This is a genomic window from Rothia sp. 110740021-2 (genome assembly GCF_054263775.1).
Map to the genome: position 1 here is coordinate 1 of NZ_JBSZFE010000001.1, position 57,671 is coordinate 57,671.

Sequence of the window (57,671 nt, forward strand, 5' to 3'; positions counted from 1 at the left end):
CTTCGTTTTTTCCTCCTCGCCGCGGCGACTCATACAACTATACAGACGCCTAAACACCCATGCAACCTCAAAAAGGGTGAAGTAGACCACAAACATGGCGTTGTAAGGGTCTAAACCACCCTTCCAGAGACTAAACTACCTAGTCAAAGTATTTTATGGGTGCTAGAAAATCTTTAAAAAACTTCTAAAAAACCTTATAACCACAGAAGAAACCACTCAAACCCTCGCAGAATACCCTCCAGCGCCCCTCTGCAGCCCCTATTCCCATACCCTGCGCTTGATTCCTAACTCTGCATTTGGGCGCCCATACCTATAGATACGAAAAGCCCCTCCCCTTCCATCCTGCAAGGAATAGAAGAAGAGGGGTGCAGCTACAGAGTGCTGAAGCTTAGTACTGAGGCGGTTAGTGCTGAGCTGATTAGTACTGGGGAGGCGCATCATTCGCCATATTGTTAAAGCGCGAGTACTTACCGCTAAACGCCAACGGAATAGTACGAGTCGGACCACCACGGTGCTTAGCAATAATCATATCCGCCTCACCCACGCGATCACTCTCCGGGTTATACATATCCTCACGATGCAGCAGAATCACCATATCCGCATCCTGCTCAATAGAACCCGACTCACGCAAATCCGAAACCATCGGACGCTTATCAGTACGCTGCTCCGAACCACGGTTCAACTGAGACAGCGCAATCACCGGAACGTCCAACTCCTTAGCCAACAGCTTCAGGCTACGAGAAAACTCCGAAACCTCCTGCTGACGCGACTCAACTTTCTTACCCGAACTCATCAGCTGCAGGTAGTCCAGCACCACAAGCTTTAAATCATTACGCTGTTTGAGGCGACGGCACTTCGCGCGAATCTCCATCAGAGTCATATTCGGCGAATCATCAATAAAGAGAGGAGCAGAATCAATGCGCCCCTGCAGAGTCGCCAGGTTCGTCCAACCCTCAGTATCCAAATCCCCCTTCTTCAGGCGACCCATCGAAATCTTGCCCTCCGCAGAGAGAATACGCATCGCCAACTCAGTACGACTCATCTCCAGCGAGAAAAACACAGTCGTCATCTGATGATGAATAGAGGCAGAACGAGCAATATCAAGGGCCAGAGTCGACTTACCCACACCCGGACGAGCCGCAATAACAATCATCTGGCCACCGTGCAGACCACCGGTCAGCTCATCAAACTCAATAAAGTCAGTCGGTACACCGTACACGCCATCGGGGCGGTTCGAGTTCGCATCAATCTCGTTGATGGTCTCCTCCAACGCCTCAGAGAAAGATACATAGTCTTCCTTCGCGTTACCATCAGTCACCGCATAAATCTCAGCCTGCGCCTGATCCACCAAAGTATCGACCTCAGTCTCATTGGCGTAACCCAGCTGAGCGATCTTCGTACCCGCTTCAATCAGGCGGCGCATAATCGCGTGCTCCTTAACAATCTCAGCGTAATACTGAGCGTTAGCAGCAGTTGGAACTGACGCAATCAGGGTATGAATATAGGACGCACCGCCCACACGAGTCAGCTCACCACGCTTCTTCAGCTCATCAGCAACCGTAATCACATCCGCAGGGCTACCGTGACCGTAAAGAGAAAGAATCGCCTCATAAATCGTCTCGTGCGCCGGCTTATAGAAATCAGACGCACGCAGGCTCTCAACCACATCAGCAATAGCGTCCTTCGACAGCAGCATGCCACCGAGCACCGACTGCTCAGCCACATCATCATGAGGCATAGTGCGGGAACCATAATCAATGGCAGTTTCAGACATGCTTATCCTCGCGTTTCAATCCAATATCTACGACGTTCCAGAAACATTTTCTGCTGAACTCCTATGCTAGTTTCTCACGAAGGCACACGCGAAACACATACACGCCTAATGGGTAGCGCGCAGATAATCCTCAATCTTCTCAACAGCGAGCGCCGCGCCATCCATAGTGCGCATTGCCTCGCCCAGCTGCCGTGCCTTAGCGCATGCCCTCATCGCTGAGCAGACGTGACTGCCTCACAAAAACCAGGCCACTGCTATGTGCCTAGTAGATCCCTCGATATCAGAGTCGAGGGCACTAGTCATGAAAGCAGGTCTCGGACCATGTTTAAGTTTCTCTCTCTCCTTGTATTGCATGCCCTCTCGCATCTGGTGGCGGTGCTGCTACTACACACCTATAGTATGTCGCTGCCTGTAACACACACCATGGTACTTGAGTACCTGCGAGTATCAGCAGTGCTGTACTACTACAGGCTCGCCGGTACGGTGTCGTGGGCGTATATGGGTGGGGGTGGTGCGGCACTCGGAGGCTGTGGTGCAAGCAGATGCTGGGTGAGTGTCTGCTACTGGTGCAGTATCCAGTGCTGATGCTGGGTGAGTGTCTGCTACTGGTGCAGTATCCAGTGCTGATGCTGGTACTAGTGCTCAGCGCCGTAGTCACTGCGGGACTGAGGTACTGTGTACTAGTATGCCTGGTGAGAGCAGGCTAGCGAATGAAAACGGAGCCTCAGTATTCCCCCGCATAACGAGGAATACTAAGGCTCCGTTTCGCTGTATAAGCTTCTCTTACTTCTTACGCAGAATCATGCCGATAGCGCCAATATGGTCGGCATGGCGGCGAAACACACCGCGCATACCCAACACGCGCTCACGAATCTGCGGCTTACGCACCAGATTGAACGCAATCTTCGCAACGCCAGCGGGACCTTCATCAGCCAGTAGACGCTTCGGCTCCAGCAGAGCCATATCGGTCTGGTACACATCCAGCACCTCAAAGCCAGCCTCTTCCGCCAGAGCAGTCCACTCGGCAACAGTCAGCGGGCGGGCATTCACGCGGATAGTACGCGCCAAATCCTTCTGGATCTCTTCCTTCAACTCGGGGCGCAGGTAATCGGGAACCAGCGACATCTCGTGAATAGCGTAGTAGCCGCCCGGACGCAGCAGACGAGCCGCCTCACGCATAATCTCCAGCTTGTGCTTATCGGTCTGCATGGTCAGCATCGCCTCGCCCACCACGGCGTCGTAGCTCTCCGAGGGCAGACCGGTCTCCTGGGCACTAGCATTCACCACACGGTAGTTCGGCTTAGTCGATGCACCAATACGCTCGGTCACGATTTCAGCAGCCTTGGGATCAAGATCCACACCGGTGTAGCTCTTGGGGGAACGCTTCACAATCTCCAAGGCGGTAATACCCAGGCCCGGCGCAAACTCCACGACGTCAATGTCACCACCCAGAGCGCGAGCCAGCAGCCAATTGGTGGTCTCGCGGCCACCGGGGCGCAGAACCTTCTTGCCCAGCTGAGCCAGAAGCCAGTGACCGGCAGCCTTTTCAGCGGGGCGGTCGGTACCGGGAACGGAAGGGGTCTTAGACACGGAAGACAACTCCTAAATACTTGTATTTAATATGCAAAATTTATCTTTCCCAATTCTAGACCCGCACGGCGCCTAAAAGAAAGACGAATCCACGAAAGTTTTGGACGCACGACCCGACAACCTTCAGAAAGCCAGGGCAGCAACACTGCTTCCCTCTGTCATCCAGGTGGTTAAAACAGAAACTGGAGCTGGACCTCTCAGTCCAACCCCAGTCTCATCACACACACATACATACGAAAATCAGAGCCACTTCCGCAAGGGAAGTCCAACTTTCTGATGGTCCTCTCGAACCATCTATATAAAGTATTACGCGTAAACCTTTATTCCCTGTAGGTTAAAGCTGCAAGAAAGCTGGGAATAGATTTTTCTTCAAAATCGAGGTGCAGCACCCCGCATTTCACACCGAAACTACATGTCGCGTTAAAAGAAGAATGGCAAGGCGCTTTTGCCTTGCCATCCTTCTTTCGCTAGCGGGCGACCCCGCTACACGAAACACACACATTCACATCGCAGTCCTCTCGAACCAACACTTATAGTAAACACCCCCAACCTTATGGGAGGATTGAATTTCGCTGGAAACAAGCTGGGAGAAAACCAACAGAACCCTGAGAGCTTTGATATTGTGCAGTTTTTGGTCTCTAAACCGGGCTAATAAGCCGCCATATACAGACCCAGCAGCACCAACGGGTTAGCCACTACAGAAATAACCGCCAGGCAAATATTAGCCACGCGGTACTGACCAAACTTCACCAGACCCACTAGCGCACACACCAACGCAATACTGGATACAAGACCGCCAACCACCAACAAAAGAAGCAGAAGAGCAGTAGCAAGATTAGCGTCCGCAAATGGAATAACCGCTAGAGCACACAGCAGCAAATTGACGCACTCCAACAGCACACCCGTGAATAGAAGCTGAGCGCTAGAAGACAAACGTGAAAAAGATCGAGCCATGTATACCAGTCTACGGTGTCTACCAGACTATGGGGCGCACAGAGAATGTCGAATATGCAGACCGGTCTGGGATGCCCCGAAAGTCTCAAGATACTTCCCATATAGAGGTAATCCATCAAAATCCCCGACCTAAGGGGTGGGAATATCTACGCAATCAGCACGATAAACGAAAAAACCGCGATGTCTCACGTGAAACATTGCGACTTTCTGTATCTAAAAGGGTAAAGCAAACGGGGTGCCCCTCACGAAGAGGGACACCCCGTCCGACACTCAACGCCGCAGCATCAAAGCACCAGCGTCAAATATCTAAAAACCTACTTACGCAGCAGCAACGACGTCCAGGACAACGTTAGCAACAACGTCAGCGTGCAGGCGGACAGTCACCTTGTACTCACCGGTACGCTTAATAGCGGAACCCAGGTGGATGGTGCGCTTGTCAACGGAGCCAATGCCAGCAGCCTCAATAGCCTCAGCAATAGCCTCAGCCTTGACGGTACCGAACAGGCGGCCGTCAGCGCCAGCCTTGTGTGCAACGACAACCGACTTAGCAGCCAGGGCCGCCGCAGTTGCCTGAGCCTCTTCCAGAGAAGCCTTAGCACGAGCCGCACGAGCGGCGCGGATGGACTCAACCTGCTTCTCGCCACCCTGGGTCCAGGTCAGAGCGAAGCCGCGGGGCAGCAGGTAGTTACGTGCGTAACCGTCCTTAACGGTGACAACATCGCCAGCTGCACCGAGGCCGGAAACTTCCTGAGTCAGAATGATCTTAGCCATGTTACTGTCTCTCCTTCTCTTTAGCGGCCAGCGCCGGAGTAGGGCAGCAGTGCAACTTCGCGGGCGTTCTTAATAGCCTGAGCGATCTTGCGCTGCTCCTGAACGGTCACGCCAGTCACGCGGCGAGCGCGGATCTTGCCGCGGTCGGAGATGAACTTGCGCAGAAGTGCGACGTCCTTGTAGTCGATAACGGTGACGTCAGCAGCCTTGAGGGGGTTCTGCTTGGGTTTGGGCTTACGGATTTCAGCCTTAGCCATCGTGGTGCTCCTTAGAGTTGGGAGCCCGCGGCGGATAACCGCGGGATGGATTGATAAATTACTATTCGGAAAACGAAACCGGCTTAGAACGGAGGTTCGTCGTCGGCGCCGCTACCCCAGTCATAGTTACCACCAGACTGAGAACTCCACGGATCAGCAGCAGGAGCTGCAGGGGCCGCCGGAGCAGCCGGAGTGGAGTAGCCAGACTGGCCAGAGTAACCATTACCCTGAGCAGCAGCAAAATTATTCTGCTGAGGAGCGGAGTAACCGCCCTGAGCAGCAGCGTTGTACCCAGCACCACCGCCAAAGCCACCCTGCGCACCGCCACCGAAGTTATTACCTCCGGCAGAACGCTGTGCGCGAGTCACCTGAGCAGTAGCAAAACGCAGAGTCGGGCCGATCTCCTCGACCTCAAGCTCAAACGAGGTACGACGCTCGCCTTCCTTGGTCTCGTACGAGCGGGACTTCAGACGGCCCTGCGCGATAACCTGAGTACCCTTCTTCAAGGTCTCTGCAACATTCTCCGCATAACCACGCCATACCGACGCACGCAGGAACAGGGTCTCCCCATCCTCCCACTGGTTCGTCTGGCGATTAAAAGTACGCGGAGTCGATGCGATCGTGAAATTAGCAACCGCCGCACCCGCAGGGGTGTAACGAAGCTCCGGATCGCCAGTCAGATTACCAATAACAGTAATAACGGTATCGCCTGCCATTTGATGCCTCCTCGATAAGAGTTACAAGTATATTGAATCCAGTACAGCGCAACCCCCTGACATTTTTAGGGGGTCAGCCGACCGGAAAGAAACAACTACTTGCTGGAGATCTTCTGATCCTCCGGGCGGATGATCTTGGTACGCATGACGGACTCGTTCAGGTTCAGAACACGATCGAGCTCAGCTGCAGTCTCGGGGGTAGAGGTGAAGTTCACCACTGCGTAGATACCCTCAGACTTCTTCTGGATCTCGTATGCCAGGCGACGACGGCCCCAGATGTCGACGTTATCGACGGAACCACCATCGTTGGTCACGATCTCGAGGAACTTGGACAGCGACGGCTCAACCGCACGGTCCTCAACCTCGGGGCTGAGGATAACCATCAGTTCATATGCACGCATGATTAAACCCCTCCTTTGGGCTAAACGGCTATGGGATTTCCATAGCAGGAGATTCAATGTGCCCTATACGTGAAACACACCGGGTGGGGAATACGCATAGATTTCTTAACAATACACGAGAAAATACAGATAGAACAGTACCGCACCGCGTGACCTCAACCATGCGATGCAGTACCACAAACCGCAGAAGCTACGCCTCCCGACGCTGCTCCCACCACTGCACCAGGCGAGCCTTCGCCTCCTCCTCAGGAAGCGAACCCTCATCCAGACGCACATTCAACAAGAACTTATACGCCTCACCCACCACCGGGCCCGGCGCAATACCAAGAATCTGCATAATCTGACCGCCATCCAGATCCGGACGAATCGCATCCAGCTCCTCCTGAGCAGCCAACTCAGCAATGCGACGCTCCAAATCGTCATACGCCTCAGCCAGCGAGCGCGACAGGCGACGATTACGAGTCGTCACATCAGAACGAGACACACGATGCAGACGCTCCAACTGATCGCCAGCATCACGCACATAGCGGCGCACCGCAGAATCAGTCCAACCTGACTCGCGGTAACCATAGAACCGCATATGCAGTTCCACCAGACGAGCCACAGCCTTAATCGTGTCATTATCAAAACGTAGCGCACGCATACGCTTCTTCACCATCTTCGCGCCCACCACCTCATGGTGCAGGAACGAGACAGAACCGTCTTTCTCAAACTTACGAGTCTTCGGCTTACCAATATCGTGCATCAAGGCCGCAAAACGCAGAATAAAATCAGGAGCCGGACACGGACCATCCTCACCCGTCTCCTTCTCCATCGCCTGCTCCATCACTTTCAACGAATGCTCATACACATCCTTATGGTGATGCTCAGGATCAATCTCCATACGCAAAGCAGGAAGCTCCGGCAACACATAATCCGCCAGACCCGTATCCACCAGCAGGTTCAAACCCACCCGCGGATAATCCGCCTCAATCAGCTTCACCAGCTCATCACGTACACGCTCAGCCGAAATAATCTCAATACGGCCAGCCATCTCGCGCATCGCCTCGAAAACCTCCGGGGCAACCTCAAGATTAAAACGCGCAGCAAAACGAGCCGCACGCATCATACGTAGCGGATCCTCAGAAAAAGACTCCTCCGGCGAGCGCGGAGTACGCAAAACACCCGCACGCAAATCCTCAACGCCACCAAACAAGTCAACAACCTCACCACTGGGCAAAGCCGCCGCCATCGCATTAATCGTGAAATCACGACGCACCAAATCAGCGCTCAAATCCGTACCGAACTCAACCGTCGGCTTACGCGAATCCGAAACATACACCTCAGCACGGTACGTGGTCACCTCATACACCACGCCATTCTTACGCGCACTAATCGTGCCGTACTCCTTGCCGATATCCCATGTATGTTCACCCCACCCACGTAGAATCTGCTCGCTCTGCTCAGGAGTAGCATCCGTCGTCAAATCAAAATCGGTGAAGAGACCATCCTCAACCCGCAGATTATCGCGGACAATACCGCCCACCAAGTACAGCTCAAAACCCTCTGCACGGTACAGTTCTCCCAGCTCGGCGGCATCCGGGTACTTCGACACAACATCAATAATCAGCGACATAATCCTTTAATCGTGCCAGAAAAACCACCCATGCGCCCACCCCACACCCACAACACCCCATCAAAGACAGCTATCTCACCCCAAACCGAGACACAAAAACCTCAGCCTATCAGTTAAGGTAGAACCATGAGCATTCCCGTACCCCGCGCCCCCAAAACGCGCTTCACCGCGCCCGTGCGAGCGGTACCCGCCCCTGAAGAAGTCTCTGCAGGCGGGCTCATCATCGACTTCGACCGACCCGAACAGCTACCCGTAGCCATTATCGCCCGCATCAACCGCAACGGCCAACGCGAATGGTGCCTCCCCAAAGGCCACATCGAACACGGCGAAACCACCGTCGAAGCCGCACAACGCGAAATCAGCGAAGAAACCGGAATCACCGGCTACCCCGTAGCCTCCCTCGGCACCATCGCCTACTGGTTCACATCCAACGGCACGCGCATCCACAAAACCGTGCACCACTACCTCTTCGCAGCAACCGGCGGCGAACTCAGCATCGACAACGACCCCGACCACGAAGCAATCGACGTCGCCTGGGTTCCCCTCGGAGAGCTACCCACCCGCCTCTCATTCGCCAACGAGCAACACATAGCCCGCAGTGCGCGCGAATACATCACCACCCAGCTCTAAACACCCGCCGAAGAGCCCAAAAATAAAAGAAGCAATCACCCGCCGACACAGGAGAGACCTACGTGGCACGTAACGACGCCCGCTCAAGCGCAATCATGGCAGCTGGCACCCTCGTCTCGCGCATCCTCGGATTCGTCAAGACCATCCTGCTCACCGTAGCCATCGGCTCACTCTCAACCGTCGGCGACGTCTTCGAAACCGCCAACACCCTGCCCAACCTCATCTATGTCCTCGTAGCAGGCGGCGTGTTCAACGCAGTCCTCGTACCGCAAATCATCAAAGCGGCCAAAGCACAAGACAGCGGCGCACAATACATCTCCAAACTCGTCACCCTCACCATCACCGCAATCGGCCTCATCACCCTCATCACCGTCGCCTGCGCCTGGCCCATCATCAGCATCATGGGCTCAGGCTGGAGCCCCGAACAACGACAGCTCGGCTTCATCTTCTCCCTCTGGTGCCTACCCCAAATCTTCTTCTACGGCCTCTACACCGTCATCGGACAGGTCCTCAATGCCAAAGACGCATTCGGCGCCTACATGTGGTCACCCGTACTCAATAATGTCATCACCATCCTGTCACTATTCCTGTTCATCTTCATCTTCGGCGCACAGACCCCCAACCCCAACCCTATCCACACCGTAGACAATTGGACCAATGCACAGACCCTTGTGCTCGCCGGCTCCTCCACCTTCGGCGTCATCATGCAGGCGCTCGTCCTGTTCATCCCCCTACGCAAGCTCGGCCTGCGCCTCAAGCCCGACTTCGCGTGGCGAGGTATCGGCCTGCGCGCAGCCTCCAAGCTCGCCGCATGGACCCTCGCTTCCGGTATCATCTCCAACCTCGCATTCCTCTACATGACCAAGGTCGCCGCAGGCATCGTCGGTCAGCGCGAACACTACGCCACCCTCGGCATCCAAATCCCCGGCCTGCAGGCACTCAACTACGCCTCCATGCTGTACATGCTCCCACACGGCGTCATCGGCATCTCCATCGCCACCGTGCTCTTCAACCGCATGAGCGCCTCCGCCATCGCCGACGACAGCGACAGCGTCATCTACGCACTCTCCCATGGCCTGCGCAACGCAGCCGTAGCCACCGTCTTCTGCATGGTCGCCCTCATGGTCCTGGCAGGGCCCATCGCAGTGCTCTTCAGCGGCGGCGACCCCATCGCAGCAACCATCATCGCCAAGCTCATCGTCATCACCGCACTCGGCACCCCCACCCTCACCATCAACTATCTCTACAGCCGCGTGCTCTACGCCCGCGAAGACGCACGCACCCCCTTCCGCATCCAGGTGTACTCCGCCATCATCATGGTCATCATGAGCTTCGCAGCATCCCTGCTCAACGCACAGTACACCGTGTACATGCTCGCCTTCATCTACCCGGTGCACAACATCCTGATCATGTTCATCAGCCACCACATGGTCCGCCGCCGCCTCGGCTACTACGGCCAGCGCGGCATCGTCAGCACCTACGCCCGCACAACCCTCGCCTCCCTCTTCGCCGGAGGCATCACGGCCATTGCACTCTGGCTGCTCGGCGGCTACCAGCTCGACGGATTTGCCTGGGCATCCAAGCTCACCGCAATCATCACCCTCGCCGTATGCGGCACCGTCATGGGCCTCGCATACCTCGCCGGCATACAAATCTTCCGCGTCAAGGAAGCCAACGCACTACTGGCACCCCTAACCTCGAAACTTGAGCATTTTGCCCGCCGCTAAGGCAGCACACAACGCCCAACCAGGGTAGCTGTCCGTGTACCCACCGCACCCCACACCAGGGCCCGCAGAGGACATAGGCAACCACCCGAACGCAACAAACTATCACTCAGCCCCGGTATCCTTCAATGCCGGGTAGAATCTAATAGTCAGGGCCCGCCACACGGCAGGCACTATGAAACCACCTCGGGAGAACACGTTGTCGCAACAGTTTCCGGTCGGATCGGTCCTCGGAGGCCGCTACGAGATCACCACACACATCATTATTACGGCAGAATCCGACATGGTGCTTGAAGGCACCGACCAGGTTCTCAACCGTAAGGTCTCGGTCGTCATCGCATCGCCCAGCCGCAGCGCACTGCTGGAAGCAAACTCCCGCGCGCTCGCAACCAACGCACGCGGCAACATCCAAATCCTCGACCTGGGCATCACCCCCGAAGGTAGCCGCTACCTCGTCACCTCCCACACCCGCCCCGACACCCTGCTGGACACCCTGCTGATCGAAAACCACGCACTCTCCAACGCAGAAGACGCACTGGGCACCGAAATCTTCGGTGACTCCGAGAGCAGCAGCTCTCCCAACACCTACGAGAAGGTCTCTTCCTCCGCCGCTAACCAGGAGAGCATCACCGCCGCCAAGAACTGGAGCTCATCCGGCGGTGCGGCAGTGACCGCATACTCCGAGCCCACCAGCATCTACGAAGATGACGAAGATGAAGAAGACGGCAGCCGCGGTACCTGGGCAGTCGCCCTGGCAGCAGTCCTGCTACTCGTCATCATCGCAGGCAGTATCCTCACCTCCCTGGGTGCAATCGGCTCCAACCAGACAGCCGCACCACACACCCCCAAGTCTTCCGCCTCGGCATCCGAATCGGCTGCGGCAGGCGCCAGCGCATCGGCATCCCCGACCGCTAAGGCATCAAACGACCCGGCTAAAATCGCATCCGTGGCTCGTTTCGCGCCCTCGAACCCCACGTTCATGAACGACATGGACACCCTCATCCCCCACCTGACCGACGGTAACGCCAACACCGCATGGATCAGCTACGGCTTCGGCACCGCCAACTACGCCGGCACCATCAAGGAATTCGGCCTGGCGCTGAAGCTGCAGACCCCCACCGTCGTCTCCAAGCTGACCATCCAGCAGAACACCGGCGTCGGCGGCTCCTTCACCGTCTACACCAATAGCTCCGCATCCCTAAACGGCGCGGTTGAGGTCGGCAAGGGCACCTTTGAAGGCAAGGATGCAGTCGTCACCCTAGACACCTCCAAGCAGAGCATTGAAAAGGGCGCCTACGTGATCATCGTGGTCAACGAACTACCCCGCCTCACCCTGCCGATTGGAACTTGGAATTACGGTCTGCGCATCAACGAAATCAAGGTGGACTAATCAACCCATAACGCGACGCCGACAGGGCGCTCGCACCCCAGACATAAGGGCGGGGTTTCTGAACTCAACAGTTCGGAAACCCCGCCCTTTTTGATGTCCATTTATGACTCTTTATGGCAGGGCCGCTACTCAAAGATTCACAGTGCGCGGAGTATCTGGATAAGGGTCCCCCAAAAATGGAATAATCGAGGATAAAGCCCTGTTATAGGGGCATAACGAAAGACCTACAAGGGAAAGACATATCCGATGACTGAGAATCTGGGAGGCCTCTTCGGAGGCGCCGCCCTGGGCAACCTGAACCTGGCATCCGCACCCGCCACCGAAGCGGCACCGACTGCCGAGGTTGAGGCCGACGCAACCGTCCACAACGTCATTATTGTGGGCTCCGGCCCCGCGGGCTACACCGCGGCAATCTACGCGGCACGCGCCGAGCTGAAGCCCGTCCTCTTCGCCAGCTCTCTGGCACCCGGCGGCTCCCTCATGAATACCACCGAGGTGGAGAACTTCCCCGGTTTCATTCAGGGTATCCAGGGCCCCGAGCTGATGGAGAACATTGGCCAGCAGGCTGAGCGTTTCGGTACGGACATCCGCTACCAGGACGTGGAAAAGGTCGAGCTCACCGGCGACGTGAAGAAGGTCTACACCGCAGACGGTGCTGTTCACCTGGCGAAGACCGTCATCATGACCACCGGTTCTCAGGTTCGTAAGCTCAACATCGAGGGCGAAGATCGACTCTCCGGTTACGGCGTCTCCTGGTGCGCAACCTGCGATGGCTTCTTCTTCAAGGACAAGGAAATCGCAGTGGTCGGTGGTGGCGACTCCGCACTGGAGGAGGCACTGTTCCTGACGACCTTCGCCTCCAAGGTGTACCTGGTGCACCGTCGTGATTCTTTCCGTGCTTCGGAAATCATGCAGACCCGCGCTTTCAACAACCCGAAGATTGAGGTTGTCTGGGACTCGGCTGTCACTGCCGTTCACGGTGAGAACAACCTCGAGTCGATTACTCTGACCAACACCAAGGACGGTTCTGAGCGTCAGCTGGCCGTTCAGGGTCTGTTCATCGCTATTGGATCCGACCCTCGCGTGGAACTGGTACGTGACCAGCTGGAGATTACCGAGAACCACACCATCGCAGTTCAGGGTCGTTCGTCGAAGACTTCCGTTCCCGGCATTTTTGCTGCCGGTGACGTGATTGACCCGACCTACCGCCAGGCAATTATTGCCGCTGGTTCCGGTGCTGTTGCCGCTCTGGACGCGCAGCACTACCTCGAAAACCTCTAAACTATTCGTATTACTCGCAGGGGAATCCGCCCCGTGTCAGAAAGGAGCACTCCGTGAGCAGTGCACAGCAGGCAACTGATACTACTTTTGACGAACTGGTTCTGAAGAACGACAAGCCCGTTATCGTAGACTTCTGGGCTGAATGGTGTGGCCCCTGCCGCATGGTTGGCCCCGTGATCGACGAGATTGCTGGTGAGTACGCCGGTCAGGTCGATGTGGTCAAGGTGGATGTTGAAGCAAATGGCGATACCGCCATGAAATACGGCATTACCTCTATTCCTGCCATCTACCTTTTCAAGGGTGGCGAGGTGGTCAAGAAGACCGTAGGTGCTAAGACGAAGTCCGCTCTGCTGGCCGAGTTCTCCGAGCACCTGGGCTAATCTTTCGAGAATCTAGAGAAAAACCCTCGGTGATGTTTCACGTGAAACATCACCGAGGGTTTTTATATATACAACTGATATCAGTTGTTAAATATTTTTTATGCGAAAATTTAGCCCGAGAAATCAGAATCCAAAACGCGGATAATGCGGTTCAAGTCCTCGACATTCGCGAACTCGATGGTCATCTTACCCTTGCGGGCCCCCAGCGAAATCTTCACCGAAGTATCGAGCTTATCAGCGAAAGCCTCCGCAATATAGTCCAGACGCTCACGGTGCTTCTGGGGTTGAGGAGTCTTACGTTCTTTCACCTCTGCAGTGCCGGATGCGTGGTTCACCAGCTCCTCGGTTGCACGAACCGACAGTCCCTCATTCACAATCTTCTGTGCGAGAGTCTCAATCTGAGCCTGGTCTGTCAGAGACAGCAGGGCACGAGCGTGACCGGCAGAAAGAATACCCGCCGCAACGCGACGCTGCACCAGAGCTGGCAGCTTCAGCAGACGAATCGTATTTGAAATCTGGGGGCGAGAACGACCAATGCGCTTAGCCAGCTGCTCCTGAGTAGTGTCAAACTCCTCCATGAGCTGCTGGTACGCCGCCGCTTCTTCAATGGGGTTCAGCTGACTGCGGTGCAGGTTCTCCAGCAGGGCGTCACGGAGCAGATCGCCGTCTTCAGTCTCACGAACAATCGCCGGGATGGTGCTCAGGCCAGCTGCCTGGGTTGCACGCCAGCGGCGCTCACCCATGACCAGTTCATACTTTTCAGCACCGTTTTCACGCGAGGGACGCACGACAATCGGCTGTAGAACGCCAATCTCACGTACCGAATGTATGAGCTCTTCCATATCCTGCTCATCAAAATCGGTGCGGGGCTGCTTGCGGTTGGGGTGAATATCACGAACATTCAGCTCAGCAAACTGGGCGCCGGGAACCGGGACCAGACCGCCCCGCTCTTCGGAAGCAGACTGCGGGGTGGAAACATCTTCACCAAAGAAGAAGTCCACCGGACGGCGAGTCAGGGTGGTATTGCGCAGTGCCGCGCCCATGTCCACACGGGATTTCTTCTTCGATGTTTCACGTGAAACATTCTGCGAGGAGGCGGGAGCTTCGACCTTCTCCTCTACCCTCTGAACTTCAACAGGCTTTTCCTGAGCAGGTACAGCTTCAGCAGGCTTATCTTCTACAGACTCAGCTTTAGCACTCTTGCGCTGCTTCTCCGGCTTGGCCTCATGAGCCATTTCGAAGAGGCCATCACTCATCGGCTCTTCAATCGGAGTAGATGCTTTCTTGGGTGCAGTCTTTTCAGATGCCTTCGCCTCAGCATTACCAGAATTCTTCGTACTCTGAGGGATCAGCGCCCCCAGGCCACGACCCAAGCCGCGTCGCTTTTCAGCCATCGTTACTCCTTAGGACTCCCGGACGAGCCCGCTCATTTTTTCTTCTTCATCTAGTGTAAACGAAATAAGCACTCGAAAGCAGGAGAGAAAACTGCACAGCACATAATCCGAATTATTCCTGATAATTAATTCTTTAAGGATGTTTTCTTGGGTTTAACCCAGAAAATACCGCACAAAATGAACCCTTTTGAATCATCAATAGACACTTCAAAAAGGCTCATTTCAAAAGATTTAGATTATGCAAATCGGCGTGAGAGTTCCTGTGCTGCCTCGCGGTAAGCGCGTGCACCAGTCGACGAAGAATCGTAGGTGATGACGGTCTGCTGATAGCTGGGAGCCTCAGAAATACGAACCGAGCGAGGAATCTTCACGCTCAGAGTCTCCTCCGGGAAGTGCTCGCGCACCTCCTCTGCCACCTGGAACGCCAAGTTGGTACGGGCATCGTACATGGTCAGCAGGATCGTGCTGATGCGCAGCTTAGAGTTCAGGTGCTTCTGAATCATCTGAATATTCTTCAGCAGCTGGCTCAGGCCTTCCAGTGCGTAGTACTCGCACTGAATCGGAATCAGAATCTCTTCTGCCGCGACGAAGGCGTTGACGGTCAGCAGGCCGAGGCTCGGCGGGCAATCGATGAAGACATAGTCTAGACGCTCCATACCCTGCTTCTCGCGCCATTCAGTGTAGTCCATCAGGGCGTTCTTGAGGCGAGTCTCACGTGCGACCAGAGAGACCAGCTCAATCTCCGCGCCAGCGAGGTCGATATTGGCGGGGGCACAGAACAGGCCGGGCATATCGGGACATTCCTGAACAATTTCAGAAAGCGGCTTATCCTCAATCAGGACATTGTAGACACTGAGAACATCCACGCCGTGCTCAATACCCAGTGCGGTTGAGGCGTTACCCTGCGGGTCGTTATCGATCACCAGGACGTTGAGACCAGCCTCCGCGAGTGCAGCTGCGAGGTTCACTGCAGTACTGGTTTTACCCACGCCGCCCTTCTGGTTCGACACGGTGAAGACACGCGTATGCACAGGCTTGGGGAGCAAATCTGCAACAGATTTCTGAGCTTGAGGAGTCATCGGGTGCCTTCCATAATTCGGGTGGTGCGTCTACGGTGATACTTCTTCTAATGCCTCGCGTGTGGCAACACTCTGAGATATGTGTACGCAAGGAGGATTCAACCTCCGCTCCCCCACCATTCACTCATCTCAGTATGTTTCACGTGAAACATACTCCGTGAGGTAATGAAGCCTGTAGTGTTTCACGTGAAACATTAGTGATACCTGAATGGTTTGTGAAGGGTTCGGGGCCCTTAGTGAACCAGCAGCCTTTGATATAGAAGAGTCTAAGGTTTCAGTCCTTCCTTAAGGGTACCCGGCATCAGGTCAATACTCCACGCGAGAGGTCATTCTATGTACTCTACGGATGCAATTGCTGCGCGCACCCGGCAAGTAGGCGCACAAAAATGGGCGGCACCGCGTAAGCCAGTATATTCACCAGCTCATTGCGGCACCGCCCACTCAGGACGAAACCTTTAGAGGCGAACTCGAACCACCGTCGTCGGCTCTTCCAGCAGATCACCGCCGGCGGTGAGGATCTCGGTCTCACGCGCACCGTAACGGTTCAGCTTCTTCTTTGCCTTATTAATCTCCTCCGCGGCACTAAGACCCTTCAGAGCCAGCAGCTCACCGGTGCCGCGCAGAATCGGCAGAGTGATGTCCAGCAGACCCACCAGAGCGGACACAGCACGCGCAGTCACCACATCGGCCTCCACGGCACCCACAGCCTGCTCAGCACGCGAGCGCAGCACGATCACGTTCTCCAGCCCCAGATCCTCAACAACCTCATTCAGCCAAATCACGCGGCGCTCCAGAGGTTCAATCAGGGTCAGCTTCAAATCCGGGCGGGCAATCGCCAGACACAGACCGGGCAGGCCGGCACCAGAGCCAACATCAGCCACCGACGCGTTCAGCGCGATGTACTCCTGCACCACGGCACAGTTCAGCACGTGGCGAGCCCACAGGCGCGGCACCTCACGCGGGCCAATCAGACCACGCTCAATACCGGTCGTCGCCAGGTGCTGCACGTAACGCTCCGCCAAAGGCAGGCGTTCACCGAACACAGTCTCCGCTGCGGCGCGCTCACTCTCGTTGAGAGTAATCATCGAAGTCTCCATACTAGGCTCCTGCCCCGGGAAGAGAAATCACCACGTGACGACGGGGGCCTTCGCCCTCAGACTCACTGTACAAGCCAGCGGCAGCCACCACATCGTGGACCACCTTACGCTCATACGCACTCAGCGGCTTCATGTGCTCATCACGACCGGTAGCGCGCACCTTCTCAATCGCGTCAGCGGCAAGCTGCTCCAGATGCTCACGACGCTCAGTACGATAACCAGCAATGTCCAGGATCAGGCGGGAACGGGTGCCGTTACCAGCCAGGACTGAGAGACGCACCAGCTCCTGCAAAGCCTCCAGAACCTCGCCGTGGCGACCAACCAGGTGGCGCAGTTCCTCATTGTCATCATCCTCATTGACGACCGACAGGTAGATGCGGTTATTGCGCACCTCAATATCGATGTCGCCATCCATATCGACAATATCAAGAAGCTCTTCGAGGTAGTCAGCGGCAATATCACCTTCCTCGTCGATGTCCTCAAAATCGTCTACTTCGCCCTCAAGGGGCTCCTCTACAAGCTGCTCCTCAACGAGCTGCTCGTCCTCATATTCCATAGCTTCAGTCACGATTGTCCTCGGGGTATTAGGAGGGGTGTCATAGGGGTAAAAAGTATCTCATACACGGTGCCGGGCCCGCGCCAACAACGGCGAGAACCCGGCCCGAGTGAAGGAAAGAAACTATTTCTTTCCGTTTTGCTTATTGCGTTGCTGCTTCTGGCGCTTCTTACCAACCGGTTGCTGACGCTGACCAGCTGCGGCACGCTCACGAGCCTCCTGCAAGTCCTTCTCGTGCTGCTCACGGGTCTTACCAATCGGGGGCAGGCCCTTCGCTGCCCGGCGGGCATTCAGCTCACGCTCAGCCTGAGAACCGGGGGTCGGGTTATTGCGGATAACCCACCACTGCTGGCCCAGCGACCAGATGTTCGAAACAGTCCAGTAGTACATAACACCCAGCGGGAAGTTAATACCGGAGACAGCGAAAATGATCGGGAAGATGTACATGATCATCTGCTGCTGACGGAACATCGGAGAGTTCAGAGCCGCCTCTGACATGTTCTTCACACTCAGTTGCTTCTGAATGTAGAACTGGGTCGCACTCATCAGAACAATCATGATGACAGCCTGAACGACAGTAGCGGTAGCGTCACCAGCACCCGGGTGTAGCATGGTCGCGAACAGCTGCGCACCAAAAATCTGCGAGCCATTGAACTGAGAAACCAGGTCAGCCGGCAGCATCAGCAGGCTCTCATTGTGCTGCGCCGCGTTGGGAATACCCATCAGAACCTGGTACAGACCGAAGAAAATCGGCATCTGCGCCAGAATCGGCAAGCAGGAAGCGAAGGGGTTCGTACCGTGCTTACGGTACATTTCCATCTGCTCCTGAGCCATAGCCTGGCGGGAGAGCTGGTCCTTCTTACCCTTGTACTTCTCCTGCAGCTTCGCCATATCGCCCTGCATCGCGGTCATACCGCGCATAGCCTTAATCTGCTTGACGAACAGCGGAATGGTCAGGGTACGCATCACCAGGGTCAGGAAGATAATGCACAGAACCCAAGTCAGACCGGAAGCCGGGTCCATGCCCAGCGAGGTGAAAAGAGTGTGGAACAGCCATAGGACCACGGAGACGATCCATTTAAACGGCCAAAGAATCAAATCAAAAATATTCACGCGGGAATACTCCTTAAGGACTCGGCTAAGTCATTGTGTGGGAGGCACCGCCTACTCAGGGCAGGCGTCACCGCCGGTGTGAGGGTTATAAAGATGGGGGTGGTTGAGCAGAATAATTTTCGGTTCTGCTCCGGGAGCGAAAGTACGCTTCCCCTCCGGAACTGGGTCGATACCTCCGGTCGCCCAGGGAACACACCGCAGAATACGGCGCACCGTCAGGGAAAGCCCGCGCATCGCGCCGTGGGTAGTCAGCGCCTCCAGGGCGTAGGCTGAGCAGGTCGGGTAGTAGCGGCACACATCCCCATAGAGGGGGGAGACGACCTTGCGGTAGGCCTTCATACACGCAATCAGCAGGTTCTGCGGTAGAACGTAGAGTGCCTGTAGGAAAGTTTCAGCCCTCACGAATTCGTTAGGTGCTAGAGCCAGCAACTCGTCGGGGCCCAGAATCTCGGCAGAGGCGCTATAGGTGCCGCTGTTATGCGCGTGGAAGCGTTCTTCACAGCGCTCACGCTGGGGACGACTCACGGCTTCTCCTTACTCTGAGGCAGGTCGAGCTTAGCGAAAGCAGCCTCGAGTGCCGATTCGTAATCACGCCGCAGCTGATCCCAGCTGGCGCTCGCGGAGGCGGGAAGTGCTCGCACCGCGATGGCGTAGCCTTCCGGATGCGCGGCGCAGGTGAACGCAGCAAGTTCACGCAACCGGCGTTTGACCAGATTGCGTGTGACTGCGTTGCCCACCGCCTTCGACACAATAAAACCTACCTGGGTTGTTTTTCCAGGATTTTTCGCCGTAGATATAAGGATGTTCCGACGTCCTGTACGGATGCCGGAACGGAAGGCGTGGGAGAATTCAGCGCTGGTGCGCATACGGTGCCGTTGAGGCAGCACGTGTTCCCCTTTACGTAGTGTGGGAGATTCGGCTCTTGTGGTGAGCTGATCTCCGCATGTATTTCACGCTTAATGATAGTTCGCCCGCCGATGCGTGTGCATCGGCGGGCGAACTATATGCCGTGATTAGGCCGAGAGCTTTGCGCGGCCCTTACCGCGGCGGCTCGACAGAATCGCGCGGCCTGCACGGGTACGCATACGCAGACGGAAGCCGTGCTTCTTAGCGCGACGGCGGTTGTTCGGCTGGAAAGTACGCTTGCTCATACTTTGTCTCCTTGATTTTTTGCGGTTCGTGCCCTCACAGGTATCGGAACCGTACGCTTCTTGGTGCACGGGGGTACCGCGACTATTCGCAGTAGACGGTGCACACACAACAGCACAACTTTAGAAGAGTGGAGGGCGTAAATCAAGTTCTTGACGCTTTTTTCCGCGTGATTCCAGGCTCGTTTGTTCTGAGGAGGCGGGGGTTTCAGTGGGTATTAAGGATGCGGAGACACTACTAGCTCATGGGGTGCAAATCTGAGGATATTTACGGCGACACAATATCCACCACAGTGTATATCTCATCCAGCCCTTCTATTATTAGTGAGTTATCCACACCCATGCATCACCAGGCTGTTCCGCTAAATATCAAGGAAGAAGCCTTGCTACACGCTCAATTCCAACTACTTATCCACCTCTGTAATTACAAGTTTTCCACCGTGTGGAAAACTCTTGTGGATAACTTTCCTCCCTTGTGCATTAAGCAGGTAGAATCTTAATGACCTCGCGGTGGTTTCCGGCATGATTTTCTTTACTGAACCACCGCTTCACATCGAGTGAAAGTAAAGAATTCCATGACCGACTCCCTTCAGGCGCGCTGGGCGCATCTGATCTCTATTCTTGCCGCTGATCCGGCAGTGACGGCACGTCAGCGTGGTTTCGTGAATCTTGCGCAGCCTCAGGGTCTGATGGGTTCTTCTCGTCTCATCATTGAGGTGCCGAATAAGCTGACCCGTGCAGTCTTCGAGGAACAGATTAGTGCTTCGTTCCGTGCGGCTCTGCACGAGGCTTTTGGCCCCTCAACCACCGCGCTTTTCGATGTGAATGAGTCGATGCTTCCGGTTGAACCTGCAAGTCAGGACGTTTTCCAGGGTGAGCGTGAGGTTCCTGTTGAGCACCAGCCAACCCCTTCGATAACGACGGCTTCTGTGCATCCCGAGACGCCCGCTGGCTCGCGTGCCTTTGAGTACTACACGGAGCCGCATCCGGGTCCGGACCACTACGAGGTGCCCGCTGATGAGCAGGTCACCCGCCCCTCTATGCACGCTTTGGAGGCGGAGCGTGCCGGATTCCCCTCCGTACAACAGCCCGCTCCGACAGCTCCTGTTGAAGCGACAGCTCCTCGCGAATACCCGACACCTTCTTTCGTTCCGGACGCCCCGGCGGTACCGGAGGCTCAGCAGGTGCATCCGCATGAAGACCCGGAAAACGCGCCGACTTGGGATAGCTCTGCCCGACTGAACCCGAATTACACCTTCGACACCTTCGTGATTGGTCAGTCCAACCGCTTTGCGCACGCAAGCGCTTTCGCAGTGGCGGAGCAACCCGGCATTGTCTACAACCCGCTGTTCATCTACGGCGGTTCGGGTCTGGGTAAGACCCACCTGCTGCACGCGATCGGCCACTACACCAAGTATCTGTACCCGAATTTGCGGGTGCGCTACGTGAATTCTGAGGAGTTCACGAATGACTTCATTAACTCGATTCGTGACGATGAGGGTTCGTCGTTCAAGCAGATTTACCGCAATGTCGATGTTCTGCTGATTGACGATATCCAGTTTTTGGCGGGTAAAGAGGCGACGATGGAAGAGTTCTTCCATACGTTTAACGCCCTGTATAACCACCAGAAGCAGATCGTGATTACCTCTGATTTGCCGCCGAAGCAGCTGACCGGTTTTGCTGAGCGTATGCGTTCACGGTTCGGTTCAGGCCTGAATGTGGATGTGCAGCCTCCGGAGCTGGAGACTCGTATCGCGATTCTGCGGAAGAAGGCTCAGAACGAGATTTTGCCGGTGCGCGATGACGTCATGGAATACATTGCGTCCCATGTCACGGCCAATATTCGCGAGTTGGAGGGCGCGCTAATTCGTGCGAGCGCTGCCGCCTCGATGAAGAAGCCGCCGGAGCCCATTACTCTGGCTGAGGCTGAGACTTATCTGAAGGATTTGCTCTCTGATACCGGTGGCGCGGAGATTACATCAGCACTGGTTTTGGCGACGGTGGCGAAGTATTTTGATGTCTCCATTGAGGATATGCAGTCGAAGTCTCGCACCCGTACACTCACGAATGCGCGTCAGGTGGCGATGTATCTTCTGCGTGAGCTGACCGAGATGTCTCTACCGCGTATTGGCAACGATTTGGGTGGCCGCGACCATACGACGGTGATGCACGCGGTGCGTAAGGTGAGCGCACAGATGGCTGAACGTCAGACAATTTTCAATCAGGTGACTGAACTGACGAATTTGATCCGCCAGGAGCAGCGCGCCGCCGGCTAAATGTGCTTTTCTCCCCGTTCCGTAGCTTATTTTGCGCCTCGACTAGATGTTTTATAGGATTCCGGGCGAGCATTCACGCTGGATTCAAGGATTTTAGTGACTCGAAAAAGTGGATTTTCGGGGTGTGGATAAGCTGTGCTTTAACTCATGCATTCGTGTGGACGTTAAGTGCATGAATATTCAAAAGGTGTGGAATCGAGAAAATGTATAAATATCCATACACAATGCATCCTCAGCACTGAGTGGATTCTTCCACTTAATGTCCACAGGCTACTTCCGTGTCATTGCAGGCAAGGAAGGGGTTTTCCACCGTTTCCACAAGCGTTAACAATACTACTGTACTTAAAGAAAAAATCCTCCCCATAACAAGTCGTTCTGCTCAGCAAACCGGGTTGGTTCAGGTTTTTCTATGTGTCCCTACTGAAAATCGTAGATTTTTGCGGATTTGGATTGATCGCTGCATGCTATCTCTGAGCTTGGGTTTGCATAAGAAACCAACACTGAATCATCATCTAGTTCGAATCTTTTTTCGACTGGATTCACTGCATCTTCCACCTATCTTTGTAATTACAAAAATACAGCGGCCCTTAATGCCTTACCCCACCCAATTTTTCACTACAGGATTGACCTTCGAGTCTCTGTGTAATTACAAAATCCGGTAGGATGGATAGACGCGCGCGCGGAAGATTCACTGCGCATCAGAGCACGCGGTATTTCCGGCTCTATCGTCCAAAGTTTTACGTGCGCCCAAAAACTACTATCTAATTCCGTGAAAGGCGCCTTCTCGATGAAATTCACCGTTGAACGCGATGTCCTTGCCGAAGCAGTCGGCTGGACGGCACGCTCACTTCCGTTGCGTCCCACCTCCCCCGTACTCAACGGTCTGCTGATTACCGCCTCCGCAGGTGAGGTTAGCATCGCAAGCTTCGATCACGAGACTAGCGCCCGTCAGGTCATTGCAGCCGATGTTGAAGTAGAAGGCGTTTGCCTGGTTCCCGGCAAAATCCTGGCAGAAATTTGCCGTTCTTTGCCGAACGCGCCCGTCGAGTTCACTGCAGATGAGTCCGTTATTCGTATTCACTGCCGTTCCGCTAACTTCCAGCTGGCTGGCATGCCGGTCGTGGACTACCCCGAGCTTCCCGAGCTTCCCGAAATTTCCGGTACCGTGGACGGCGCTGAGTTCGCTGAAGCCGTTAAGCAGGTTCAGATTGCGGTGTCCAAAGATGAGACCCTGCCGCTGCTGACCGGTATCCGCGTAGAAATTAATGGCGACACCATGACCCTGCTTGCCACCGACCGCTATCGCCTGGCAATGCGCGAAATTAAGTGGAACCCGGTCAATCCCGATGTTCAGGCGGCTGTGCTGCTGAAGGCTAAGACCGTCTCTGAGGTCGGTAGCACCCTCTCCGGATCTGGTGAACTGTCTATCGCTCTGCCCGCCGCCGGCGAGCTGATCGGCTTTACTGCCGGCTCCCGCCGCACCACCAGTGTTCTGATGGACGGTGACTACCCCAACATCCGCGCACTGTTCCCGGAGCAGACCCCGATCCACGCAGTTGTTCGCACCTCCGATCTGGCTGAGGCTGCTCGCCGTATCTCCCTCGTGGCGGAGCGCAATACTCCCCTGCGTCTGAAATTCACTCAGGGTTCGGTTGCTATTGATGCCGGCCGCGGTGATGAGGCTCAGGCTTCCGAGACTCTGCAGGCGCACCTGTCAGGTAATGACATCACCGTTGCGTACAACCCCGCCTACCTCTCGGATGGTTTGAAGGTTTTCGGTACTGAGTTTGTTCGTTTCTCCTTCACCGATGCGCCGAAGCCCGCCGTGATTTCCGGTCAGAACGAGCCTCTGGCTGAGGATGACCGCAACTACCGTTACCTGCTGATGCCGGTTCGCCTGCCGTCGAACTAGTTCCAGCCTTTGCCGCCCCGTACGTCTTTCGGTGCCCATGCGCCGCGAGTATGTGCGGGGTTGCGCTGTTTTTTCTGTGCTCATCCACGCGGAAAAACCTAGTATTGTGACCTCTCACTGTGCCTTCCAGCAGGGTGCCGTGAAGCCCTAAGATAAGAACCCTAGCTAAGAACCCGCGTATGAAACCCCGTGAAAGGAGCTTCCGGTGTATATCGACCATATTTCGTTGTTGGATTACCGCACCTACGCTCTGCTGAGTCTGCCTCTTTCGGCGGGAGTTACGGTGTTTCTGGGCTCGAATGGTGTGGGGAAAACCAACATTGTTGAGGCGATCGACTATGCAGCGTCGCTATCTTCGCACCGTGTAAGTTATGACGGACCGCTGGTGCGGATGGGCGCTTTGCGAGCTTATATTCGCACCCGTACGGTGCGTGGTTCGCAGCAGACGGTGACTGAGTTTGAGATTGCTCCGGGGCAGAGTAATCGGGTGCGCATTAATCGTGCCGCGCCGGTTCGTGCTAAGGAGGCGCTGGGTATTGCCCGCACGGTGCTGTTTTCTCCGGAGGATCTTCAATTGGTGAAGGGGGATCCTGCGGGTCGTCGTCGTTTTGTGGATGAGCTGGCTATCTCTTTGCGTCCGGTAGTTGCCGGCTACCGTAGCGAGTATGAGCGGATTTTGCGGCAGCGTAATTCGCTGCTGAAATCCATGCAGCGTAAGGCGCGGGACGAGAACGCTTTGAGCACACTCTTGGTGTGGGATGAGCAGCTGTCGACTCTGGGCGCCCAGATGCTTTCTGCGCGTTTTCGTCTGCTGCAGCGTTTTTTGCCGCAGCTTCGCCGCGCCTATGCGGGGCTGACGGACGGCTCTAAAGAGGTCGGGTTCAACTATGAGTCGACTGTTTTTTCGAGCATGGGCGAGCGCTCAATCGAGCATGCGGCGCTGATGCGCATTGAGGACCTCAAGGAGGCTTTGATGCGTGGTTTTGCGGAGCGTAGGCGCGATGAGATTGAGCGTGGCGTGACCCTGGTGGGTCCGCACCGTGAGGATATTACCCTGCTTCTCGGCGGCATGCCGGTGAAGCATTTTGCCTCGCACGGGGAGAGCTGGTCTTTTGCGTTGGCACTGAAATTGGCGTCCTGGTTTGTGCATGTTGAGGATGACTCCTCGGTGGGTTCTTCGCCGATTCTGATTCTTGATGATGTGTTTGCGGAGCTGGATTCTGCGCGCCGCCACCGCCTGGGTGCGATGGTTGCTGGCGCGGAGCAGGTGCTGATTACCTGCGCGGTACTTAGTGATATTCCGGAGGAGCTGGGCGACTACCGGCTGGTGTCGGTGACCGCGGGACACGCCGAGTATGCGCATCCTGCCACCGACTCTGTCGCTGACTCTGCGGGACGGTCGAGCTCAACCGATTCTGCGCTCGAGGAGAGTGACGGCAATGAGTAACCCCACCCGTCCCCAAAACCATGTTTCACGTGAAACATTCGATGAATTCGCGGAATCGCAGTTTGTGGAGACTCAAAATCCGCGCGAGGTTGACTGCGTAGGTGAGTTCTACCGTGACGAGGTGGATGCCCCCTCTGCCCTGCTGACCCGCATGCGAGTGGCAGCTCAAGAACGCGGCGAGGCGCCCCTGAACGTCTTCTCAGCGAATAAAATTATGCGCGATTTTGGTGCGGTCATGTCCGGCACCGCCTCGAAGAAGAAATCACTGCGAGCGCAGGGCTGGGACCCCCGCGTTATGGGCAGCTATAGCGGCTCCGGAGAGAGCTCTCGCGATCCCAAACCCCTCGGTGGTATCGTCAGTGCTCTGATGCGTTCTCGCGGATGGAAAGAGCCCGTGGCAGTCTCTAGTGTGCTGGCTCGCTGGGCAGAGCTGGTGGGTCCTGAAATCGCGGCGCACACCCGCCCGATCAGCTTCGAAAACTCCATTGTTGAAGTCCAATGCGACTCTACCGCCTGGACGACTCAGCTGCGCCTGATGCAGGGGCACCTCATTGAACTATTCCGCCACGAACTGGGTGAAGGTATCGTAGCTCAAGTTCGAGTACTGGGTCCGAATAGCGGACACTGGAATCAGCGAGGCTATCGGCGCGCCACCGGCATGCGCGGTGTACGTGACACATACGGGTAGCCTTCTGATTGACCCCGACCCTCGGGCACCTTCTGGTTGAACAGTGTTAGGTCAAAATAAGCCTTTTTCTACACGGCATGAAAGCTATAGAAGCGCCAGCAATCCCCACGAGGCTGTGAACTGTACCCCCTTACCTCAAGAGGGGGTTGAACCACTCTAAACCGCCTTTGTGGGCTTTTGAGCGGGTGATAGCCCTCAAAAAGCTCAATAAATGACGTATACAGATGGTTTTATGCTCTCTTGCTCGGTAAAATAAAAGAGACAATGCGTAAAGTGTGCCCACCTATGGGCACTACCGGCAGCACGGGTTGTAATAGGCACTTTCTTGTGCCCTCTGTGAGGCGTTCTAGGCTCCGCTCTTGACTACCCGTAACTTTTCTTCGCCGGTTGCATCATCTACTCAAGGAGTTCTGCCTCGTGGCATCTGAACAGAATGCATCTGAACAGCAGCATGAATACGGTGCATCCGATATTACCGTGCTGGAAGGTCTGGAAGCGGTTCGCAAGCGCCCCGGCATGTACATTGGCTCGACCACTGAGCGCGGTCTGCACCACCTGGTCTACGAGGTTGTAGATAACTCGGTTGACGAGGCGCTCGCTGGCTACGCCTCCGAAATTGACGTGACCATTCAGGCTGACGGTTCTGTCCGTGTGAAGGATGATGGCCGCGGTATTCCCGTGGATGAGCACCCCACCGAGCACAAGTCCACCGTTGAGGTTGTTATGACCGTGTTGCATGCCGGTGGTAAGTTCGGTGGCGGCGGCTACTCGGTCTCCGGCGGTCTGCACGGTGTGGGTATCTCCGTGGTGAATGCACTGTCGACCCGCGTGATTACCGAGGTGCACCGTCAGGGCTACGCATGGCATATTTCCTTCTCTAACGGTGGCGTGCCGGATGGCCCCCTGCGCCGTGGTGAGCCTTCCGATAAGACCGGCACTATCCAGACCTTCTACCCGGATCCTGAGATTTTCGAGACTGTTGAGTTCGACTTTGAGACTCTGCGCGCACGTTTCCAGCAGATGGCGTTCCTGAACAAGGGGTTGACCATTACCCTAACTGATGAGCGCGAGAAGTTCGTTGGTGACGAGGTTACCGACGAGGAGAAGGCGAATACCCTCAACCGCGTGCGCGCGAATGCTGAGGGTTTCACGACCGTCACCTACCGTTATGACAACGGCCTGTTCGACTATGTGCACTTCCTCAATGCAGGTGCGAAGACCATCGTGAACGAGGAGATTGTCTCCTTCGAATCTGAAGACACCGACCGCAATATGAGCCTGGAAGTGGCAATGCAGTGGACCGGTGCATACAAGGAATCCGTCTACTCATACGCGAACACGATTAACACCCATGAGGGCGGTACCCATGAAGAAGGTTTCCGTGCTGCTCTGACCTCGCTGGTGAACCGTTATGCGCGTGAGAACAAGCTGCTGCGCGATAAGGACGATAACCTCACCGGTGAAGATGTGCGTGAGGGCCTGACCGCGGTGATTTCGATTAAGATTTCTGAGCCGCAGTTCGAGGGTCAGACCAAGACTAAGCTGGGTAACTCGGAGGCTAAGTCCTTCACCCAGCGTGAGGTGAATGATCACCTCGGCGACTGGTTCGGCCGTAACCCCGCGGTGGCTAAGGATATCGTGCGCCGCGCAATCACTGCCGCTCAGGCACGTATTGCAGCTCGTAAGGCACGCGAGACGACCCGCCGTAAGGGTCTGCTGGAAACCAGCTCCATGCCCGGTAAGCTCAAGGACTGCTCCTCGAAAGATCCGTCGATTTCTGAGATTTACCTGGTGGAGGGTGACTCTGCGGGTGGTTCGGCGGTCCAGGGTCGTAACCCGAATACTCAGGCTATTCTGCCGTTGCGCGGTAAGATCCTGAACGTTGAGCGAGCTCGCCTAGATCGTGCCCTGTCGAATGCTGAAATTCAGGCGATGATTACCGCTTTCGGTACCGGTATTGGTGATGACTTCGATATTGAGAAGGCTCGTTACCACAAGATTGTTCTGATGGCGGATGCGGATGTGGACGGTCAGCACATTACGACTCTGCTGCTGACTCTGCTCTTCCGCTTTATGCGTCCGCTGATTGAGGCCGGATACGTGTACCTGGCTCAGCCGCCGCTGTACCGCATCAAGTGGTCGAATGCGCCGCACGACTATGTATACTCGGACGCTGAGCGTGATGAGGCTCTGGATCGTGGTGCCGCAAAGAACCTGCGCCTGCCCAAGGATAACGGTATTCAGCGTTACAAGGGTCTGGGCGAGATGGACTACACCGAACTGTGGGACACCACCATGGACCCAGCACGCCGCACCCTGTTGCAGGTGAAGATGGAGGATGCAGCTGCTGCTGACCAGATCTTCTCTGTTCTGATGGGTGAAGATGTGGAAGCTCGCCGTGAGTTTATTCAACAGAACGCCAAGGACATTCGTTTCCTTGATATCTAGCCCGAAACGGTATATACCCCATATGACATATGTCAAATGAGGTATATGGCTCTATGGGGCATAAACAAATGAGAAAGTTATGAGCGAAGAACACCAGAATGAGACCACCGAGGTTGACGTAGTCAGCAATGGTGGTGCTGAAAGCGTAGACCACCACGGTCACATTGAGCAGGTGGACCTGCAGACTGAAATGCAGCGTTCCTACCTGGACTATGCGATGGCGGTTATTATCGGTCGTGCCCTGCCGGATGTGCGTGACGGCCTCAAGCCGGTGCACCGCCGTGTGATCTACGCGATGTACGATGGCGGCTACCGTCCGGACCGATCCTTCAACAAATGCGCCCGCGTGGTCGGCGATGTGATGGGTCAGTTCCACCCCCACGGTGACAGCGCTATCTACGACACTCTGGTGCGTCTGATTCAGAGCTGGATTATGCGTTATCCGCTGGCACTGGGTCAGGGTAACTTCGGCTCTCCGGGTAATGACGGTGCTGCAGCGCCTCGATACACCGAGACCAAGATGGCTCCCATTGCCTTGGAGATGGTGCGTGATATCAACGAAGACACCGTTGATTTCCAGCCCAACTACGACGGCAAGTCCCTGGAGCCTACCGTTCTACCCTCACGCATCCCGAACCTGCTGGTTAACGGTTCTTCGGGTATTGCTGTGGGTATGGCGACTAATATTCCGCCGCATAACCTGCGTGAGGTTGCCGAGGGTGTGGAGTGGTTCCTGAAGAACCCGCACGCCACCAATGAGGAGCTGCTGAACGCGCTGATGGCGCGCATTAAGGGCCCCGACTTCCCCACCGGTGCACAGATTCTGGGCACCAAGGGCATTGAGGATGCGTACCGTACCGGTCGTGGTTCCATTACCATGCGCGCGGTGGTCAACGTGGAAGAAATCCACGGTCGTACCTGTCTTGTGGTGACCGAGCTGCCGTACCAGGCAAACCCGGATAACCTAGCAATTAAGATTGCTGAGCTCATCAAGGACGGTAAGGTCAGCGGCATCGCGGATTTGCGCGATGAGACGTCGGGTCGTACCGGTCAGCGTCTGGTGATTGTGCTCAAGCGTGATGCTTCCCCGAAGGTTGTGTTGAACAACCTGTACAAGCACACCCAGCTGCAGGAAAACTTCTCCGCGAATATGCTCGCCATTGTTGATGGTGTGCCGCGTACCCTGTCCCTGGACGCGTTTGTGCGTCACTGGGTGGATCACCAGATGGACGTTGTCGTTCGTCGTACCCGTTACCGTCTGCGTCAGGCGGAGGAAGAGGCACACATCCTGCGTGGCCTACTGAAGGCTCTGGATGCTTTGGATGAGGTTATCGCCTTGATTCGCCGCTCCCCCACCGCTGATGAGGCGCGTAGCAGCCTGATGGAGTTCCTGCAGATTGATGAGGCTCAGGCGCAGGCAATTCTGAACATGCAGCTGCGTCGTCTGGCTGCGTTGGAGCGTCAGAAGATTCAGGATCGCCACGATGAGCTGATGCGTATGATTGCTGAGTACAACGCGATTATTGCCTCGGAGACTCGCCAGCGCGAGATTATCTCTGAGGAGCTGGGCGAGATTGTGAATCGCTACGGCGATGAGCGTCGCACCCAGATTATGTACGGCTACAACGGTGACATGTCCATGGAGGACCTCATCCCTGAGGAGGAGGTCGTGGTTACGATTACTCGCGGCGGCTACATTAAGCGCACCCGCAGTGATCAGTACCGTAGCCAGCACCGAGGTGGTAAGGGTATTAAGGGTGCCTCTCTGCGCGGTGATGATGTGGTGGAGCATTTCTTTGTGACCACTACGCACAGCTGGATTCTGTTCTTCACGAACCTGGGTCGCGTGTACCGTGCGAAGGGTTACGAGCTGCAGGAAGCTGGCCGTGACGCGAAGGGCCAGCACATTGCGAACCTGCTGGAGTTCCAGGGCGGCGAGCATATTGCTCAGGTCATGGAGCTGAAGAGTTACGACGATGCTGAGTACCTGGTGCTTGCTACTCGCGGCGGTATGGTGAAGAAGAGCCGCCTGAGCGATTACGATACGAACCGTACTGCCGGCCTGATTGCGATTAACCTGCGTGAGGGCGATGAGGTTGTTTCGGCGTTCACTGTGTCGGCTCAGGACGATATTCTGCTGGTGTCGCGTAACGGTATGTCGCTGCGCTTCCACGCTGATGATGAGTCGCTGCGTCCGATGGGTCGCTCCACTTCCGGTGTGACCGGTATGAAGTTCCGTGAGGGCGATGAGCTGATTTCTGCGAATGTGGTCACTGAGGGCTCCTTCGTCTTCGTGGTCACTGAGGGTGGTTACGCGAAGCGTACGAGCGTGGATGAGTATCGCGTGCAGGGCCGTAACGGTTTTGGCATTAAGGTTGCTAAGCTAGTTGAGGATCGTGGTGCCCTGGTGGGTGGCCTCATTGTGGATGAAGAGGACGAGGTGCTGGTGGTTATGGCCAGCGGTAAGGTCGTTCGCTCGAACGTGAATGAGGTTCCCGCGAAGGGACGCGATACTATGGGTGTTATCTTTGCAAAGCCCAGTAAGGGCGATTCTATTATTGGTGTTGCGCGCAACCAGGATCGTCAGCTGGATGATAGCGACGATGAAACCACTGAGAACACCGAGGCTTCGGAGTCTTCTGAGACGCCCGGTACGGACAACGAGGGTGAAGCGGCAACTGCCGATCTCACCGCTACTGGAGGTAACTAATGAGCAGCACTCCTGCGTCGACACAGCGTTCGGCGTCGGCTGGCGCATCCAAGTCTTCGGGTGCGGCTAAGGCTGGTGCGCGTCGCCCGGCTCAGTCGCGTTCGGGTCAGGCTCGTCCTGGCGGTACCGCTAAGCGTCCTGCTGGCAAGCGCCCTGTAAAGACTATGCGTCCGACCGGTTCGCGCCGTCAGTTGGTGCGTCCGGCGCCGCGTTCGAAGATTCGTCGCGCGCGTTTGGTGGTTCAGAAGGTTGATACGTGGTCGGTGGCTAAGCTGATCTTCCTGCTGTCTATTGCTCTGGGCATTGTGACTGTGGTGGCTTCGGTGATTCTGTGGCTGTTCCTGCAGGCTTCTGGCGCGTTTGTCGGTGTGAACCAGCTGATTAGCTCTCTGGGTACCGGTTCGACTGCTGTAGATATTTCGCAGATGATTTCGCTGGGTCAGGTTGCTTTGGTGACTACTATTTTTGCTGTGGCCAATACTGTGGTCTTTACTCTGCTGGGTATGATTGGCGCGATTCTTTACAACCTGGCTGCGAAGCTGGTTGGTGGCGTGACCTTGACTCTGAGCGATGAGTCCTAGTTTGTAGCTTTTTGAGCTTTGTGTGCGGGCGGTACTGTCTCCGATGGAGACGGTGCCGCTCGTTCTGTATGTCCCCGTTCTGTATGCTCGGGAACCTTCGATATTAAATGTGATGCAGAACATGCTTTTTTGGTTTGGTGTTACCTTCAAAAACCTGTATAGTTATATTTCGTTCTACGGAAGAAATTCCGCAGAGGGAGGGCGTATAGCTCAGACGGTTAGAGCGCTTCGCTGATAACGAAGAGGTCCCAAGTTCGATTCTTGGTACGCCCACTCCACACTATGAAAGGCAATAATGAAGAGATTATTGATTCTTACTGTTATTTCGTGTGTCACTGTGAAGATCTTGAAGAAGTATCAGAGCAATGAAGTCGTGAAGGCTTGGAAGAATAACTAAACAGTGGTTTCCGCTGAGACGGGGGCGTGGCGCAATTGGTAGCGCATCTGCTTTGCAAGCAGAGGGTTAGGGGTTCGAGTCCCCTCGCCTCCACTTTCCGGTGATTATAGCAAGAGGGAAACGCCTGGCTCCATTCCGAACCCAGAAGCTAAGACTCTTCGCGCCGATGGTACTGCACTTTTGAGGGTGTGGGAGAGTAGGTCATTGCCGGTTTCTTTTTGAAAAAGACCCCGTATCGAAAGATGCGGGGTCTTTTGTTGTATGCTGAAGCTGGTATATGGCAATCTGGGCATCTGTCCCATGTTGTATCTGACCTATGTATGCTTGCGGTCTTTGAGGGGAGCTCTTGACTGTAGCTTGGTGATCTTGGCGTGTGATGGCAAGTACAGTTGATCGAAACCCACATCTGCAGCGAAAAGGGTGCTGCTTGGGCGTGAATGAGGGATAAATGAGGTCTGAATAATAAAGATGAGTCACAAAAAAGAAAGCTGGGAGGTTCCTGAAGGTGAACACTTGGTGAACACACTTTAGCCTATCGATGGATATAATCGCCCCTCTCCCCCACGTCTACGCTTAAGCCACATAAACCAACTTAAATATTCTGTTGGGTGCACCTATCCTGCCGCGGAATTTCAGTGTTTTTGCTCCTAAAATGTAGGCTCTCCAGTGAAACCCTCACGAAAACCCGTAAATAGATATGGGTTCATCTGTTATTTCGTGTTAATCCGGAATACTTTAGATTTCGCGAAAACCGACAGATAATTTTCTTGTGACTACAGAACTCATTATTCTCGTGATCGTGGTGCTTACCGCGCTCGCCTTCGACTTTACGAATGGCTTCCATGACACCGGTAACGCGATGGCAACCTCCATTGCAACCGGTGCTCTGAAGCCTAAGACCGCCGTGGCGCTTTCTGCGTCCCTGAACCTTGTGGGCGCATTCCTCTCCGTTGAGGTGGCACGCTCGGTCGGTAGCGGTATCGTGAACCTAGACCGTATCGATGTAGCGACGGATGGTTCGGCGCTGATGCTCATCGTCTTTACCGGCCTGGTTGGCGGCATCCTCTGGAACGTTTTGACCTGGCTTTTGGGTCTTCCCTCCTCCTCGTCGCACGCTCTGTTCGGTGGCCTGATTGGTTCGGCTATTGTCGCTATCGGCTTTGACGGAGTGCAGTGGATGGGCGTTCTGTCCAAGATTATTGTTCCCGCGGTTCTCTCCCCCGTCATCGCGGCTATCGTGGCAGCAACCGGTACCTGGCTGGTTTACCGTATTGCTGCTCCGGTTGCTGATGACCGTAAGCACGGTGGTTTCCGCAAGGGACAGATTGCGACCGCCTCCCTGATGTCTCTGGCACACGGTACCAACGATGCGCAGAAGACCATGGGCGTGATTTTCCTGGCTCTGGTTGCTTCGGGCACCCTGAACAATGACGATGCGATTCCCATGTGGGTGAAGGCATCCTGTGCTGTTGCTATTGCCCTGGGTACTTACCTGGGCGGCTGGCGCATTATCCGTACCCTCGGTAAGGGCATTGTTGAGGTGGATACCCCTCAGGGCGTTGCTGCTGATGGCGCGTCTGCTGCGATTATTCTGACCTCTTCGCACTTCGGTATGGCACTGTCCACCACTCACGTGGCATCCGGCTCGATTCTGGGTAGTGGCCTGGGTCGTAAGGGCGCTGAGGTTCGCTGGTACGTTGCTGGCCGTATGGTGGTTGCTTGGCTGATTACTCTGCCGGCTGCCGCAATTGTAGGTGCGCTGACCTGGTTGATTGGTCACGGCCTGAATACTCTGAGCGGTACTCAGTTTGTTGGCGAAATGACCGTGTTTGCGTTGCTGATTATCTTCTGCTTCCTGATGTGGCGCCATTCCCGGAAGGACAACATTGATGCTTCGAATGTGACTGGCGACTGGGATGAAAAGGAAGGCGCTGCAGTCACCAGCGCTGAAGTATCCGCAGAAGCTCAGACTCTTGCTACTGAGAAGGCAGGTTCGTAGCCATGCAGTACGTAATCGACATTCTAGATAAGGTCATTCCGGTGTTTATCGCCGGTCTGTTCTTCGGTGCGGGCCTTCCGGCACTGTATGCGATGGGTCTGCGTCTGCTGGCCGGTCGTACCGAATACACGGCGGACGGCAAGCTTGTGGAAATTGAGCCTCCGGGAACGATGGCGAAGATTGCCGCGTCCTGCATTTTTGCTATTATCGTAGCAATCGTAATCATCGGTATTCTCTGGGTCGCTAAGGACTTTATCGACCACACTTTCGGCTGGAATATCTTCGGCGTAACCGGTGGAGGCCACTAATCCCGTGAACACTAAATTGCATATGATGACTACTTTGAAGGAGGGGCTCGGTGCCTGATAAGAGCATAATCTCTCGAGTAATCGACTGGCTGAGCATCGGGTATCCCAAGGATGTTCCGGTGCAGGACCGTGCGGCAGTGATGGCTATTTTGAAGATGCGTCTGACCGATGAGCAGCTGCAGGAAGTTGTTCGTCAGCTCATGCAGTCTCGCGCTGCCCGTGGTGAGGCATATGTCAGTGACCAGCGCATTAATGAGTACATGCGTCGCGTGGTGGACCATACTCCGACTCCTCAGGATATTGATCGTGTCGCTAAGATTCTTGGTGCTCACGGTTTCCTAATTGCGGAGAATCACGTGAACGAGGATGCAGAGCCCCTCGCAGGCGGCACCGAGTATGTTGCGTATGAGGATCCGACGACCGGTGAGATTCGCATTGCGGAGCTTGCTGCTGAGTCGGCTAATATCCCGGCTCCGAACGCTGCTTCGGTTGAGGAAGCCTAAATAATCTGTGCTGAGAGTTCAGAGCTCTCATGAAGCTTATGATCTATGGGGTGGACTGAGTCCACCCCATAGATTTTCTTTATGCCCTTGTGATTGATGCGCCGCGATTCTTTAGCAGATGTAAGGACGCGAGCGGTATTCTAGAGGGACTTCACTCCCCTCAAACCGCCGGTGGGCTTTGCGCTCGCTCTCACTATGGAGATTCTGTGTCTTCTTCACCTACCCCTGAACCCGAGAACTCTCACATTACATCCGCTCAGGGCTCTTCTGAGGCGGCATCGGTTGCCGCTGAGGACTCTGTTGCTCAGACCCCATCTACTCGCGTAAATGCCGCTCGCAAGGCTATTGCCGGGCAGATGCGCCACCTCGTGGTGCCCCGCCGCTCACTGCTTCTGACGGGCGGCGTGGTTGCCGCCACCGGGGTGCTCGCCGCAATGCCGCAGATTGCGGCAACCGGAGTGCTGGGCGAGGATGCGGCAGCGGTGGTTTCAACCGAGAAGCTGTTGGCGCGCCGCGAGCGTCTGATTCGTGAAAATATCGATACCCGCTACCTGAAGATTGAGTCGCTGGGGCGTATCTATGTGGGTCAGGGGCGCCGTGAGCAGGATCTGCGTCTGGTGGGTTCTTTCTCCCTCACGGAGGCGGCACAGGCCGATTTGCCGGTGGCTGCTACAGTGCTGACAAACCTGTCTGTCTACGGTTCTTTGAATCGGCTGAGCGTCACCTACGGAGGTGTGGACTTGGCGAATGACCCGCAGAATATTGCTCATACGGTGACGGATGCGCCGGTGAGCCCGCTACGCGTGAACGAATCGGCAATCCTGAAGGAAGAGCAGTGGCTGAAGGTGCTGACCGCTAACGCGGCTCTGGGAACGACTGCGAGCTACGCCCAGGTGGGCCTGCTGGCAGATGAGCTGCATCTGAATACTGCAGTGATTGATGAGAACTATGAATCCCTGATGAAGCGTTTCCGTACTCTGGCTGAGCTGGATTTGAAGAACGAGAGGGTGCAGCAGATTCACCTGAATATTCAGTTGGCTCCGGAGAAGGCACTGAGCCTGCCCTCGGGTGCGCAGTCGAAGATTTCGGTGAGTGTTGCCGAGTCTTCGCGTGTGGCAACGGTCACTGATGTGTTGTCGAAGGCTGCCACGAAGAAGGAGCTCAACACTTTGGCGTCGTTCTCACTGGTGTGGAATGCTCGCGAGAAATATCCGTCGGCGAGCCAGCGGGATGGGTTTAAGGTGGGTTTCACGGCTCCTGAGTCGAAGGAGGAGACTGCGAAGGAGGCACAACGCACTGCGGTTCGTAAGTACCTGCAGGAAGTTAGTGCCTCCCTGCAGGCTCTGACGAAGCGTGAGGCGACAGTGCCGGGTGAGGTTATTACCTAAATCCCTCAGTAATGTGATGGGTTTAACTAAAAAAATGCACCTGAGGATTTGGTGAAGTCGTAAAAGGTGTTATAGACTAGTAGGGCACCACGGGGGCGTGGCGCAATTGGTAGCGCATCTGCTTTGCAAGCAGAGGGTTAGGGGTTCGAGTCCCCTCGCCTCCACTTTCCGGTGATTATAGCAAGAGGGAAACGCCTGGCTCCATTCCGAACCCAGAAGCTAAGACTCTTTGCGCCGATGGTACTGCACTTTTGAGGGTGTGGGAGAGTAGGTTATTGCCGGTTTATTTTTGAACCGAGAACCCCATGTTGAAAGACATGGGGTTCTTTGTATATCCGGGTATCTCAGGGAAATACAGCAGGGTGCACCCAAGGAGATTTAGTGCTCTATCTCTAGCGCCTCCTTTTGCCTCTGCCCCCCCCTAAAAAAATAAATAAATAGCCGCCCACCAGAGCACAACTCTAGCGGGCGGCTATCTTTCATAAAGCACTCCCTCACGCCGCTAGCGGCGTCTCAGAACGTGTAGAGAGGAAAAACGGGGAATATAACGCTTATGCGTTCTTCCAGGGGTCCTCCACGGGGCGAGCTGCGTTATAGGCTGCAGCGCCCGCAACACCCAGAGCAACCAGCAGACCCAGGAACGCCAGCCCCTTACGGGGGCGCTTGCCGCCGTTACGCTCAATACGAGCCAGTTCCTTCTCAGCGGAACGAACGGTCTTCGCGGTAGCCTTACGAGCCTTGTTCAGGGCCTTCTTGTTGCCGGTCAGCTTCTCAGCGAACATCTCAGCGGTCTTGCCTTCCAGCGCGGATTCAACAGCAGCCAGAGAAGAGACGATAGCCTGAGCCTTAGCGGCCTTGCGTGCCTTACGCTTCTTGCAGCAGAACATAGGGTGACCTCCATCGGTTAAAATGCGCTAGCAACCAGAAAACGCCGCCGCGCGCGTAGTGTTCACCTCTCAGGATATTCAATTCCCGCCCAAAAAGCCCGCTCAACGGTGCGCCCGGGGCGAAAAAATATGTTAGATGGCGAATGAGCACCGCCCCGTGCCACAATAGAGCCATGACTAATGCAACTGCTAAGGCAACTATCCACACTAACTACGGTGACATCATCGTCGAGCTCTTCGGCAACCACGCACCGCTGACTGTTGAAAACTTCATCGGCCTGGCTGACGGCTCCCGTCAGTGGAAGCACCCCCGCACCGGTGAAATCATGAACACCCCCCTGTACAAGGACGTCGTGTTCCACCGCATCATCAAGGACTTCATGATTCAGGGTGGCGACCCCCTGGGCATGGGCGTTGGTGGCCCCGGCTACCAGTTTAAGGACGAGATTCACCCCGAGCTCTCCTTCTCCAAGCCCTACCTGCTGGCAATGGCTAACGCAGGCCCCGGCACCAACGGTTCTCAGTTCTTCATCACCACCGTTGAGACCCCCTGGCTGAACGGTCGCCACACTATCTTCGGTGAGGTTACCGATGAGGCATCCAAGAAGGTTGTTGACGCTATTGAGGGCGTTGAGACCGGCTTCCAGGACCGCCCGGTCAAGGACGTTGTCATCTCCTCGATCGATATCGAAAAGCTCTAACAAACCCGATCAGAAAGCTCATACAAGCATTCTGCTGAAGGTATTGAGAAAACACGTATAGTTCAGGGGCCCGCCAGGATTCTTCCGGTGGGCCCCTGCGCTTATATGCCCACATACACCACCTTCGGATGAACTGGTACACAACCTTTGGAGGTTCAGTGGAGAACTTTCCCAACTACGCAGGCTATGCACAGACCCCCACGGTCTGCATCAACCACCCCAACCGCGTGAGCTACGCCCAGTGTGGGCGCTGCAATCGAACTGTCTGCGGCGAATGCCAGGTGGCACTGGACGTGGGGATGGTCTGCCCCGATTGCTACCGCGATCTCACGGGCGGCAGCTCGAAGGCGCAGGGCTCCTTCCTGGCGCACCATTGGCATATTAGCTACACGCTCATTTTGATAACCGCTACGATTTACGGCCTGCAACAGATCATCCCCAGCCAATGGGTCGTTAAACATGGCGCCATCTGGTGGCCCTACGTCCAGCACGGCGAGTACTACCGCATCATTAGCTACGGTTTTCTGCATTCGCAGAATGACCCGATGCACCTGGTGTGGAACGTGATTAATCTGTTTATCTACGGCGTGTCCCTCGAACGCATGATGGGCCGCTGGAAGTTCCTCTTCGTGTATCTGGGCTCAATCGTCTTTGGAGCCATCGGCGTGTATGTATTGGCTCCTGCAACCAGTGTGGTGGGTGCCTCCGGAGGTATTTTTGGCCTGATGGGTTCGTTCTTGACCCTACTGATCATCATGAAGCAGAAGGACACCGCCCGTGTGTTTGCCATGATTACCGCGGTAAATGTCATCTATAGCCTTTTGGCTTCGTCAAATATTTCCCACGCGTGCCACGCGGGTGGCTTTATAGGCGGCGTACTGCTGACGCTGCTACTTTTTCCTTTTGCGAAGAAGCCCGAGTCCTCGAATCCGCTGCCGTAAAGCCCTCAAGAGTGGCTCAACGGCAGGTATTGAGCCTGAAAAACCGCGAAATCCGACACTGATATACGTTATCCACAGTAGTTTTCCACACTGTGTATAACTACATTCGTGTAATTCCACGATTGTGAGTGTAGGTTAAAAATCTGTAGATACAGGCTAAAACAATCGAATTACACAGGCTGAATTACACGGGTGTAAGAGTTTTCCCCAGATTTCTCCACAGATGTGGAAAACTTTAAACACCAGGGTGTGTGTAATTACAAAAAATTCCGGTGCTATGCACCGGAGAAAATAAAAAGTGCCCGGACAGATCAACTTTCCGGGCACTTTCACGTATCGAGCCCCTCACGGGGCAAAGAAGCAGCGGGCGCGAACCTAATTTGCCTGAGCCTCCGCCTCCTCAACCTCCTCGGGAGTGAGCTCCACACCGGTGTACAGACGGAACTGCTCAGCAGCCTGCAGAGCAATCACCTCACCGCCGTGAATAACTTCCTTACCTGCCGCGCGAGCTGCACGCACCAGTGGAGTCTCAACGGGCATCGCCACCACATCAAAGACCACCTGCGCCTCAGCAATAGCCTCCTGCGGGTAAGACAGCTCCTCGCTCTCCTCACCGCCAGCCATGCCAATCGGAGTTACGTTCACCAGAATTGGCGCTCGCAGATTGCCCACCTCCGGTGCCCAGGCGTACTCGTAACGCTCAGCCAGCGCACGGCCGGTCTTCTCGTTGCGGGCTATAATCATGCCCTGCGAGAAGCCTGCGTCAAAGAACGCGCCAGCCACAGCCGCCGCCATACCGCCCGAACCACGCAGCAGGAACGGTAGCGACGGATCCACATTATGCGAACGCAGCAGGGAAGCTACCGCAATCACATCCGTGTTGTACGCTTTCAAGAAGCCGTCAGTGTTCATAATCGTGTTTACTGCACCAATAACCGCAGCCGAGTGATCCATATCGTCTATCAGCGGAATAACAGCCTGCTTGAACGGCATAGACACCGAGCAGCCGCGAATACCCAGTGCACGCACGCCGGCGATAGCACCCTCAATATCAGTGGTGGTCATCGCCTTGTATAGGTAATCCAGACCGTGCTTCTCATACAGATAGTTATGGAACTTAATGCCGTGATTTGACGGATGACCAGACAGAGAAATACAGATCGCCGTATCGCGGTTCAGCGCAGGGCGAGCCATCTTAAGCCTCGCCGCCAGCGTCGAGAGTGTTCTGAATCAGCTTCTTCACCTTGTTGCGGCTCACCAGGTCAGCAACCACAAAGTGGGTGTCGCCGGTGTCCACGGTGGGAACGATTGCGTTGCCGTCGTTGAGGGACTTCACGTGTGCCTCAGCCTGCGGGTCTTCCCAAATGTTGACCCAGGTAGCGTGGTCGCCCAGCTCACCCAGCTTAGAATCCAGAGCCTCGCAATAAGGACAGCCGGGACGCCAATAAATGACGACGCCGCCATCCTTCATGACCTCGCGCGCCTTCTGCTGATCGGACTGCTGACGTTCAAACATGGTTCCTCCATAGATGGGGTGCTCCGCGGTCTTCAGGAGGCGCTGAAACCTGCCTGAGAGCGTAGCTTAATAAAATTGACATATCAAGCATAGCCTGAGGTTACAGGGGTGGGGGAGAGGTCCTCATAGGGCGAACATCCGAGCAGTACCCCCCCCAGCCCGCGCAACACTCTCCCAGAAGTCTTCGCCCCGCGCTTTAACGGCATACGCCCCACACCAAGGTTGCCGGACCAATGATGCGGGGCGTATACAGTTCGCGAGAAAGTGCGAGCACTTGTGCTGAGTAAGAGTAAAAGAAGAGTGAAAACAGGCTACCCGGTGGTAACTGAAGCTGAGCAATAAGCCGAGTGAGTTGGTGAATGAAAGAACCTAGGTGGGGCAGAACGCCCCATTATTCGAGAGAGATGTTGAGCGAAAGCCTGAAATGCAAATCCAGAGGAATGGTGCCCTACCCCATGAGGAGGTGAGGTAAGGCGCCAATCCAAAGGATGCTGTTACCTTACTTGCCGAACTTCTCGGTCAGCTTGGAGACGTTGTCGGTCACGACCTCTTCAACCTTGGCAATCTGCTCGTCGGTGACGACCTCCTTGCCAGCCGTGTCGTTGATAACTTCCTTAGCCTTGTCGAGACCCTGCTCAACGGTGCCCTTGATGTCGAAGCCCACGGGGGCCTCCTTTCTGCACTTTCGCGCTCTAAGCCTCACTTGTGGTGAGGGGTGATTCGCCGTGCTGGCGAAATCGGAGTGTAATGCTTTGGTAGACGAAACCTGCAAACTGGGTTTATACCTGACGGTAGAACCCAAGTGCAGATACTATCCATGTGCCGGATTATGCGCATTGAAACTTTACAGCTCACGGATTGTGTCCGTCGATAGATAAGTCTACATACCCGCGAGGGAAAGAAAAACCACCCTCAGAAAACGTGACACCACTTTTGATCAATGACCAAAAAAATTATAGCTTATCAGCGCGTTATTACGGGGGATAAACGGAGGAAATTTGCAGAGATTCGCAGGAAACTTCCAGCTATGAATCTCGTTCAAACCCCGAAAAAATGCCTCTATGACACCCCGCCGATTTATGACAGACCTCAGCACCCAATCTTACAACACCGGAATATCTGTAGGATCAGCGCCCGCAGCCCAATCATGAGACGCCGCAAAACCAGCAACCATCGGCAAAAAACGAGGCGCTGCATAACCCCGCACCGCATATGCAGTAGCTACCGCATCCGCGGTGACCTCCAGCTGAGAGGTCGGAATCAGCGCCATCACCGCGCCACCAAAACCGCCACCCACAATACGGGCACCCAGCGCGCCCTGATCCAGACACACCTGCACCGCAACATCAATCTCAGGGCGAGAAACACGCAACTCATCACGCATCGACACAAAGGACTCCATAAAAATACGGCCCGCCTCCTCAAACGCCGCATAACCCAACTCATCAGTATGCTGCAACAGATAGCTCGCACGACCCACCAGAGTCATATCGTGGAACGCATGACGTACCCAACCACGTGGGAACGAACACGGACGACCCGCGTCCTCGAGAGCATCCAGGGCACGATTCACCGAAGAATCCACCAAATCAGCACGCCACGCCTTCGCCACACGCGCATCCATACCCCCGCAGGACAAATCCTGTGGCAAAGCATCACGCAAAAAACGCAGACCCAAAGCGTCAGCGCAAGCCTCAGACGCCGCACGACGAGCCGCAAAACCGCCATCCGTCAGCTCATGTGGAGTGTTCGTATCAATCACCAAAAAACTCAGACCATGCTGGGCAATATCCACCGCAACCGGCTCAATCGAAAAATCACGGAAATCAACCACCAGAGCCTGCTCCGGATGCGAACGCAACGATGCCGTCTGATCCAGGCCACCCGTATGCGCGCCAGCTACCTTATTCTCAGCCGTAATGCACACCTGAGCCAGACGCGCACGCAATGCATCACTATCAGCCGGGGTAGCATCCGCCTCCGGGCAATCCTTACGCACCGGACACGAGAGTTCTAACAACGCCAACGCAGTAGAACACTCCAAAGCCGCTGACGACGACAAACCGCCACCCACCGGAACACGAGAATTAATCAGTAGGTCAGCACCAAACTCATCGGGCAGCATAATATCCCTGCCGCCCTCCTGATTCATCGCCCACGCAACACCCGCCACATAGGTGAACCAGCCCTTCAAATGACCCGGCTGAATATCGCGAATCACAACCGTGCGCTCATCGCCGGGCATCTGTAAAGAAGCCGCACGCAACACGCCATCACGACGCAATGCACCCGCCACATAGGTGCGGTACGGCAGTGGCATCGGCAGGCACGAACCACCCAAAAAATCAATGTACTCGCCCAAAAGATTCAGACGCCCAGGCGCAGACCACACACCATCCGGCTCATAACCATACGCAGTAATAAACTCCTCACGTACACGCGCAATCTCCGCACTATGGTCCGGAAGAGCCGCCCACTGGGCGGTAGCGGTCATCGACATGGAACACCTCTAATCAAGCCCCAACAGGGCACCAAGACATAAACGACACCCCGCCCATACCCGATACACTCCGGATATAAGCACCTGTCATATCTAGACTAAAACAGAAAACCAGCGAACATCGACTCAGTCACCAAACCGCACCGGTATCAGAGTGTGGCAGGGCACTCAAAGCCAACGCATGCAAAAGCCCCGCACCCCACAAGGGGGCAAGGGGCACCATACATAACTAATAAACCAAAAGAAGGGTCAAGCGATTACGCATCCTGCGTATAGGGCTCCTGCACCACCATTATCGTGTCAATGGCAGATAGCAGATCCTGACGGTAACGGGTAAACGCATTCTCAATCAGAGGAACATCGCCACTCGCCACAGCCTCCTGAGGCGAAATCAGCGGCAGAGTCTGATACTCCTCCACCAGGCTCAACGCAATATGAGTCAGCAAACGAGCACGACGCAGCGCCTCCGCATGACCCAAACCAAGCGCCTGGAACTCATGAGCCATCGCCACCACCGGCTTCAACTCACGCGGGTGCAGAGTCAAACTCAAGCGCACCACCTCAGGGCATTCACGAATCGGGTAGAGCAGGGAGAACAGCGTATCGCCGCGGTGAATCATTGAAGCACGAATAGCCTCCGGATTCGCTTCAGCCTCCTCAGACATCGACTTCGGGGCACGAGCCAGAATATAATCCGCCAACAGAATCAGAAGCTGCTGCTTATTCTTCACGTGGTAGTACAGAGCGCCGGGAGCCACGTGAAGCTCCTGAGCGAGTCGGCGCATGGAAAGGTCCGCCAAACCGTAGGTCGCCAAGACCTCGTAGGCGGTATCTAGAATCTTTTCACGGGAAAGTACCACTCTTTCATTTTAGGGTGTTCAAATCTGTAACGTGAGCAAGATGCACCCCACCGCAAACAAAAATCGCGCAAATACACGGCATAACCTCAAAAATGAATGTCGATTCTCACCCACCCGGAGCGAACGTTTCGCGTTTCAAGGGTAGTTTTGCACCAGAGCGCACCCCAAGAAGCAGAGAAAAACAGCCACTCCCACGCTCTTGGCATAAAAACACGTCTTAAACCGCCCAAAACCGCCAAGACAGGCAAACCTCGCGGGCGCACAGGGCAAAAGGGGGTGTTTAATATTCGGTATGAGCAACGCATTTTCTGAACTAATCGAGCGCGCCACCGCAGGCGAAGGCCTCAACCGCGAAGAAATCCACACCCTCCTCGTGGACGGTGAAGGCCAGGACTTCGCTCTCATCGAGGCAGCCTCCGTAGTGCGCCGCAACGAATTCCGCAACATGATTGCGATCCACACTAAAGATGAAGCGCTCGCCGATGCGCTGGGTACCCGCTCCATCGCCGTGGAATCCTACGAAGTTCTGGATATCTCCCGCGACATCGACTCCGAAGAACTCGCGGCAGCCATCGAACGTATTGCAGAATCCTCCGCAATCGGCGTGACCGTACTGCTGCCCGAAAATGCAGTGCCCATGATGCTCATGCGCGTACTGTCCATCCTGCGCCTAGCAGCACCCGCCAAGGTCATTCACCTGCCCGAAGGCTACGAACAGTCCCTGCGCTCGCTGACCTCCCTCGCAATGCACGTGGTCAGCGCTATCACCATTACCGACGACATCGAGCAGTGGCCCATGGTCAACGAGGTGCTCAAGGCACTACGCCACGGCGGCATCGTCATTTCCGGCACCGGTGGACGCGACGCTCTCGCAGGTTACCTGCGCTACCTCTCCGACCTCGGCGTGGACCTCATGGGTCACCGCGACGCACGCGGCTCCGCCTGCGGCTCGGTTGACGGTGGCGGCTGCGGTTGCGGTTCGGGTGGCTGCGGTAGCCACGATGAGCCGGCACCTTCCACCGGTGGTTGCGGCTGTGGCTCGGGCGGATGCGGTTCCTCCGCTGAAGCTCCAGCTGAGCCTCACGGCCACTCCCATGGCGGCTGCTGTGGCGGCCACGACGAGCCCAAGGAAGAAAAGGGTGGCTGCTGCGGTAGCCACGACGAGCCCGAGCCGGTTGTGGAGGAAGCTCCCGTTGGTGGTTGCGGCTGTGGTGCTGGCGGTTGCGGCTCCAAGTAGCCCGCTAAAGGTAACTACCCTAATCGATATATTCTAAATATGGAATTTTCCCCTGAATAACCTGCCGAAAAGCAAGGATATTCAGGGGAAAACTCTATATTCCACACAAGACATTAGGCTTAGAGGTAAACAAAACCACAATAAACGCTACAAAACCCCATATCCCAAAAGCGGTATGCACCGCTCCGGTAGAGTAGAAAGACGTAGCCGACTAATCCTAGCCGCGCGAAAGGAACAATACCGGACTAATGCTTTACCTCTCCGTTATCGTCATCATCCTCATTGCGACCGTGTTCATGGTCAGCGTCGGTGATCGACTCAACCTCCCCTGGCCGGTCATGATGACCCTGCTCGGTGCCGCCGCGCTCTTCATCCCCAACCGACCGGACCTTACTGTCGACAGTGACATCATCCTGCCAATCTTCCTTCCGCCACTGCTGTGGGCCATTGGCGTTAAATTCTCCTGGGGCACCCTGCGTCGCCGCTGGAAATCCGTACTGCTCTACTCGGTACTGCTCACCACCGTCTCCGCCCTGGCAATTGCCGGCGCCACCATGTGGTGGGTCCCCGGCATGACCACCGCCGTCGCCCTTGCTGTGGGCGCAGCCGTTTCCCCACCCGACCCCGTCGCCGTGGAGGCAGTGGCTGAGCCCGTAGGTATTCCCCGCCGCCTCATCGGCACTCTGCAGACCGAAGGTAGCTTCAACGACGCTATCGCAATCGTTCTTTTCCACGCCGCAATCCACTCCATGACCAGCGGCCACCACATTGACCCGCTCTCCGTTGCCAAAGACTTTGTGCTTGGCTCAATCCTGGCGGTCATTATTGGTTACATCTTCGGTTGGCTCGGCGGCTACGTTCGCCAGCGTGCCCACGACGTGGTCACCAGCAACGCCGTGACCCTCGTGATTCCCTTCGGTGCCTACCTCGCTGCTGAAAGTGTGCACGCCTCCGGCGTTATTGCCGTGGTTATCGGCGCTATCCAGTTCACCAGCACCAAGTACATGGCGGCACTTGAAGCGGAAGAACGCCTCTCCTCCACTTCCTTCTGGCAGATTATTGAGCTGCTCATGACCGGTGTCGCCTTCGGTCTCATTGGCCTGCAGGAAAGCAACATTATCGCCACCGCCGACCCCTCCCGCATCACTGGCCTCCTCGCTGACGGTGCCCTGGTCGCCCTGGTCGCCATCCTGGTACGCCTCATTTGGTTTACCATTGTCTGGCTGGCAGGACGCAAGAGCCCCACCCACGAGGGCGCCCCCGAAAGTTTCGCCGAAGTTATCGTCATGACCTGGTCCGGCATGCGAGGCCTCGTGACCCTGATTCTTGCTCTGTCCATCCCCGTGGTCAACGGCACTGAACAGGTCCGCCAGGATGCTATCGTCATGATGCTCTCCGTACTCTTCTTCACCCTTGTGCTGCCCGGCCTGACTCTGCCCATGCTCGTGAAGGTCCTTGGCGTGCGGGCTAACCATGAAGAAGAAACTGCAGTACCCGAACTGCTCAAGATTGCGCAGGACGCCGCCCTTGAAGCACTGCAGGCAGAGGCGAAGGCAAGCACCGACCCTGAGACCTACGCTCGCGTGATGGAAATGTGCTCCGCCATTACCCGCCGCGATGAAATCAGTGAAGCACTGCCCGAAGAATATAAGCAGCACATGGAGAAGATCAAGGGCAAGAGAAATGACTTCGTGCGCCTGCGTGACGCCGCCCTCGTCGCCGCGCAGAACGAGGTCATTGCGGCACAGGACCGCTACGACTCCCACGACGTGACCCGCGTGGTGCGTAAGCTGGACATCCTGGCGCAGGCTGAAAGCATCCGCTCCTCCGGCGTGTTCATTCTGCCCGCTATGACCGCCGGCGCGGTCGCTATGGAACGCTACAACCTCTGGAAGAAGTACCAGGGCACCTTGAGTACCCGCGCAATCCCCGTGGTGGAGAACGCGCCCGCCTCGCCCCTGGTCACCAGCGAGGTAACCCCCAAGTCCTAGCGGGAACCCTCACCGCGTACCCGAACGCCACGTTTCTGCCCCTGCCTACCGCCCGCAAGTTAGAATGTCCTTCCTCTTTAGCTCACAGGCGATAGACGGGGGCAGAGGCAGATTAAGCCTCAACTATCACCTAAAATGAGACAGGAAACGTAGTGAACGTACGTTAGCTCTCTCAAACTCACGAATACATTGAAAGTAGATATGGACTTCAAGACTCTCTCGCCTGCGTACCTGACCTCCCTCGGCGTGATTTTTTGTGGCGCGCTCATGGTCGGATCCTCTATTCCCTGGCTTCTTTGGTTCGGCTGGATCCTTCTCATCCTTGCATTGGGTCTGAACGTTCTTGCTTTTCTGCTGTCCGTGGGTAAGGCGAAGGGTAACCCGACTCCCGCACTGGTTACCAACCTGGACGGTTTCGAGTCCTCCGTGGAGAACCGCATCCGCGGGCGCGCTGAGCACCGCCGCGAAGAACGAGAAGCAGCTGAGCACGAAGCTGCTGAGCAGTCAGTGGAAGCAACCGCAGAGGCTGATCAGGAAGTGGCTCCAACTGAAGCTGCTGAGGCTGTTGAGGCAACCGAGCACGCTGAAACTGCAGAGGCTACCGAGGTTCGTGAGGAGGAGCCCACCGAGTCCCAGCCGATTGTTGAGCGTGCCCCCGGTCGCATGAGCGTTCTGCCCTCGCGCCACCGTTCGGGTCGCGCCCCTAAGCCTCGCTCCAACGCACGCTAGGTAGGTCGGTAGTGAATACGAAGTTTTTGCTCTCCCCGGCGTATCTCGCCTCTATCGCCCTGATGCTTTCCGGAGCGGTACTTTCCGGTGGTCGGTTCATGCTGATCGGTTGGATTCTGTGCATTGTGGGTGTCTGCCTGAATGCCATGACCCTGGTGGTGCTGACGAACCGCGAGCAGCTGTACACCCTTGACGCGAAGGTAACCCGAGGCACCCGCCGCAGCTTTGATTACCGCCCCGCTGTGGTGCAACGAGTGGACGAGGCTCCGGCTGCTGGCGACACCCCGGTCACTGAGGAAGCAGACGAAGAATCCGCGGAGTCTGTCGAAGAAGCCGCAGAAGAGCACGTTGAGGCACCCGAGCAGAAGACCAACTAGGGTGTATTCCCCTAAGACATAAAGACCGTAACCGCCTCCCCGTATGGGGCAGTGGTTACGGTCTTTTGTATTGTGCCTCAACGTTCACCTCACTCGACGCTAGGCGAATACTTTTTGGAGGGGGGGAGAGGCGAGTTAGCGCAGCGGGGTCTTTAGCGCTGAGTGCCCAGCTTCTGTGCCGCGAAATCAGCGTACTCCTGCACATGTGCACGAGCCTGCTTGGTCAGCGCCTTATTCTCATCTAGGATGCGCGCTGACTGCGCTGCCATCAGCTCCAGATATTGGCGGTCGCGGGTCTTTTTCCATGCGGTGCGTGCCGCCTCCAGCTCCGCAAAATCGTTGAGCACCTGACGCTGCATTGTGTACCGCACCCACATGAGCGCCAGAATCAGCACCAGCGGGATGAGGCACGCCCAGCTCTGCCACAGTCCGTACAGTGCCGCCGTAATAGCGCTCAAAATAATCAGCGCCGGGGAAATCGAGACGATGGGGGAGTTCGGGCGGCTCTTCTGGTTCTTCACGAGTGATTCACGCGCCATAGCGCGGAAGGTGTCAGAGAAGCTGGATAGGTCGTAAGACTGGGCAGAATCGACCTGCGAGCTCTTCTGAGACTGGCTCTTGGGATACTGATACTTGCCGGTCTGGTTCTTACGGGGCTGAGAAGCGGAAGGGCACATAGAAAACCTTACGGGGATACACGGGGAGTAATGGGAAAGTGGGTGTTTCACATGAAACGGGGGGAGTAGGCGGCGAGTACACGCGAGAGAAGCGACAAGTACACGGAAGCGGCTGGCAGGCGTTCAGTACTTGCCGCGCCTGAACGCCACCTCGGGAGCTTCTACAGGGAAGTCTCAATAAACTCGTACGCCTTATCCACACAATCGGTGGTGACAGCTTTAACATCATCGGGGGAGTAACTGAACGACGCCGAACGGTCAGCGTAGCGGTGCATGTCGATATCGTTCCACGAATCACCAATCGTATGCACTTCATAGGAGCTACCCGGACGCTCAGTCTGTAGGTACTCCACCAGATGCTGCAGGCCGGTGCCCTTGGTGCAGGTGGGCGGCACAATATCCAGGAAATCCTGGTTCTTATGGCAGTCCACCGAATCACCAAAACGCTCCAGAATCCAGGTGTACGCTGCCTGGCGGACCTGCGCATCCGGAATCCATAGGGGCACACCCACGTACTCGTGGTTCTGCAGGTCATTAGCCGGTAGGGGAGTGAACTTCGGCAGAATATTCGTCGAGGACCCCACCCTATCGCAGAGGCTGTAATCGTTATCCAAGGTGGTCGCGAATAGTGCCACGCCGTCCACCGTGCTGAAATGCTCGTAGCACGCCTGCACAATACTTACCGGAAGAGGCTGATGGTAAATTACCTGGTACTGCCGGTCAGTAATCACCGCACCCGTGTACAGCACGTGGTAATCAAAGCGGATGGCGGTCGGGTTCAATGCCAGCTGAGCGGCAAAAATACTCTTACCCGTGCACGAGACCGCCAGGTTACCCTCCGCCTGCCAGCGGGCAATCGCCTGCTCATTGGCAGGGTCCACGGCACGGTTAAACAGGATCGTGCCGTCAAGATCGAAAGCCATCAACTTGGTCATCGAAACTCCTTCGCGGGAGGGCTGCGCCAATAGTTTGCATACACCGCACCCTGCATAAAACCTGCACAAAAATAGGGATGCGGTCGGTACCTCTCAGTGTACCGACCGCATCCCCTCCATATGAGATATAGCCTGTGAAATTCACGCCTTCACTGAAGAGTGAATGGGCTCATCCCCGAATTCTTAGAGAGCCAGGAAGCCCAGGTAAGAACCGAGGATACCCACGGCAAACAGGGCGAAAATCAACCAAATAGCGTTGACCTTCTTCTTCAGTAGCCACATGCACAGAAAGCACAGACCCAGCGACGCAAGGCCCGGCAGCAGATCGTTCAACACGGACTGAACGGTCACATCCACCATAGCGCCCGCCTGGTTCTTGTAGCTGGTCAGCGGCAACGGAATGTTCACACTTGTCCAGCGGTACACCAGCGCGCCCATCACGAACAGACCCATCACGGAAGCGCCCTGAGTGATCTTCTGCAGGGTATTACCGCCCGCCTCAGTCACAATCTGGGTACCCTTCTCATAACCGTACTTGAAGCCGTACCAGCGGGTTGCCCAGCGAATCGCGGTCAGACCAAAGAAGAACAGCAGCGGGCCTAGGATATTACCGGTCACCGCCAGGGAAGCACCCAGAGCAGCCAGCACAATACGTGCGGTACCCCAGTAAATCGGGTCACCGACACCAGCCAGCGGGCCCATCAGACCCACCTTCACGTTGGTGATAGCGGCTTCGTCAATGTCCTTACCGGCTGCCTTCTCACGTTCCATCGCAGCGGTCACACCCATAATCGAGGATGCAACCCACGGCTGGGTGTTGAAGAACTCCAGGTGGCGGGTCAGCGCCTCTGCCTGGTCTTCCTTCTTGGTGTAGAAGCGCTTAATCGCCGGAATCATGGAAACCGCGAAACCGATGGACTGCATACGCTCAAAGTTGAACGAACCAAGCAGGAAGGTGGAGCGGATGTAGGTTTCGACCTTATCGCGCTGTGTGAGCTCGGGAACTTCAACGAGCTCGACGTTCTTGTTCTCAGTCATGATGATGCTCCTTACTCGAGCTCGTTATCAAGGTCGTTTGCTGCGGCTGCCGGTGCTACGGCGGGTGCCTCACTCTTATGGAAGAGCGGGTTCAGCTGGGTGTACAGCAGACCCAGGCAAGCGCCCACAATACCGATAGCAACCAGGTTGAACTGTGCCTGACCGGACAGGGTTGCGATGAGGTCCTTTGCGCCCTCGGTGCCAGCAATTGAAATCGACTGGGTTGCCGGGATAGCGGCAGCAGCGATGAAACCAAGGAAGAAGAAGGGCATGAGAGCCTTCGAACGCATCATGTTTATAACCATTGCGAAACCGACCACGGTAATCATGCCACCGGCGATACGCAGACCGGTGGTCACCTCGGCAGGAATCATGCCCAGCAGGCGGGTCAGCTCATCGGAGCTAATCAGAGCCACAATAGCGGTCGGAATAGCAACACGTAGACCCTGTAGAGCCATACCGCTGATATGCATCAACTCAATACCGCGGAAGTTTGCCGTCTTCGCGAAATTATCAGCCTGATGCTGGAAGAACACCGTAATGGTACGAACGAAAATGGTCAGAACCTGACCTGCTGCAGCCAGCGGCACAGCAATAGCAATACCGGTGGTGATGTCCTGGTGACCCTGAATCACAACGACAGCGGAGATGGTGGATGCCAGAGCCGAGTCGGGAGCCATCGCCGCACCGACATTCATCCAGCCCAGGGCGATGAGCTCCAGTGCGCCACCGAGCATAATGCCGGTAGTCGGGTCCCCCAGTGCGAGGCCCATCAGGGTACAAGCGACCAGAGGGCGGTGGAACTGACGCTCGTCCACCACGGATGCGACGCCCGCAATGAACGCCACGAGAACAACGAGAATAAACGTCAGGGCGCTCATGCGTCCAGGCCTTTCTGCTTGAGGATCTTTTTCAAATCAACCGGGGAATGGTTGGGCAGCTGCTGCACCGTCAGCTTCACACCGCGCTTAATAAGTTCACGGTAAGCATCCAGATGCTCCTCGGAGGCGTACACCGCGTCCGAAAGCTGAACCATACCGGTCTTGAAGGTGACGCCACCAACGTTCACTTCGTTGATTTTGACACCTTCGTCGAGCAATCGCACCACGTCAACGGGGGATTCCACGACGAACATGGTCTTCATGCCGGTGTACTTAGGGTTGTTGTACACGCGGCCCGCCTTAGCGATGTCCAGGACGTTGGTCTTCACGCTGGTCGGTGCGACCTGCAGCAGCAGGGACTTGCGCAGCTGATCGTGTGCCGCATTATCGGATGCCGCGATGAAGGTCTGCGGTGCGATATGGGGAACCCAGGTGCCTGCCACCTGACCGTGAATCAGGCGGGAGTCGATGCGGGTGAAGATAGCGTCCATGGTGCCGCCGGGAACCTGTTGAGCAGCCGGAACCTCGACCGCCTTGGTCTCTGCGGGCTTCGCCTCGGCGGGCTTAGTGGCTACGGGCTGGTTTGCCTCCTGGAAGGAGCGAATACCCTTAGTGCCAGCCTTGTGAGCCTTAGCGACCAGGGACTTGAGGGTTGCATTCTTACGGCCTGCGCTGGAGATGACCTCGATAAGCATCGGTACGTTGACACCGGAGACGACGTCGACACCTTCGCGGGTGGCTGCAAACTGCACACCGGCGTTGTAGGGGCTACCGCCGAAGAGGTCGACCAGCAGCAGGGTTTCTTCTGCTTCAGATGCCTCAACTATGCGGGTGTACTCTTCGATGAGATCTTCGGGGCCCTGACCCGGCAGGAACGTGACCGGGTGGACGTTTTCGAAGTTACCGAGGATCATGCCGGCGGTCTTCAGCAGAGCCGGAGCCGACTCGCCGTGTGCCGCCACAATGATAGTGACCATAGTGGTCCTCTCGTGTTCGTGACATGGTGTGTAGTGGCCCATGAGGAGCCTCATAATTCTCAGATAGTAACACGTATATTGTGTGTTTTGTGGGGTTTTTCTGGCTATGCACACTTTAGGTTCGGGTGACATTTTTTCAAGTGTTGGAATATGGGTTTTTGGTGTCAAAACACGTATTTATTGCCGGGGTACAAAAAATTTAAACAGAAAACCGAAAAAAGGTTGCCGGTGAGAAGGGTCGGGTGTTTTTTCGTGAAAAATCGAGAGTCTTGGCATCTCGCAAGCGGGCTGACGAGGTGCTTGGTGCGCAATATTTGGATCGCAAGGGTGCGAGAAAAAGATTTACAATGAAAATATCGAATAAAAAATCGGCGCACAGATCAAAAGGTGTGGGATTTATAAAAAACCCACATGTTCTTGCGGCCTGTCCACAGAATGATATTTCTGGAATGTGCCGACATGAACCATCATTTAAAAATTTAAATCAATGCGCTAATGCGCGAAAAACCCGGTAAACAGCATTTTAGTGACAGGTTGTATATATAAATAGCAGCTCACTTTTGAATAGCACGTTCCGCCTGGTAACACCTCTCTAAAACCTTCACTCCCAAATCCCCCGCCCGAACTCCTCACCAGGATTCAGAAGTATAGAATTCGGGGTATATATTTCAGAGCATAGAAAAAGCGACCGAGAGCCCCCGGTTGCTTTCTGTACATGCGCTACGCGTTAATGCCCCACATATCCCGTGCCAGACGCGCAATATGAATCGTCAAATACGTCAACTCATCACGAGTCAGGCTCTGCTTCAACTGCATCTGCAGTACCAACAAAACCTTCTGTGCACACGCGTAGGCGCGCGGTGCATCCGCACGAAGAGCCGCCAACAAACTCGGCTGCGACACCTCATCAACATCCTCCGTGCGATTTGCGGAGGCGCGGCTCGCCCGCACAAATAGGTACCGTAGATGCGTCACAAAACGTGCCGCGCTCATCGAGTCGGGATTAATGGTCCGCTCATAGCTTGCCTCAATAATTTCAAAAACCTGCGCGAAAACCTCAGTCATGCGGAATGCCTGAGACATATCCGCTGTCGCAAATTGTGCGTTGACAAGGTGCAACGCCAAAGGAATAGCCTCATTCGGGTCTAGCTCAACCTGCAGGCGCTCGCGAACCATCTTCAAAACCGCGCGGCCGTACTCCACCTCGCGCGGGTAGAGAACAGTCACCTCCGGGGCAAGCGGATACTCCACCCCAACTCCATCACGCGCACGAACCACCGCATAGTGCAGGTGATCAGCCAGCGGAAGAATAAACGAGTTCGATAGCTCCAACACACCCTCGACGCGCACCTTCGACTCCAGAAGTGTGGCAATCGACAGAATCTCCGCCGGAATCTCAGACAGGGTCATACTCAGACGCTCACCCGACATGCCCTGCTCCGGCACAAAGGTCTGCTCCACCGCAGACGGGTCAATCAGCTGACCCTTACGCTTACCAAAAGCAATGCCGCGACCAATCATCACGGACTCCTTGCCGTAATGATCCACAGTGAGGACAACATTATTGTTATAAATGCGGCTAATGCGCATGCGTCATCCTCCTTCATGGGTGTTGGGTCGCCAGAACAGAAACGGCAAAATCAAAAGATACGCAAGGTGATTGAGTGTTACCTAAGCTAGTACAAATTCTACCGAAAGTTTGAAACCGTCATAAAGGGTTAACGCGCAAATGTGGGGTAAAGCTGTGTCCCAACTGTGATGAGGGTAAACATTCCATAAGTTTGCGGCTGAAAACCGACTCCCGCCCCGCTGCGAACCCTAAATCGCGATACCCTTAATCACATGAGCAGTAAAGCAACCGAAATCGCAAAGAGTCTTCCCGCGCTAGAGCACCCGGACGGTAGTCCCATCCGCGCCCTCGTTGTTGACGACGAGGAGATGCTCAAAGAACTCGTCAGCATGGGTTTGAAAATGATTGGCTGGGATGTGCAGTCCGCAGGTGATGGCCCCTCCGCGCTCGCGATTGCCCGCGATTGGCGTCCCGATGTGCTCGTGCTGGATATTATGATGCCCGGCTTCGACGGCCTTGAGTTGCTCTCCCGTATCCGCAAGTTCTACCCCGAAGTTCCCTGCCTCTTCCTGACCGCTAAGGATTCAGTCGATAACCGTATCGAAGGCCTTGCCGCCGGTGCGGACGACTACGTGACCAAGCCCTTCTCCATGGAAGAAGTTATGATTCGTCTGCACCGCCTGGTGCAGCGCTCAGGTGTTGCTGCCATTGACGACGCTGAGCTGGTCGTCGGCGATCTGGTGCTGAACCAGGACACCCGCGAGGTGACCCGCGGTGGTGAGCAGATCAACCTCACCGCAACCCAGTTCGACCTGCTGCGCTACCTCATGGAGAACGCGAAGCGCGTGGTCTCCAAGAGTCAGATTCTTGATAATGTCTGGAACTACGATTTTGGTGGTCAGGCAAATATTGTGGAGCTGTACATCTCGTACCTGCGTAAGAAGATTGATGTGGGCCGTGAACCAATGATTCACACCGTGCGCGGTGCTGGTTACGTGCTACGTCCCGCCGTCTAAGTTTATTCTCTGCTCTTCATATGGCGCGGTATAACACTCGGTTATGCCGCGCCATATCAGTTATATTCCGTATTTCGAATACAGAAAGAAAGGATGTTCGTGGGCTTCTACTCACCCGGTGAACCCGCCTCCCCGGATAACGAAGCAACCCGCTCCCTGCGCGCGGGTACCCCCGCACGAGACGGTGCCGCACCTTCCCGCACGAACTTCTTCGTGCGCCTACGCGCCGCCTGGAAGAGTATGAGGAACCCCGAGGCATCCCCCGAAGAACTCGGGTACGTGCCCCACCTTCGTTCGCGCCTTATCACCATCCTCGTGACAGCCCTCGGCATTGCATGCCTCATCATCGGCCTGTCCACCTACGTGACCCTGCAGAACTCCCTCTACCAGCAGGCACAAAGCGACCTCAAAGAAACCAGCCACCGCGTAGTGCAGCCGACCTCCCGAGACGGCAAGCGAGAAGAAGTGGACTGCAGTGACCTGCAGAAGAGCAGCTCCCTCTTTGCGCCCGGTCAGGCGTCCGGAACTATCATCACCTGCGTGGAATCCGAAGGTGCCGTAGAAGTCGCCAGCAAGCTCACCAAGGAGGGCACTGTACAAAACCTCTCCACCAACGACCAGGTAACCCTCGGAACCATGGCACTCAACGCCACCAAAGAGGAAGTCCGAGAGATCAAGCTGGAATCCGGCCTGTACCTCGTGAAAATCACCCCGAAGGCTAATAGCAGCGCCGATGCCCAGGTGGTTGGTATTCCGCTCGCCAACGTGCAACAGACTCTCACTATCTTCGTGATTGTGGTAGCCCTCGGTTCCATCGCCGTGATGGTTGGTGCCGGTGTAGCGGGCTCCTACATTATTCGCGGCACCATGAAGCCCCTGGAGCGAGTCTCCGCGGTGGCAACCGATGTGGCGCACCTGGACCTGGAAGAGCACACCATCTCCTCGGCGGTGCGAGTGGAACCGCGCGATTCCGACCCGCGCACCGAAGTGGGTGCCGTGGGCTACGCCCTCAATCAGCTGCTGGATAACGTGAACTCCGCCCTCGAGGTGCGCGAACGGACTGAACACCAGATTCGAGCCTTCATTGCGGACGCCTCCCACGAGCTGCGCACGCCCCTTGCCGCCATTAAGGGGTACTCCGACATGCTCCGCTGGACCGAGCCGCTCAGTGAATCCGGTAAATCCTCCCTGGCGCGTATCGACTCGCAGACCGAACGTATGTCACGCCTCGTGGAGGACCTGCTGACCCTCGCTCGCCTGGATGAAGGCCGTGAACCCAAGTTTGAGCTCGTCGATCTGACTGAACTGGTGCTTGAATGTACCTCCGACATGCAGGCTGCCGCGCGCACCCACGAATGGCACCTGAACCTATCCGACGAGCCGGTTGAGGTCGTGGCGGATCGATCCCAGATTCAACGCGTCATCTTGAACCTGCTCTCGAATGCCCGCAAGCACACCGATGAAGGTACGCGTGTGACTGCGGGCCTGGCTGTGGATACTGCACGCCGTGAAGCTGTAGTGACTGTGAGTGATAACGGTCCGGGTATTGCCCCTGACTTCTTGCCGAAGATTTTTGACCGCTTCACCCGCGCCGATAAGGCACGCTCCGGTTCGGTTGGAACCACTGGTCTGGGGTTGGCGATTGTGCAGGCGATTGTGCAGGCGCACGGCGGTTCGATTCAGGTGCAGAGCCAGCCTGGGCATACGGTCTTTACGGTGCGTCTGCCTTTAGAAGCGGCGCGCGCCTAATGCACCTGCTTGGTGGCTCGCTGAGCGGGTAGCCGGGTGAGCGCTCGAGGGTGGGGTGTGTTGTGCGCTCCTCACCCCTTTGGTGTGTTTTTTAGGGTGTTCTAGCGTTCTGGCAGGCTAAAATACTAAATCACATATTGATTAAACATTAAATCTTCACCTCAAGTTTATTGCCTCGAGTGCAAATATATGGTGAATCTAACCCCCAAATAGTTACTCTCAGTGAAACATTGCGCGTATTGTAAAAAGCATGGCTAATCTTGTTGAATCCCCCGCAAACATCACGGACAAGCGTTCCGCCCGCAAGGCAGAGAACCGCATTGCAATCGTTGAGGCAGCAGAATCCCTCATCCTTGAGGGCGGCTACGGCGCCCTCAACACAGAAGCACTCGCAGAACGCGCAGGCGTCTCCCGCCGCACCATCTTCAACCACTTCGCCTCCGTAGACGACGTGCTGGTCACCCGCATGAACCAGTACTTCAATCGCATCTTCGAAAAATGCGACTTCACCGTCTCCGGTGAAAACGCAAGCATGGAAGCCGAAATGCTCTCCATTGCCCGC

At 55.8% G+C, this 57,671-nt stretch carries 53 protein-coding genes, 3 tRNA genes and 2 rRNA genes (1 of these 58 running past the window's edge); 30 read left to right on the forward strand and 28 right to left on the reverse strand.

Annotated elements, in window-relative coordinates:
- Nucleotides 1–418 precede the first annotated feature (418 nt).
- From dnaB to ACUXHH_RS00040, 8 genes are all read right to left on the reverse strand, one after another.
- The gene (gene dnaB, locus ACUXHH_RS00005; protein WP_279741978.1) at nt 419–1,774 is read right to left on the reverse strand and encodes a replicative DNA helicase; all 1,356 of its coding nucleotides are present in this window, start codon (nt 1,772–1,774) and stop codon (nt 419–421) included.
- 783 nt (nt 1,775–2,557) lie between these two features.
- A complete protein-coding gene (locus ACUXHH_RS00010) occupies nt 2,558–3,364 on the reverse strand; it encodes a class I SAM-dependent methyltransferase (protein WP_279741977.1) in 807 nt (268 codons plus the stop codon).
- A gap of 648 nt (nt 3,365–4,012) precedes the next feature.
- On the reverse strand, nt 4,013–4,318 hold the full coding sequence (locus tag ACUXHH_RS00015; protein WP_279741976.1) for a hypothetical protein: 306 nt from the start codon (nt 4,316–4,318) through the stop codon (nt 4,013–4,015).
- A gap of 318 nt (nt 4,319–4,636) precedes the next feature.
- The gene (rplI, locus tag ACUXHH_RS00020) at nt 4,637–5,089 is read right to left on the reverse strand and encodes a 50S ribosomal protein L9 (RefSeq protein WP_279741975.1); all 453 of its coding nucleotides are present in this window, start codon (nt 5,087–5,089) and stop codon (nt 4,637–4,639) included.
- Nucleotides 5,090–5,109: 20 nt separating this feature from the next.
- Entirely contained in the window at nt 5,110–5,346 is a 237-nt protein-coding gene (gene rpsR / locus ACUXHH_RS00025; RefSeq protein WP_004005948.1) for a 30S ribosomal protein S18, read from the reverse strand.
- Between the two features lie 83 nt (nt 5,347–5,429).
- Nucleotides 5,430–6,062 carry a single-stranded DNA-binding protein gene (locus ACUXHH_RS00030; RefSeq protein ID WP_279741974.1) on the reverse strand — a complete coding sequence of 211 codons (633 nt, stop codon included), beginning with the start codon at nt 6,060–6,062 and terminating at the stop codon, nt 5,430–5,432.
- Nucleotides 6,063–6,157: 95 nt separating this feature from the next.
- Complete coding sequence (gene rpsF / locus ACUXHH_RS00035) at nt 6,158–6,463, reverse strand: 30S ribosomal protein S6 (protein ID WP_279741973.1); 306 nt, start codon at nt 6,461–6,463, stop codon at nt 6,158–6,160.
- A gap of 190 nt (nt 6,464–6,653) precedes the next feature.
- On the reverse strand, nt 6,654–8,078 hold the full coding sequence (locus ACUXHH_RS00040; RefSeq protein ID WP_279741972.1) for a CCA tRNA nucleotidyltransferase: 1,425 nt from the start codon (nt 8,076–8,078) through the stop codon (nt 6,654–6,656).
- 126 nt (nt 8,079–8,204) lie between these two features.
- On the opposite strand from ACUXHH_RS00040, the gene ACUXHH_RS00045 reads away from it, so the two are divergent.
- The 5 genes from ACUXHH_RS00045 (at nt 8,205) to trxA (ending at nt 13,483) form a co-directional block, all read left to right on the forward strand.
- The gene (locus ACUXHH_RS00045; protein ID WP_279741971.1) at nt 8,205–8,708 is read left to right on the forward strand and encodes an NUDIX hydrolase; all 504 of its coding nucleotides are present in this window, start codon (nt 8,205–8,207) and stop codon (nt 8,706–8,708) included.
- Nucleotides 8,709–8,770: 62 nt separating this feature from the next.
- Nucleotides 8,771–10,435 (forward strand): murein biosynthesis integral membrane protein MurJ, encoded by a 1,665-nt coding sequence (murJ, locus tag ACUXHH_RS00050; RefSeq protein ID WP_279741970.1) that lies wholly within the window; start codon nt 8,771–8,773, stop codon nt 10,433–10,435.
- 196 nt (nt 10,436–10,631) lie between these two features.
- Nucleotides 10,632–11,822, forward strand: a complete 1,191-nt coding sequence (locus ACUXHH_RS00055; RefSeq protein ID WP_279754400.1) for a serine/threonine protein kinase — start codon at nt 10,632–10,634, stop codon at nt 11,820–11,822.
- A gap of 246 nt (nt 11,823–12,068) precedes the next feature.
- Nucleotides 12,069–13,103: a thioredoxin-disulfide reductase gene (gene trxB, locus ACUXHH_RS00060; protein ID WP_279741968.1), complete on the forward strand. Its 1,035-nt coding sequence runs from the start codon at nt 12,069–12,071 to the stop codon at nt 13,101–13,103.
- A gap of 53 nt (nt 13,104–13,156) precedes the next feature.
- Nucleotides 13,157–13,483, forward strand: coding sequence for a thioredoxin (gene trxA, locus ACUXHH_RS00065; RefSeq protein WP_279741967.1), 327 nt, complete (start codon nt 13,157–13,159; stop codon nt 13,481–13,483).
- A 110-nt stretch (nt 13,484–13,593) separates the two neighbouring features.
- Here the strand turns inward: trxA and ACUXHH_RS00070 are convergent, their stop codons facing one another.
- The 8 genes from ACUXHH_RS00070 to rpmH form a co-directional block, all read right to left on the reverse strand.
- Nucleotides 13,594–14,877: a ParB/RepB/Spo0J family partition protein gene (locus ACUXHH_RS00070; protein WP_279788212.1), complete on the reverse strand. Its 1,284-nt coding sequence runs from the start codon at nt 14,875–14,877 to the stop codon at nt 13,594–13,596.
- 236 nt (nt 14,878–15,113) lie between these two features.
- Nucleotides 15,114–15,956: a ParA family protein gene (locus ACUXHH_RS00075; RefSeq protein ID WP_279741965.1), complete on the reverse strand. Its 843-nt coding sequence runs from the start codon at nt 15,954–15,956 to the stop codon at nt 15,114–15,116.
- 455 nt (nt 15,957–16,411) lie between these two features.
- Nucleotides 16,412–17,053, reverse strand: a complete 642-nt coding sequence (gene rsmG, locus ACUXHH_RS00080) for a 16S rRNA (guanine(527)-N(7))-methyltransferase RsmG (RefSeq protein WP_458390558.1) — start codon at nt 17,051–17,053, stop codon at nt 16,412–16,414.
- 1 nt (nt 17,054) lies between these two features.
- Nucleotides 17,055–17,621 carry a Jag family protein gene (locus tag ACUXHH_RS00085; RefSeq protein ID WP_279754402.1) on the reverse strand — a complete coding sequence of 189 codons (567 nt, stop codon included), beginning with the start codon at nt 17,619–17,621 and terminating at the stop codon, nt 17,055–17,057.
- A gap of 111 nt (nt 17,622–17,732) precedes the next feature.
- Nucleotides 17,733–18,722, reverse strand: coding sequence for a membrane protein insertase YidC (yidC, locus tag ACUXHH_RS00090; RefSeq protein ID WP_279741962.1), 990 nt, complete (start codon nt 18,720–18,722; stop codon nt 17,733–17,735).
- Nucleotides 18,723–18,773: 51 nt separating this feature from the next.
- Nucleotides 18,774–19,247 (reverse strand): membrane protein insertion efficiency factor YidD, encoded by a 474-nt coding sequence (yidD, locus tag ACUXHH_RS00095; RefSeq protein WP_279754403.1) that lies wholly within the window; start codon nt 19,245–19,247, stop codon nt 18,774–18,776.
- Nucleotides 19,244–19,609: a ribonuclease P protein component gene (gene rnpA, locus ACUXHH_RS00100; protein ID WP_279741960.1), complete on the reverse strand. Its 366-nt coding sequence runs from the start codon at nt 19,607–19,609 to the stop codon at nt 19,244–19,246. Before rnpA ends, yidD begins: the two co-directional genes overlap by 4 nt.
- 126 nt (nt 19,610–19,735) lie before the next feature.
- Nucleotides 19,736–19,873 (reverse strand): 50S ribosomal protein L34, encoded by a 138-nt coding sequence (rpmH, locus tag ACUXHH_RS00105; RefSeq protein ID WP_005504094.1) that lies wholly within the window; start codon nt 19,871–19,873, stop codon nt 19,736–19,738.
- Between the two features lie 572 nt (nt 19,874–20,445).
- Between rpmH and dnaA the strand changes: the two genes are divergently transcribed.
- From dnaA to rrf (ACUXHH_RS00185), 16 genes are all read left to right on the forward strand, one after another.
- A complete protein-coding gene (gene dnaA, locus ACUXHH_RS00110) occupies nt 20,446–22,146 on the forward strand; it encodes a chromosomal replication initiator protein DnaA (RefSeq protein WP_458390559.1) in 1,701 nt (566 codons plus the stop codon).
- Between the two features lie 787 nt (nt 22,147–22,933).
- Entirely contained in the window at nt 22,934–24,058 is a 1,125-nt protein-coding gene (dnaN, locus tag ACUXHH_RS00115; protein ID WP_279754405.1) for a DNA polymerase III subunit beta, read from the forward strand.
- A 205-nt stretch (nt 24,059–24,263) separates the two neighbouring features.
- Nucleotides 24,264–25,505 carry a DNA replication/repair protein RecF gene (gene recF, locus ACUXHH_RS00120; protein ID WP_279790854.1) on the forward strand — a complete coding sequence of 414 codons (1,242 nt, stop codon included), beginning with the start codon at nt 24,264–24,266 and terminating at the stop codon, nt 25,503–25,505.
- Entirely contained in the window at nt 25,498–26,193 is a 696-nt protein-coding gene (locus tag ACUXHH_RS00125; RefSeq protein ID WP_279790852.1) for a DUF721 domain-containing protein, read from the forward strand. The genes recF and ACUXHH_RS00125 overlap by 8 nt, the downstream gene beginning before the upstream one ends.
- A 417-nt stretch (nt 26,194–26,610) precedes the next feature.
- Nucleotides 26,611–28,641: a DNA topoisomerase (ATP-hydrolyzing) subunit B gene (gene gyrB, locus ACUXHH_RS00130; protein ID WP_458390560.1), complete on the forward strand. Its 2,031-nt coding sequence runs from the start codon at nt 26,611–26,613 to the stop codon at nt 28,639–28,641.
- Between the two features lie 79 nt (nt 28,642–28,720).
- Nucleotides 28,721–31,351: a DNA gyrase subunit A gene (gene gyrA / locus ACUXHH_RS00135; protein ID WP_458390561.1), complete on the forward strand. Its 2,631-nt coding sequence runs from the start codon at nt 28,721–28,723 to the stop codon at nt 31,349–31,351.
- Nucleotides 31,351–31,932, forward strand: coding sequence for a DUF3566 domain-containing protein (locus ACUXHH_RS00140; protein ID WP_279788223.1), 582 nt, complete (start codon nt 31,351–31,353; stop codon nt 31,930–31,932). The genes gyrA and ACUXHH_RS00140 overlap by 1 nt, the downstream gene beginning before the upstream one ends.
- Before the next feature lie 199 nt (nt 31,933–32,131).
- Nucleotides 32,132–32,205, forward strand: a tRNA-Ile gene (locus ACUXHH_RS00145).
- Nucleotides 32,206–32,349: 144 nt separating this feature from the next.
- Nucleotides 32,350–32,422: transfer RNA gene (locus tag ACUXHH_RS00150), tRNA-Ala, on the forward strand.
- Nucleotides 32,423–32,425: 3 nt separating this feature from the next.
- A 5S ribosomal RNA gene (rrf, locus tag ACUXHH_RS00155) occupies nt 32,426–32,542 on the forward strand.
- Between the two features lie 556 nt (nt 32,543–33,098).
- Nucleotides 33,099–34,328, forward strand: coding sequence for an inorganic phosphate transporter (locus ACUXHH_RS00160; RefSeq protein WP_279741952.1), 1,230 nt, complete (start codon nt 33,099–33,101; stop codon nt 34,326–34,328).
- 2 nt (nt 34,329–34,330) lie between these two features.
- Nucleotides 34,331–34,636: a hypothetical protein gene (locus ACUXHH_RS00165; RefSeq protein ID WP_279741951.1), complete on the forward strand. Its 306-nt coding sequence runs from the start codon at nt 34,331–34,333 to the stop codon at nt 34,634–34,636.
- Nucleotides 34,637–34,686: 50 nt separating this feature from the next.
- Nucleotides 34,687–35,139, forward strand: coding sequence for a DUF3349 domain-containing protein (locus ACUXHH_RS00170; protein ID WP_279741950.1), 453 nt, complete (start codon nt 34,687–34,689; stop codon nt 35,137–35,139).
- Nucleotides 35,140–35,345: 206 nt separating this feature from the next.
- Nucleotides 35,346–36,527, forward strand: coding sequence for an acetamidase (locus ACUXHH_RS00175; RefSeq protein ID WP_458390562.1), 1,182 nt, complete (start codon nt 35,346–35,348; stop codon nt 36,525–36,527).
- A 91-nt stretch (nt 36,528–36,618) separates the two neighbouring features.
- Nucleotides 36,619–36,691 (forward strand) — tRNA-Ala (locus ACUXHH_RS00180).
- Nucleotides 36,692–36,694: 3 nt separating this feature from the next.
- A 5S ribosomal RNA gene (gene rrf, locus ACUXHH_RS00185) occupies nt 36,695–36,811 on the forward strand.
- 267 nt (nt 36,812–37,078) lie between these two features.
- Here the strand turns inward: rrf (ACUXHH_RS00185) and ACUXHH_RS00190 are convergent.
- A complete protein-coding gene (locus ACUXHH_RS00190) occupies nt 37,079–37,414 on the reverse strand; it encodes a hypothetical protein (protein WP_070684764.1) in 336 nt (111 codons plus the stop codon).
- Between the two features lie 173 nt (nt 37,415–37,587).
- Here ACUXHH_RS00190 and ACUXHH_RS00195 point away from each other — a divergent pair, with 173 nt between their 5' ends.
- Both ACUXHH_RS00195 and ACUXHH_RS00200 read left to right on the forward strand, forming a co-directional pair.
- Complete coding sequence (locus ACUXHH_RS00195) at nt 37,588–38,115, forward strand: peptidylprolyl isomerase (protein ID WP_279741948.1); 528 nt, start codon at nt 37,588–37,590, stop codon at nt 38,113–38,115.
- 158 nt (nt 38,116–38,273) lie between these two features.
- Nucleotides 38,274–39,056 carry a rhomboid family intramembrane serine protease gene (locus ACUXHH_RS00200; RefSeq protein WP_314078048.1) on the forward strand — a complete coding sequence of 261 codons (783 nt, stop codon included), beginning with the start codon at nt 38,274–38,276 and terminating at the stop codon, nt 39,054–39,056.
- Nucleotides 39,057–39,431: 375 nt separating this feature from the next.
- On the opposite strand, the gene ACUXHH_RS00205 is transcribed toward ACUXHH_RS00200, so the two are convergent.
- The 5 genes from ACUXHH_RS00205 to ACUXHH_RS00225 all read right to left on the reverse strand — a co-directional run bounded on the left by ACUXHH_RS00205 (nt 39,432) and on the right by ACUXHH_RS00225 (nt 43,932).
- A complete protein-coding gene (locus tag ACUXHH_RS00205) occupies nt 39,432–40,250 on the reverse strand; it encodes a shikimate 5-dehydrogenase (RefSeq protein ID WP_314078051.1) in 819 nt (272 codons plus the stop codon).
- A 1-nt stretch (nt 40,251) separates the two neighbouring features.
- The gene (locus ACUXHH_RS00210) at nt 40,252–40,572 is read right to left on the reverse strand and encodes a glutaredoxin domain-containing protein (protein WP_279741945.1); all 321 of its coding nucleotides are present in this window, start codon (nt 40,570–40,572) and stop codon (nt 40,252–40,254) included.
- A gap of 499 nt (nt 40,573–41,071) precedes the next feature.
- Nucleotides 41,072–41,236, reverse strand: coding sequence for a ribosome recycling factor (locus ACUXHH_RS00215; protein ID WP_279741944.1), 165 nt, complete (start codon nt 41,234–41,236; stop codon nt 41,072–41,074).
- Between the two features lie 438 nt (nt 41,237–41,674).
- Complete coding sequence (locus ACUXHH_RS00220) at nt 41,675–43,072, reverse strand: galactokinase (RefSeq protein ID WP_279741943.1); 1,398 nt, start codon at nt 43,070–43,072, stop codon at nt 41,675–41,677.
- Between the two features lie 257 nt (nt 43,073–43,329).
- Complete coding sequence (locus ACUXHH_RS00225; protein ID WP_458390563.1) at nt 43,330–43,932, reverse strand: TetR/AcrR family transcriptional regulator; 603 nt, start codon at nt 43,930–43,932, stop codon at nt 43,330–43,332.
- A 292-nt stretch (nt 43,933–44,224) separates the two neighbouring features.
- On the opposite strand from ACUXHH_RS00225, the gene ACUXHH_RS00230 reads away from it, so the two are divergent.
- The 4 genes from ACUXHH_RS00230 to ACUXHH_RS00245 all read left to right on the forward strand — a co-directional run bounded on the left by ACUXHH_RS00230 (nt 44,225) and on the right by ACUXHH_RS00245 (nt 48,266).
- Nucleotides 44,225–45,169, forward strand: a complete 945-nt coding sequence (locus ACUXHH_RS00230; RefSeq protein WP_279788234.1) for a biotin synthase — start codon at nt 44,225–44,227, stop codon at nt 45,167–45,169.
- 248 nt (nt 45,170–45,417) lie between these two features.
- The gene (locus tag ACUXHH_RS00235) at nt 45,418–47,160 is read left to right on the forward strand and encodes a cation:proton antiporter (RefSeq protein WP_458390564.1); all 1,743 of its coding nucleotides are present in this window, start codon (nt 45,418–45,420) and stop codon (nt 47,158–47,160) included.
- A 201-nt stretch (nt 47,161–47,361) separates the two neighbouring features.
- Nucleotides 47,362–47,889: a hypothetical protein gene (locus ACUXHH_RS00240; protein WP_279741939.1), complete on the forward strand. Its 528-nt coding sequence runs from the start codon at nt 47,362–47,364 to the stop codon at nt 47,887–47,889.
- 11 nt (nt 47,890–47,900) lie between these two features.
- The gene (locus ACUXHH_RS00245; RefSeq protein ID WP_279788236.1) at nt 47,901–48,266 is read left to right on the forward strand and encodes an ATPase; all 366 of its coding nucleotides are present in this window, start codon (nt 47,901–47,903) and stop codon (nt 48,264–48,266) included.
- A 152-nt stretch (nt 48,267–48,418) separates the two neighbouring features.
- Here the strand turns inward: ACUXHH_RS00245 and ACUXHH_RS00250 are convergent, their stop codons facing one another.
- From ACUXHH_RS00250 to ACUXHH_RS00275, 6 genes are all read right to left on the reverse strand, one after another.
- Nucleotides 48,419–48,943 carry a hypothetical protein gene (locus ACUXHH_RS00250; protein WP_458390565.1) on the reverse strand — a complete coding sequence of 175 codons (525 nt, stop codon included), beginning with the start codon at nt 48,941–48,943 and terminating at the stop codon, nt 48,419–48,421.
- Nucleotides 48,944–49,104: 161 nt separating this feature from the next.
- On the reverse strand, nt 49,105–49,878 hold the full coding sequence (locus ACUXHH_RS00255; protein WP_458390566.1) for an HAD-IIB family hydrolase: 774 nt from the start codon (nt 49,876–49,878) through the stop codon (nt 49,105–49,107).
- A 183-nt stretch (nt 49,879–50,061) separates the two neighbouring features.
- Nucleotides 50,062–50,916 (reverse strand): PTS system mannose/fructose/sorbose family transporter subunit IID, encoded by an 855-nt coding sequence (locus ACUXHH_RS00260; RefSeq protein WP_070684746.1) that lies wholly within the window; start codon nt 50,914–50,916, stop codon nt 50,062–50,064.
- 11 nt (nt 50,917–50,927) lie between these two features.
- Nucleotides 50,928–51,797, reverse strand: a complete 870-nt coding sequence (locus ACUXHH_RS00265) for a PTS mannose/fructose/sorbose transporter subunit IIC (RefSeq protein WP_279790832.1) — start codon at nt 51,795–51,797, stop codon at nt 50,928–50,930.
- The gene (locus tag ACUXHH_RS00270; RefSeq protein ID WP_458390567.1) at nt 51,794–52,774 is read right to left on the reverse strand and encodes a mannose/fructose/sorbose PTS transporter subunit IIA; all 981 of its coding nucleotides are present in this window, start codon (nt 52,772–52,774) and stop codon (nt 51,794–51,796) included. Before ACUXHH_RS00270 ends, ACUXHH_RS00265 begins: the two co-directional genes overlap by 4 nt.
- Nucleotides 52,775–53,494: 720 nt before the next feature.
- On the reverse strand, nt 53,495–54,364 hold the full coding sequence (locus ACUXHH_RS00275; protein ID WP_458390568.1) for a PRD domain-containing protein: 870 nt from the start codon (nt 54,362–54,364) through the stop codon (nt 53,495–53,497).
- A 252-nt stretch (nt 54,365–54,616) separates the two neighbouring features.
- Here ACUXHH_RS00275 and ACUXHH_RS00280 point away from each other — a divergent pair, with 252 nt between their 5' ends.
- The 3 genes from ACUXHH_RS00280 to ACUXHH_RS00290 form a co-directional block, all read left to right on the forward strand.
- Nucleotides 54,617–55,360: a response regulator transcription factor gene (locus tag ACUXHH_RS00280; protein ID WP_458390569.1), complete on the forward strand. Its 744-nt coding sequence runs from the start codon at nt 54,617–54,619 to the stop codon at nt 55,358–55,360.
- Between the two features lie 93 nt (nt 55,361–55,453).
- Nucleotides 55,454–57,109, forward strand: coding sequence for a sensor histidine kinase (locus tag ACUXHH_RS00285; protein ID WP_458390570.1), 1,656 nt, complete (start codon nt 55,454–55,456; stop codon nt 57,107–57,109).
- 250 nt (nt 57,110–57,359) lie between these two features.
- Nucleotides 57,360–57,671: the beginning of a TetR/AcrR family transcriptional regulator gene (locus ACUXHH_RS00290; RefSeq protein WP_279788237.1), read on the forward strand. Its footprint extends 390 nt past the window's final position; 312 of the gene's 702 nt are visible here — the first part of the coding sequence; its start codon is at nt 57,360–57,362; its stop codon lies off the right edge, out of view.

Excerpts from the sequence above, each read along its gene's own strand:
- rpmH (WP_005504094.1), bottom strand. The coding sequence starts at position 19,873 with ATGAGCAAGCGTACTTTCCAGCCGAACAACCGCCGTCGCGCTAAGAAG.
- ACUXHH_RS00045 (WP_279741971.1), top strand. The coding sequence starts at position 8,205 with ATGAGCATTCCCGTACCCCGCGCCCCCAAAACGCGCTTCACCGCGCCC.
- ACUXHH_RS00270 (WP_458390567.1), bottom strand. The coding sequence starts at position 52,774 with ATGGTCACTATCATTGTGGCGGCACACGGCGAGTCGGCTCCGGCTCTG.
- ACUXHH_RS00240 (WP_279741939.1), top strand. The coding sequence starts at position 47,362 with ATGGACTTCAAGACTCTCTCGCCTGCGTACCTGACCTCCCTCGGCGTG.
- ACUXHH_RS00190 (WP_070684764.1), bottom strand. The coding sequence starts at position 37,414 with ATGTTCTGCTGCAAGAAGCGTAAGGCACGCAAGGCCGCTAAGGCTCAG.
- ACUXHH_RS00285 (WP_458390570.1), top strand. The coding sequence starts at position 55,454 with ATGTTCGTGGGCTTCTACTCACCCGGTGAACCCGCCTCCCCGGATAAC.
- ACUXHH_RS00015 (WP_279741976.1), bottom strand. The coding sequence starts at position 4,318 with ATGGCTCGATCTTTTTCACGTTTGTCTTCTAGCGCTCAGCTTCTATTC.
- ACUXHH_RS00205 (WP_314078051.1), bottom strand. The coding sequence starts at position 40,250 with ATGGCTCGCCCTGCGCTGAACCGCGATACGGCGATCTGTATTTCTCTG.
- ACUXHH_RS00030 (WP_279741974.1), bottom strand. The coding sequence starts at position 6,062 with ATGGCAGGCGATACCGTTATTACTGTTATTGGTAATCTGACTGGCGAT.
- ACUXHH_RS00040 (WP_279741972.1), bottom strand. The coding sequence starts at position 8,078 with ATGTCGCTGATTATTGATGTTGTGTCGAAGTACCCGGATGCCGCCGAG.
- ACUXHH_RS00260 (WP_070684746.1), bottom strand. The coding sequence starts at position 50,916 with ATGACTGAGAACAAGAACGTCGAGCTCGTTGAAGTTCCCGAGCTCACA.
- rpsF (WP_279741973.1), bottom strand. The coding sequence starts at position 6,463 with ATGCGTGCATATGAACTGATGGTTATCCTCAGCCCCGAGGTTGAGGAC.
- ACUXHH_RS00275 (WP_458390568.1), bottom strand. The coding sequence starts at position 54,364 with ATGCGCATTAGCCGCATTTATAACAATAATGTTGTCCTCACTGTGGAT.
- ACUXHH_RS00235 (WP_458390564.1), top strand. The coding sequence starts at position 45,418 with ATGCTTTACCTCTCCGTTATCGTCATCATCCTCATTGCGACCGTGTTC.
- ACUXHH_RS00220 (WP_279741943.1), bottom strand. The coding sequence starts at position 43,072 with ATGTCGATGACCGCTACCGCCCAGTGGGCGGCTCTTCCGGACCATAGT.
- ACUXHH_RS00265 (WP_279790832.1), bottom strand. The coding sequence starts at position 51,797 with ATGAGCGCCCTGACGTTTATTCTCGTTGTTCTCGTGGCGTTCATTGCG.
- ACUXHH_RS00210 (WP_279741945.1), bottom strand. The coding sequence starts at position 40,572 with ATGTTTGAACGTCAGCAGTCCGATCAGCAGAAGGCGCGCGAGGTCATG.
- ACUXHH_RS00075 (WP_279741965.1), bottom strand. The coding sequence starts at position 15,956 with ATGACTCCTCAAGCTCAGAAATCTGTTGCAGATTTGCTCCCCAAGCCT.
- rpsR (WP_004005948.1), bottom strand. The coding sequence starts at position 5,346 with ATGGCTAAGGCTGAAATCCGTAAGCCCAAACCCAAGCAGAACCCCCTC.
- ACUXHH_RS00255 (WP_458390566.1), bottom strand. The coding sequence starts at position 49,878 with ATGACCAAGTTGATGGCTTTCGATCTTGACGGCACGATCCTGTTTAAC.
- trxB (WP_279741968.1), top strand. The coding sequence starts at position 12,069 with ATGACTGAGAATCTGGGAGGCCTCTTCGGAGGCGCCGCCCTGGGCAAC.
- ACUXHH_RS00165 (WP_279741951.1), top strand. The coding sequence starts at position 34,331 with ATGCAGTACGTAATCGACATTCTAGATAAGGTCATTCCGGTGTTTATC.
- ACUXHH_RS00195 (WP_279741948.1), top strand. The coding sequence starts at position 37,588 with ATGACTAATGCAACTGCTAAGGCAACTATCCACACTAACTACGGTGAC.
- ACUXHH_RS00070 (WP_279788212.1), bottom strand. The coding sequence starts at position 14,877 with ATGGCTGAAAAGCGACGCGGCTTGGGTCGTGGCCTGGGGGCGCTGATC.
- ACUXHH_RS00125 (WP_279790852.1), top strand. The coding sequence starts at position 25,498 with ATGAGTAACCCCACCCGTCCCCAAAACCATGTTTCACGTGAAACATTC.
- ACUXHH_RS00280 (WP_458390569.1), top strand. The coding sequence starts at position 54,617 with ATGAGCAGTAAAGCAACCGAAATCGCAAAGAGTCTTCCCGCGCTAGAG.
- rplI (WP_279741975.1), bottom strand. The coding sequence starts at position 5,089 with ATGGCTAAGATCATTCTGACTCAGGAAGTTTCCGGCCTCGGTGCAGCT.
- rsmG (WP_458390558.1), bottom strand. The coding sequence starts at position 17,053 with ATGGAGACTTCGATGATTACTCTCAACGAGAGTGAGCGCGCCGCAGCG.
- ACUXHH_RS00230 (WP_279788234.1), top strand. The coding sequence starts at position 44,225 with ATGAGCAACGCATTTTCTGAACTAATCGAGCGCGCCACCGCAGGCGAA.
- ACUXHH_RS00250 (WP_458390565.1), bottom strand. The coding sequence starts at position 48,943 with ATGTGCCCTTCCGCTTCTCAGCCCCGTAAGAACCAGACCGGCAAGTAT.
- dnaA (WP_458390559.1), top strand. The coding sequence starts at position 20,446 with ATGACCGACTCCCTTCAGGCGCGCTGGGCGCATCTGATCTCTATTCTT.
- ACUXHH_RS00140 (WP_279788223.1), top strand. The coding sequence starts at position 31,351 with ATGAGCAGCACTCCTGCGTCGACACAGCGTTCGGCGTCGGCTGGCGCA.
- dnaB (WP_279741978.1), bottom strand. The coding sequence starts at position 1,774 with ATGTCTGAAACTGCCATTGATTATGGTTCCCGCACTATGCCTCATGAT.
- gyrA (WP_458390561.1), top strand. The coding sequence starts at position 28,721 with ATGAGCGAAGAACACCAGAATGAGACCACCGAGGTTGACGTAGTCAGC.
- dnaN (WP_279754405.1), top strand. The coding sequence starts at position 22,934 with ATGAAATTCACCGTTGAACGCGATGTCCTTGCCGAAGCAGTCGGCTGG.